44 protein-coding genes, 4 tRNA genes and 2 pseudogenes are annotated in these 44549 nt (G+C 60.9%); 18 read left to right on the forward strand and 32 right to left on the reverse strand.

Annotated elements, in window-relative coordinates:
* Both F6S08_RS10290 and F6S08_RS10295 read right to left on the reverse strand, forming a co-directional pair.
* Positions 1-714 (reverse strand): helix-turn-helix domain-containing protein (locus tag F6S08_RS10290; RefSeq protein ID WP_409999758.1); only part of this gene is annotated, 714 nt, incomplete at its 3' end.
* Between the two features lie 124 nt (positions 715-838).
* Positions 839-1378 (reverse strand): TetR/AcrR family transcriptional regulator, encoded by a 540-nt coding sequence (locus F6S08_RS10295; protein WP_065947283.1) that lies wholly within the window; start codon positions 1376-1378, stop codon positions 839-841.
* A gap of 91 nt (positions 1379-1469) precedes the next feature.
* Here F6S08_RS10295 and F6S08_RS10300 point away from each other — a divergent pair, with 91 nt between their 5' ends.
* The 3 genes from F6S08_RS10300 (at position 1470) to F6S08_RS10310 (ending at position 5838) form a co-directional block, all read left to right on the forward strand.
* Positions 1470-2669, forward strand: a complete 1200-nt coding sequence (locus tag F6S08_RS10300) for an MFS transporter (protein WP_315871552.1) — start codon at positions 1470-1472, stop codon at positions 2667-2669.
* 88 nt (positions 2670-2757) lie between these two features.
* Positions 2758-3906 carry a TDT family transporter gene (locus tag F6S08_RS10305; protein ID WP_315871553.1) on the forward strand — a complete coding sequence of 383 codons (1149 nt, stop codon included), beginning with the start codon at positions 2758-2760 and terminating at the stop codon, positions 3904-3906.
* Between the two features lie 57 nt (positions 3907-3963).
* Positions 3964-5838: an MFS transporter gene (locus F6S08_RS10310; RefSeq protein ID WP_315871554.1), complete on the forward strand. Its 1875-nt coding sequence runs from the start codon at positions 3964-3966 to the stop codon at positions 5836-5838.
* 56 nt (positions 5839-5894) lie between these two features.
* On the opposite strand, the gene sugE is transcribed toward F6S08_RS10310, so the two are convergent.
* The 3 genes from sugE to rdgC all read right to left on the reverse strand — a co-directional run bounded on the left by sugE (position 5895) and on the right by rdgC (position 8294).
* Positions 5895-6209: a quaternary ammonium compound efflux SMR transporter SugE gene (sugE, locus tag F6S08_RS10315; protein WP_027607103.1), complete on the reverse strand. Its 315-nt coding sequence runs from the start codon at positions 6207-6209 to the stop codon at positions 5895-5897.
* A 107-nt stretch (positions 6210-6316) separates the two neighbouring features.
* Complete coding sequence (locus tag F6S08_RS10320; RefSeq protein WP_065924524.1) at positions 6317-7282, reverse strand: bile acid:sodium symporter family protein; 966 nt, start codon at positions 7280-7282, stop codon at positions 6317-6319.
* A gap of 91 nt (positions 7283-7373) precedes the next feature.
* Positions 7374-8294 (reverse strand): recombination-associated protein RdgC, encoded by a 921-nt coding sequence (rdgC, locus tag F6S08_RS10325; RefSeq protein ID WP_065939896.1) that lies wholly within the window; start codon positions 8292-8294, stop codon positions 7374-7376.
* 159 nt (positions 8295-8453) lie between these two features.
* Between rdgC and F6S08_RS10330 the strand changes: the two genes are divergently transcribed.
* The 4 genes from F6S08_RS10330 (at position 8454) to F6S08_RS10345 (ending at position 8973) form a co-directional block, all read left to right on the forward strand.
* Positions 8454-8529: transfer RNA gene (locus F6S08_RS10330), tRNA-Val, on the forward strand.
* 19 nt (positions 8530-8548) lie between these two features.
* Positions 8549-8625: transfer RNA gene (locus F6S08_RS10335), tRNA-Asp, on the forward strand.
* 176 nt (positions 8626-8801) lie between these two features.
* Positions 8802-8877: transfer RNA gene (locus F6S08_RS10340), tRNA-Val, on the forward strand.
* A gap of 19 nt (positions 8878-8896) precedes the next feature.
* Positions 8897-8973, forward strand: a tRNA-Asp gene (locus F6S08_RS10345).
* A 337-nt stretch (positions 8974-9310) separates the two neighbouring features.
* Here F6S08_RS10345 and F6S08_RS10350 read toward each other — a convergent pair.
* A complete protein-coding gene (locus F6S08_RS10350) occupies positions 9311-10477 on the reverse strand; it encodes a catalase family protein (protein ID WP_065924526.1) in 1167 nt (388 codons plus the stop codon).
* Entirely contained in the window at positions 10474-12282 is a 1809-nt protein-coding gene (locus F6S08_RS10355) for a di-heme-cytochrome C peroxidase (protein ID WP_315871555.1), read from the reverse strand. The genes F6S08_RS10350 and F6S08_RS10355 overlap by 4 nt, the downstream gene beginning before the upstream one ends.
* 258 nt (positions 12283-12540) lie before the next feature.
* On the opposite strand from F6S08_RS10355, the gene F6S08_RS10360 reads away from it, so the two are divergent.
* The 4 genes from F6S08_RS10360 (at position 12541) to F6S08_RS10375 (ending at position 14843) form a co-directional block, all read left to right on the forward strand.
* Complete coding sequence (locus F6S08_RS10360) at positions 12541-13272, forward strand: FKBP-type peptidyl-prolyl cis-trans isomerase (protein ID WP_012723274.1); 732 nt, start codon at positions 12541-12543, stop codon at positions 13270-13272.
* 312 nt (positions 13273-13584) lie between these two features.
* Positions 13585-14043: a YkvA family protein gene (locus tag F6S08_RS10365; protein ID WP_027607108.1), complete on the forward strand. Its 459-nt coding sequence runs from the start codon at positions 13585-13587 to the stop codon at positions 14041-14043.
* Positions 14044-14136: 93 nt separating this feature from the next.
* Entirely contained in the window at positions 14137-14475 is a 339-nt protein-coding gene (locus F6S08_RS10370) for a multiprotein-bridging factor 1 family protein (RefSeq protein WP_065924556.1), read from the forward strand.
* Positions 14472-14843, forward strand: a complete 372-nt coding sequence (locus tag F6S08_RS10375) for a hypothetical protein (protein ID WP_005786715.1) — start codon at positions 14472-14474, stop codon at positions 14841-14843. The genes F6S08_RS10370 and F6S08_RS10375 overlap by 4 nt, the downstream gene beginning before the upstream one ends.
* Here the strand turns inward: F6S08_RS10375 and F6S08_RS10380 are convergent.
* Both F6S08_RS10380 and F6S08_RS10385 read right to left on the reverse strand, forming a co-directional pair.
* On the reverse strand, positions 14840-16609 hold the full coding sequence (locus F6S08_RS10380) for a bifunctional diguanylate cyclase/phosphodiesterase (RefSeq protein WP_043293707.1): 1770 nt from the start codon (positions 16607-16609) through the stop codon (positions 14840-14842). The two genes, F6S08_RS10375 and F6S08_RS10380, sit on opposite strands and share 4 nt — an antisense overlap.
* 118 nt (positions 16610-16727) lie before the next feature.
* Positions 16728-18809, reverse strand: a complete 2082-nt coding sequence (locus tag F6S08_RS10385; RefSeq protein ID WP_174562728.1) for a carboxy terminal-processing peptidase — start codon at positions 18807-18809, stop codon at positions 16728-16730.
* 138 nt (positions 18810-18947) lie between these two features.
* Here F6S08_RS10385 and F6S08_RS10390 point away from each other — a divergent pair, with 138 nt between their 5' ends.
* The gene (locus F6S08_RS10390; protein WP_065924529.1) at positions 18948-19910 is read left to right on the forward strand and encodes a zinc-binding dehydrogenase; all 963 of its coding nucleotides are present in this window, start codon (positions 18948-18950) and stop codon (positions 19908-19910) included.
* 97 nt (positions 19911-20007) lie between these two features.
* Here F6S08_RS10390 and F6S08_RS10395 read toward each other — a convergent pair whose 3' ends face one another.
* From F6S08_RS10395 to F6S08_RS10420, 6 genes are all read right to left on the reverse strand, one after another.
* Complete coding sequence (locus tag F6S08_RS10395) at positions 20008-20661, reverse strand: HAD family hydrolase (RefSeq protein ID WP_065947286.1); 654 nt, start codon at positions 20659-20661, stop codon at positions 20008-20010.
* Between the two features lie 30 nt (positions 20662-20691).
* Positions 20692-21681 carry an ABC transporter ATP-binding protein gene (locus F6S08_RS10400; protein ID WP_065924530.1) on the reverse strand — a complete coding sequence of 330 codons (990 nt, stop codon included), beginning with the start codon at positions 21679-21681 and terminating at the stop codon, positions 20692-20694.
* Positions 21678-22478 carry an ABC transporter permease gene (locus tag F6S08_RS10405; protein WP_315871556.1) on the reverse strand — a complete coding sequence of 267 codons (801 nt, stop codon included), beginning with the start codon at positions 22476-22478 and terminating at the stop codon, positions 21678-21680. Before F6S08_RS10405 ends, F6S08_RS10400 begins: the two co-directional genes overlap by 4 nt.
* Entirely contained in the window at positions 22465-23310 is an 846-nt protein-coding gene (locus F6S08_RS10410; RefSeq protein WP_027607116.1) for an ABC transporter permease, read from the reverse strand. Before F6S08_RS10410 ends, F6S08_RS10405 begins: the two co-directional genes overlap by 14 nt.
* Positions 23307-24113, reverse strand: coding sequence for an alkaline phosphatase family protein (locus F6S08_RS10415; RefSeq protein ID WP_074845084.1), 807 nt, complete (start codon positions 24111-24113; stop codon positions 23307-23309). The genes F6S08_RS10410 and F6S08_RS10415 overlap by 4 nt, the downstream gene beginning before the upstream one ends.
* Before the next feature lie 293 nt (positions 24114-24406).
* A complete protein-coding gene (locus F6S08_RS10420) occupies positions 24407-25483 on the reverse strand; it encodes an ABC transporter substrate-binding protein (RefSeq protein ID WP_027607118.1) in 1077 nt (358 codons plus the stop codon).
* 347 nt (positions 25484-25830) lie between these two features.
* Between F6S08_RS10420 and F6S08_RS10425 the strand changes: the two genes are divergently transcribed.
* Positions 25831-26544, forward strand: a complete 714-nt coding sequence (locus tag F6S08_RS10425) for a UTRA domain-containing protein (RefSeq protein WP_053128712.1) — start codon at positions 25831-25833, stop codon at positions 26542-26544.
* A pseudogene (locus F6S08_RS10430) lies at positions 26541-26660 on the forward strand (outer membrane lipoprotein carrier protein LolA); the annotation flags it as partial. The gene F6S08_RS10425 and the pseudogene F6S08_RS10430, both read left to right, overlap by 4 nt.
* On the opposite strand, the gene F6S08_RS10435 reads toward F6S08_RS10430, so the two are convergent.
* The 10 genes and pseudogenes from F6S08_RS10435 to soxR form a co-directional block, all read right to left on the reverse strand.
* The gene (locus tag F6S08_RS10435; RefSeq protein WP_065924534.1) at positions 26653-27576 is read right to left on the reverse strand and encodes a metal ABC transporter solute-binding protein, Zn/Mn family; all 924 of its coding nucleotides are present in this window, start codon (positions 27574-27576) and stop codon (positions 26653-26655) included. The pseudogene F6S08_RS10430 and the gene F6S08_RS10435 overlap by 8 nt on opposite strands.
* On the reverse strand, positions 27576-28475 hold the full coding sequence (locus F6S08_RS10440) for a metal ABC transporter permease (protein WP_065947290.1): 900 nt from the start codon (positions 28473-28475) through the stop codon (positions 27576-27578). Before F6S08_RS10440 ends, F6S08_RS10435 begins: the two co-directional genes overlap by 1 nt.
* On the reverse strand, positions 28472-29218 hold the full coding sequence (locus F6S08_RS10445) for a metal ABC transporter ATP-binding protein (protein WP_027607122.1): 747 nt from the start codon (positions 29216-29218) through the stop codon (positions 28472-28474). Before F6S08_RS10445 ends, F6S08_RS10440 begins: the two co-directional genes overlap by 4 nt.
* Positions 29215-30135 (reverse strand): metal ABC transporter substrate-binding protein, encoded by a 921-nt coding sequence (locus F6S08_RS10450; RefSeq protein ID WP_065924535.1) that lies wholly within the window; start codon positions 30133-30135, stop codon positions 29215-29217. Before F6S08_RS10450 ends, F6S08_RS10445 begins: the two co-directional genes overlap by 4 nt.
* A gap of 19 nt (positions 30136-30154) precedes the next feature.
* Positions 30155-30715, reverse strand: a complete 561-nt coding sequence (locus F6S08_RS10455) for a DUF6162 family protein (RefSeq protein ID WP_065924536.1) — start codon at positions 30713-30715, stop codon at positions 30155-30157.
* Positions 30712-31035 (reverse strand): hypothetical protein, encoded by a 324-nt coding sequence (locus F6S08_RS10460; protein ID WP_065924537.1) that lies wholly within the window; start codon positions 31033-31035, stop codon positions 30712-30714. The genes F6S08_RS10455 and F6S08_RS10460 overlap by 4 nt, the downstream gene beginning before the upstream one ends.
* Positions 31032-31571: a hypothetical protein gene (locus F6S08_RS10465; protein ID WP_027607126.1), complete on the reverse strand. Its 540-nt coding sequence runs from the start codon at positions 31569-31571 to the stop codon at positions 31032-31034. The genes F6S08_RS10460 and F6S08_RS10465 overlap by 4 nt, the downstream gene beginning before the upstream one ends.
* Positions 31568-32770 (reverse strand): PepSY-associated TM helix domain-containing protein, encoded by a 1203-nt coding sequence (locus tag F6S08_RS10470; RefSeq protein WP_065924538.1) that lies wholly within the window; start codon positions 32768-32770, stop codon positions 31568-31570. Before F6S08_RS10470 ends, F6S08_RS10465 begins: the two co-directional genes overlap by 4 nt.
* Before the next feature lie 220 nt (positions 32771-32990).
* Entirely contained in the window at positions 32991-33449 is a 459-nt protein-coding gene (locus tag F6S08_RS10475; RefSeq protein WP_065924539.1) for a VOC family protein, read from the reverse strand.
* Between the two features lie 95 nt (positions 33450-33544).
* Positions 33545-33979 (reverse strand): annotated as a pseudogene (soxR, locus tag F6S08_RS10480) (redox-sensitive transcriptional activator SoxR); the annotation flags it as partial.
* 99 nt (positions 33980-34078) lie between these two features.
* On the opposite strand from soxR, the gene F6S08_RS10485 reads away from it, so the two are divergent.
* Positions 34079-34444 carry an antibiotic biosynthesis monooxygenase gene (locus F6S08_RS10485; RefSeq protein WP_065924540.1) on the forward strand — a complete coding sequence of 122 codons (366 nt, stop codon included), beginning with the start codon at positions 34079-34081 and terminating at the stop codon, positions 34442-34444.
* On the opposite strand, the gene F6S08_RS10490 is transcribed toward F6S08_RS10485, so the two are convergent.
* The 4 genes from F6S08_RS10490 to msuE are packed head-to-tail and all read right to left on the reverse strand — an operon-like array spanning position 34433 to position 38504.
* Entirely contained in the window at positions 34433-35536 is a 1104-nt protein-coding gene (locus F6S08_RS10490) for a sigma-54 interaction domain-containing protein (protein WP_065947291.1), read from the reverse strand. The two genes, F6S08_RS10485 and F6S08_RS10490, sit on opposite strands and share 12 nt — an antisense overlap.
* Before the next feature lie 12 nt (positions 35537-35548).
* Complete coding sequence (locus F6S08_RS10495) at positions 35549-36736, reverse strand: acyl-CoA dehydrogenase family protein (protein ID WP_065924542.1); 1188 nt, start codon at positions 36734-36736, stop codon at positions 35549-35551.
* Positions 36737-36791: 55 nt separating this feature from the next.
* Positions 36792-37931: an FMNH2-dependent alkanesulfonate monooxygenase gene (gene ssuD, locus F6S08_RS10500; RefSeq protein ID WP_027607133.1), complete on the reverse strand. Its 1140-nt coding sequence runs from the start codon at positions 37929-37931 to the stop codon at positions 36792-36794.
* A gap of 9 nt (positions 37932-37940) precedes the next feature.
* Positions 37941-38504 (reverse strand): FMN reductase, encoded by a 564-nt coding sequence (gene msuE / locus F6S08_RS10505; RefSeq protein WP_027607134.1) that lies wholly within the window; start codon positions 38502-38504, stop codon positions 37941-37943.
* Positions 38505-38900: 396 nt separating this feature from the next.
* Here msuE and F6S08_RS10510 point away from each other — a divergent pair, with 396 nt between their 5' ends.
* From F6S08_RS10510 to F6S08_RS10520, 3 genes are all read left to right on the forward strand, one after another.
* Positions 38901-39170 carry a hypothetical protein gene (locus tag F6S08_RS10510; protein ID WP_065924558.1) on the forward strand — a complete coding sequence of 90 codons (270 nt, stop codon included), beginning with the start codon at positions 38901-38903 and terminating at the stop codon, positions 39168-39170.
* A gap of 234 nt (positions 39171-39404) precedes the next feature.
* Positions 39405-40565 (forward strand): cysteine desulfurase family protein, encoded by a 1161-nt coding sequence (locus tag F6S08_RS10515; protein WP_315871557.1) that lies wholly within the window; start codon positions 39405-39407, stop codon positions 40563-40565.
* 39 nt (positions 40566-40604) lie between these two features.
* Entirely contained in the window at positions 40605-42413 is a 1809-nt protein-coding gene (locus F6S08_RS10520; RefSeq protein ID WP_065947293.1) for an aminopeptidase P family protein, read from the forward strand.
* A 106-nt stretch (positions 42414-42519) separates the two neighbouring features.
* On the opposite strand, the gene F6S08_RS10525 is transcribed toward F6S08_RS10520, so the two are convergent.
* The 3 genes from F6S08_RS10525 to F6S08_RS10535 all read right to left on the reverse strand — a co-directional run.
* Entirely contained in the window at positions 42520-42801 is a 282-nt protein-coding gene (locus F6S08_RS10525) for a hypothetical protein (RefSeq protein ID WP_027607138.1), read from the reverse strand.
* A gap of 164 nt (positions 42802-42965) precedes the next feature.
* Positions 42966-43853, reverse strand: a complete 888-nt coding sequence (gene rhtA / locus F6S08_RS10530; RefSeq protein WP_027607139.1) for a threonine/homoserine exporter RhtA — start codon at positions 43851-43853, stop codon at positions 42966-42968.
* 267 nt (positions 43854-44120) lie between these two features.
* On the reverse strand, positions 44121-44549 hold a 429-nt coding region (locus F6S08_RS10535), incomplete at its 5' end, for a hypothetical protein (protein ID WP_315871558.1).

A 44549-nucleotide genomic window follows, 5' to 3' on the forward strand; every position in this document is an offset into this window, starting at 1 on the left:
TCGCTCGGGATAAATACCCAGCCGAATCCACCAAACTGCCAGTGTGGATATTCTTGCCAGGCCAGGAGAGGCGAACGGTACCCCGTTGTCCGAACGGATAACTTCCGGCATGCCGTACTCCTGAAAAAGCCTCTCAAAGGCCTGTTTTACAGGCTGAGTCATGATCTTGGGATGGGCCCTGCACGCTAAAATCAGCCGCGACGCATGGTCTGTGACGGTCAAAGGGAAGCACATCTGAGCATTAAGCATCTTGAACTGCCCTTTGTAGTCAGCACACCACGTCTTGTTAGGTTCGTCGGCCTTTCGCATTTGTGCGTGGGAAATGCTGTGTCGGCGTTTGAAGCGCCGCTTTTTGACGAGCCCAAGTCGGTCAAGCCATTGACCGGCCGTACTTGGAGAGGGCCAGGTGACGGAGGGATCTTCCAGCCGTAATAGCTCGAGAAGCTTTTTCGGCCCCCATTTATCGTGAGCCTCCTTCATCGCGACTACACGGGCCAAAATCTCGTCGTCGGTTTTATTTGGGCTGTTGTGAGGTCGCCGGGACAGTTCGGATAAAGACCTCAAATCGCCGTCGTGCCGGGCAATCCACTTATCGACGGTAGGTCGGCTAACGTCAAAGCGGCGTGCCAACTGGCTTTTGGTGAAGTTGCCAGAAAGCCAATCAGCTACCAGCTTGATTCTTTGATTCATGGGGGACTCTTGGTTCCAGGGCATGATCAGTTACCTCCTGATCATGCGTATTAGCCTGTAAACCATGTCCCCGGTTAGAAATGTAAACGATGTCCCCGGTTTGTACCGGGGCAAGCCCCCTCCCACATTTGGTTTTTGTGTCAGGTCTTCAGGCTTTCAGTGCCAGCTCGATCAGCGTGTGCAGTTCTTCAACGTTCAGCGGTGCGCTTGAGAACAGAATACGAAACACCGTCGGCGCTGCCAGCAGATTGATCAAGTGGTCCACGCTCGGTGGCGACTGGTGCGGATAACGGTCGACAATCGCCTGAAGCTGCCCACTCAAGATGCTCACGCAGTAGCCCGGCGTCCCCCTGCATTGCAGGTCGCGCATCATGTTGCGGCCCGGCTCCGAACTCATCTCATCCAGGTATTGCTCGGCCCACGCCCGCAAGTCGCCACGCAGGCTGCCGGTGTTGGCGGGCTCGCTGTCGGGGCGCATACGCGCCAGGGCCACATCCGCCAGCAGCACCGAGAGGTCGCCCCAGCGCCGATAGATGGTCGAGGGCGTTACGCCTGCGCGCGCGGCAATCATCGGCACCGTGACACTGGAGCGCTCATGGGTTTCGAGCAATTCACGCACGGCCGAATGGACCGATTCCTGTACCCGGGCACTGCGGCCCCCCGGGCGGAGGCCTTCTTTTATCGCCATGCGTGTGACCTTAACACAAAGAATTTGCTTTAAGCGCCGGCGAGTAGCACACTCCGCAAAAGCAAAAAATTAGCTTTAGCGGAGCGTGCCCATGTCCAGCCTCACTTCTCATCGTTCCAGCCTGGTGTTCCTCGCGGTCACGTTGCTGACGTTTCTCGCCGCTTCCAGTGCGCCGACTCCGTTGTATCACCTGTACCAGGAGGGGCTGCATTTTTCGGCGGGCACGCTCACGCTGATCTTTGGCGTGTACGCCCTGAGCCTGTTGGCGGCGCTGTTGACCGTGGGCGCGCTGTCGGACCACCTGGGACGCAGGCCAGTGATTTTTACGGCGTTGGTCCTGAATATGTTGGCGATGCTGCTGTTTATCAATGAAGGCAGCGTGGCCTGGCTGATCGCTGCGCGTACCGTACAGGGGTTTGCCACCGGCATGGCCACGGCGGTGCTGGGCGCGGCCTTGCTCGACACCGACCGCCAGCAGGGCCCGCTGGTCAACAGCGTGGCGCCGCTGCTGGGCATGGCGTGCGGTGCGATGGGCAGCAGCGTGCTGGCGGAGTTCGCGCCACTGCCGACGCAGTTGATCTACTGGACGCTGCTGGCGCTGATGCTGATGCAGGCGCTGTATGTGTGGCGCCTGCCGGAAACCGTTGATCGTATTCCCGGTGCACTGGCCTCGCTGCGCCCCACGCTGCATGTGCCGCCCCAGGCGCGTCGCGCGTTGTGGCTGTCATTGCCGGTGGACGTGGCGGTGTGGGCGATGGGGGGCTTTTACCTGTCCCTGGCGCCGTCGCTGGTACGGGCGGCGACAGGCTCTACATCGAACCTTATCGGTGGCGGCCTGGTGGCGGTGCTGACGTTGAGTGGCGCGCTGATGATCTTCACCCTGCGCAATCGCCCGGCCAGCAAGGTGCTGCGCCTGGGCGCGACGCTGCTGGCGGTGGGGGTGGCGCTGATCCTTACGGCGGTGCACAGCGCCAGCCTGCCGCTGTTTTTTATCGCCACATTGATCGCCGGCAGCGGCTTCGGCGCCGGCTTTCTCGGCGCATTGCGCAGTGTGGTGCCGCTGGCTTTGCCCCATGAACGGGCAGGCTTGATGTCGGCATTCTATGTGCTGAGTTATTTGGCGTTCTGCTTACCTTCGCTGCTGGCGGGCAACCTGATTCGCAGCTTTGGCCTGATCGTCACCACCGACGGTTACGGCGCTGTACTGATCCTGCTGGCCCTCGGGGCGTTGGTCGCCTTGCTGCTGCAGGATTCGGCAAAATCCAAGGCGGCCTGCATATCTGTAAAGTAGATAACAGTTAGAGATATTACCCGTTATATAGATATTCGATCAGGTTCTACCATGGCCTCAACCTCATGCGAGGAAGAGGATTGCCATCATGAACTGCTCGACGACCATCAGCTACAAACCCTTCAGTCACCTGACCCGGCCTCGGGAAGTGATTCGCCAATTCACCCCCAACTGGTTCGCCGCGACCATGGGCACCGGTGTGCTGGCGCTGGCCCTGGCGCAATGGCCGGTCAACCTGCCAGGTGTGCAGGCCATTGCCGAAGCACTGTGGTGGTTCACCATTGGTCTGTTCATTCTGTTCAGTGCCCTGTATACCGCGCGCTGGGTGATGTTTTTCCACGAGGCGCGGCGGATTTTCGGGCACTCCACGGTCTCGATGTTCTTCGGCACCATCCCCATGGGCCTGGCGACCATTCTCAATGGCTTGCTGCTGTTTGGCCTGCCGCGTTGGGGCGCCGATGTGATTGCGTTGGCCGAAGCCCTGTGGTGGCTGGATGTGGCGATGGCCCTGGCCTGCGGTGTGCTGATTCCCTTCATGATGTTCACCCGCCAGGAACACAGCATCGATCAGATGACTGCGGTCTGGTTGCTGCCGGTGGTGGCGGCCGAAGTCGCCGCAGCCAGCGGCGGCTTGCTCGCGCCGCACCTGGCGGACGCTCATTCGCAACTGGTGATGCTGGTGACCAGCTACGTGTTGTGGGCGTTTTCCCTGCCGGTGGCGTTCAGCATCCTGACCATCCTGATGTTGCGCATGGCCCTGCACAAACTGCCCCACGCCAACATGGCGGCGTCGAGCTGGCTGGCGCTGGGCCCGATCGGTACCGGTGCCCTGGGCATGTTGTTGCTGGGCGGCGATGCTCCGGCGATCTTTGCCGCCAATGGCTTGTCCGGCGTGGGTGAAATAGCCCATGGGCTCGGCCTGGTCGCAGGCATCACCCTGTGGGGCTTCGGCTTGTGGTGGATGCTGATCGCGGTATTGATCACCCTGCGTTACCTGCGCGGCGGTATCCCGTTCAACCTCGGTTGGTGGGGCTTTACCTTCCCATTGGGGGTGTACGCCCTGGCCACGCTGAAGTTGGCGAGCCTGCTGCACCTGGGCTTCTTCAGCGCCTTCGGTAGCCTGCTGGTGGTGGCGTTGGCGCTGATGTGGCTGATCGTGGCCAAGCGCACCGTGCAGGGCGCCTATAAGGGAGAGCTTTTTGTTTCGCCGTGCATTGCAGGACTAGGGAATAAGTAAGCGGAGTTAGGTAAAGTCGTGGCCTGATAACTATTAGGCCACGCAGGAACACGGACGATGAGCCACCCCTCACAATTCACCTTGCTGCGCACACGGCGCTTCCTGCCGTTTTTCATCACCCAGTTGCTGGGCGCTTTCAACGACAACATCTTCAAGCAATCGCTGATCCTGGCGATTCTCTACAAGCTCATCATCGACGGTGACCGCAGCATTTGGGTCAACCTGTGCGCCTTGCTGTTTATCCTGCCGTTCTTCCTGTTTTCGGCGCTGGCCGGGCAGTTTGGCGAAAAATTCAACAAGGATGCGTTGATCCGTGCGATCAAGATCGGCGAGATCGTGATCATGGCCGTCGGTGCCACAGGCTTCCTGTTCAACCATTTGGAATTGATGCTGCTGGCGTTGTTTGCCATGGGTACCCATTCGGCGCTGTTCGGTCCGGTGAAGTACTCGATCATGCCCCAGGCCCTGCACGAAGATGAGCTGGTAGGTGGCAACGGCCTGGTGGAGATGGGTACGTTCCTGGCCATCCTGGCCGGCACCATTGGCGCCGGTATCATGATGTCGTCCACCCATTACGCGTCGATCGTGGCGGTGGCGATTGTCGGCGTGGCGGTGCTGGGTTACCTGGCCAGCCGCAGCATTCCACGGGCTGCCGCATCCACGCCGCAACTGCGCCTGGATTGGAATATCTTCACCCAGTCCTGGGCCACGCTGCGCATGGGCCTGGGGCAGACGCCCGCGGTGTCGCGCTCGATTGTCGGTAACTCGTGGTTCTGGTTTGTCGGCGCGATCTACCTGACGCAGATCCCGGCCTACGCCAAGGAGTGGTTGTACGGCGATGAAACCGTGGTCACCCTGATCCTCACCGTGTTCTCGGTGGGCATCGCCCTGGGCTCGATGCTCTGCGAAAAACTCTCCGGGCGTAAGGTGGAAATCGGCCTGGTACCGTTTGGCTCGTTCGGCCTGACGGTGTTCGGCCTGCTGCTGTGGTGGCATTCCGGCGGTTTCCCGCAGAACGTCCAGGCCAACGATTGGCTCGCGGTGCTCAGCTACGGCCAAGCCTGGTGGGTGTTGTTCGATATCCTTGGCCTGGGTGTGTTCGGCGGCTTCTATATCGTGCCGCTGTACGCGCTGATCCAGTCGCGTACCGCCGAGAACGAGCGGGCGCGGGTGATCGCCGCCAACAACATTCTCAATGCGCTGTTCATGGTGGTATCGGCGATCGTGTCGATCCTGCTGCTGAGCGTGGCCAAGCTGTCGATCCCGGAGTTGTTCTTGGTGGTGTCGCTGCTCAACATCGCGGTCAACGCCTACATCTTCAAGATCGTCCCCGAGTTCACCATGCGCTTCATGATCTGGCTGCTCAGCCACTCCATGTACCGCGTGGAGCATCGCAACCTCGACCTGATCCCGGACGAAGGCGCAGCGTTGCTGGTGTGCAATCACGTGTCGTTTGTCGATGCGTTGTTGATCGGTGGCGCGGTGCGTCGGCCGATTCGCTTTGTCATGTACTACAAGATCTACCGTTTGCCGGTGCTGAACTTTATCTTCCGCACCGCCGGGGCGATTCCGATTGCCGGGCGCAATGAAGATATCCAGATCTACGAAAAGGCCTTCACGCGCATTGCCCAGTACCTGAAGGACGGGGAGTTGGTGTGTATCTTCCCGGAAGGCAAATTGACGGCGGATGGCGAGATGAATGAGTTCCGTGGTGGGGTGACGCGCATCCTGGAAGAGACACCGGTGCCGGTGATTCCGATGGCGTTGCAGGGGCTGTGGGGGAGTTTCTTCAGCCGCGATCCGCACAAGGGCTTCTTTCATCGGATCTGGTCGCGGGTGGTATTGGTGGCGGGTGAGCCTGTTGCCGTGGGGGCGGCTACGCCTGCGCAGTTGCAGGCGGTGGTGGGTGTTTTGCGGGGGAGTGTCAGGTAGTTCTGTGCTGGATGTTCCGGACTCATCGGGGGCTTGCCCCCGATGGCGGTAGCGGCCTAAGCGCTGATCTTAAGCCCAACAAGCCCGCAAATGATCAACGCCACACTGGCCAATCGAAACAACGCCATGGACTCCCCGAACAGGACAATCCCGGCAATCACGGTGCCCACCGCACCCACGCCGGTCCAGATGGCATAGGCGGTGCCCAGGGGCAGTTCTTTCATGGCCAGCCCCAGCAGGCCGAGGCTGATAGCCATGGCTGCAATCGTCAGGGCCGTGGGCAGTGGCTTGCTGAAACCGTCGGTGTACTTCAGGCCGACGGCCCAGCCGACTTCGAACAAGCCGGCAAAAAACAGAATGATCCAGGACATGATGACCTCGCTTCCATAGGCGGGGTCGTCCCCGGATTGTGCGCCTCGACAGCGTCGCGAGGTCGTCCCCGCGAAGCTCGGTAGAGTGCCGAAAATTGATCATGCGATCAAGTTTGCGGCGTGTTCTCCATTACGCGGCGGTCTTCCTTCTCGCTCATGCGGCGGAAATACGTCGACAGCAATGCCCCGGAAATATTGTGCCAGACACTGAACAACGCACTGGGCACTGCCGCCAACGGCGAAAAGTGCGCACTGGCCAAGGCGGCGCCCAGCCCTGAGTTCTGCATGCCCACTTCCAGCGCCAACGACTTGCGTTGGGCCAATGGCAACTTGAACACGCGGCCGGTGAAGTAGCCCAGCAGGTAGCCGAAGCTGTTGTGCAGCATCACCACAGCCATGATCAGCAGGCCCGATTCGGCAATTTTCGCCTGGCTGGCAGCCACTACCGCGGCGACGATGATCACAATGCTGACCACCGACACCAGGGGCAGCACGTCCACCGCATGGCGGACCCGCTCGCCGAGCACGCGTTGCGCGACCACGCCGAGCACGATCGGCAGCAGCACCACTTGCAGGATCGACCAGAACAACTCCATGAACGACACCGGCAACCAGGCCGAGGCCAACAGCCAGATCAGCGCCGGGGTGAGCAGCGGGGCGAGGAGGGTGGTGACGGCAGCGATGGCCACCGACAGCGCCAGGTCGCCACGGGCCAGCCAGGTCATCACGTTGGAGGAGGTGCCGCTTGGGCAGCAACCGACCAGGATCACGCCGACGGCAATTTCCGGCGGCAGGTGAAAGGCCTGGCACAGCAGCCAGGCCACCCCCGGCATGATCACGAAATGCGCGACCACGCCCAGAGCCACGCGCCACGGGTGGCGAGCGACTTCGGCGAAGTCTTCAAGTTTGAGGGTCAGCCCCATGCCGAACATCACCAGGCCCAGCAGCGGGACGATGGCGCTTTTCAGGCCGATGAACCAGCTGGGCTCGAGGAACGCGACAACGGCGAAGATCAACACCCAGTAGGCGAAGGTATTGCCGACGAAGCGGCTCAAGGCGGCGAGTGCGCGCATGGGGGTGTCCTTGTTATTAGATTCTTGAAGTGCAAATGCGATCAAATGTGTGAGGGGCAATTCCCCTCCCACAATTTGATCTTCAAATGGCTTAGATACCTTGCGGGGTTTCTTCGCCGCCAAGTGCTTCGATCAGCGCCGGCAGGAAGTCACCGAAGGTCAGCATCATCAGCGTGAAGCTGGCGTCCAGTTGACCCAGGGCCTCTTCACCACCGTCCTGTTCCGCCTGGTCTTGCAGCAGGTCTTCGAACTTCAGGCGCTTGACGGTCATCTTGTCGTCGAGCATGAAGGACAGCTTGTCCTGCCAGGCCAGGGACAATTGGGTCACGACTTTGCCGGTGGTCAGGTGCAACTGGATTTCTTCGCCGGTCAGGTCCTGGCGCTTGCAACGCACAATGCCGCCGTCTTCGTGGGTGTCGCGCAGTTCGCATTCGTCGAGGACGAAGAAGTCAGCGGCCGGTTTCTGGGTGGTGACCCAGTCGGTCATGATGGCCGTGGGCGCGGTCTTCACGGTGAGTGGGCGAACCGGCAGGGTGCCGATCACTTCCCGCAGGGTGGAGAGCAGGTCTTCGGCGCGTTTCGGGCTGGCGGAGTTCACCAGGATCAGGCCCTGTTTCGGCGCGATGGCGGCAAAGGTCGACGAACGACGAATAAAGGCGCGGGGCAGGAAGGCCTGGATGATTTCATCCTTGATCTGGTCGCGTTCCTTTTTATAGACCTTGCGCATTTGCTCGGCTTCGATCTCTTCGACTTTCTCTTTCAGTGCGTCACGCACCACGCTACCCGGCAGGATGCGTTCTTCCTTGCGGGCGGCGATCAGCAGGAAGTCACCGCTGACGTGAACCAGGGGAGCGTCCTCGCCTTTACCGAAAGGCGCGACGAAACCGTAGGTGGTCAACTCCTGGCTTGCACAAGGGCGCGCCAGTTTGGTGGCCATGGCCGCTTCCAACGCCTCGGCATCAACAGGCAGATCTTGGGTCAGGCGATAGATAAGCAGGTTCTTGAACCACATGGGGTGAGTCTCTCCTTTATACAAAGGGGGGCATTATTCTCTTGATAGCGCCCCAGGCCAACCCTGCCTAAGCCATTGGAAGGCCTCAAAAAAAAGATTTAAGAAAGTGCTTGCCAGACCCAAGGTCGCTCCGTAGAATGCGCGCCACACCGAGACGAAGGGTGATTAGCTCAGCTGGGAGAGCATCTGCCTTACAAGCAGAGGGTCGGCGGTTCGATCCCGTCATCACCCACCATTCGCTTCATGTGTTACGCGCAGCGGTAGTTCAGTCGGTTAGAATACCGGCCTGTCACGCCGGGGGTCGCGGGTTCGAGTCCCGTCCGCTGCGCCATATTCGGTAGCCTGGAACGCTGAACGCCAGGTCACCACAGAAAGCCCGCCTGATCGCGGGCTTTTTGCTGTCCGGAATATGGCAAAAAATCGTACGATGAACTTTTTTTGAATAAATTGCATTTAAATCAAGACATTACGATTTTTTGGTGTATGATGCGCCCACACCGAAACGAAGGGTGATTAGCTCAGCTGGGAGAGCATCTGCCTTACAAGCAGAGGGTCGGCGGTTCGATCCCGTCATCACCCACCATTCGCTTCACGTGTTACGCGCAGCGGTAGTTCAGTCGGTTAGAATACCGGCCTGTCACGCCGGGGGTCGCGGGTTCGAGTCCCGTCCGCTGCGCCATATTCGGTCACCTGGCCCACTGAACGCCAGGTCACCACAGAAATCCCGCTCATTGAGCGGGTTTTTTTTGCCTGCGATTTGACCTTTCTGCGCCTTGCCTTTGCGCTGACGCTACCTGACCTTTTTCTTGCGTGGCTGGCGCGTGGTCAAGTGCTCGAAGCAAAAAGACGCAGTGCCGAACACGGCTATTATGGTCAGGACGATCATGCCTAGGGTTGAGCTTTCCACGATGGGCTTCCTACGTGATGGAGTAGGCGTCCACGGTAGAGTTACGGCGAAAGCGCCTCAATAGACCCGACGCAATCCTTACGACGCCGGGCCCATTGTTACGCAGTCTTTACGGGGCGTTGCGGCTGTGGCGGTAATCGCTGACCGCTTCATACACCGCCTTGCGCAAGCGATTGATGCCACCGATGGGCCGATGCTCGGCTACGCCAAACCATGGGTTGAACGACTGGTTGTCGCACGCCAGGTTCTGCTCGGGCGTATCGAAATCCTGGGCCGGGATCCGCACCTTGGCTACGCTCTCGTAGGGCGCATCGCTCTCCTTCCACTCGATGCTGGTGTCTTCGATCGGCATGAATTTCTGCGGGTTCTGCCGCTGGATCTGCAACACGAAACATGCCGGCACGCGGTCGGTGGACAGCTGCTGGCTCAAGGCACTGCGCAGGAAGTTCGGCAGGTCCTGGTTCTGCTTGGGCAGGGCGTATTCCGGGCAGCTCTGTGGGTCGGGCGCCACACGGAACTTGGCATTGGCCGCGCCGAACTTGTAGGGCGATACCGAAAAATAGGTGGTCTGTGTCGGGCTGGCCGGTGCGGGTGCCAGGGTTGCCAGGGCGATAAACAGGTGACGCACCTGCCAACTGCGCGGGTCGGCCTTGGGGAAGAACGCCAGGACTTTCTTGCCATCCGCCTGGGCGCCGATGTTCTGCGCGTACTCCGCCACATCGCTGACAAAGAAATTCGGGTGGCTGAACATCACGAAGTCCTGTTCCGTGCGGGCCTGCTGGTCGGCGAGCAATTGTTTGCCCGGCACATCCAACAGCTTGAGCGCCATGCCCCGGGCATCGCGGATGCTGTCGAACTGCGGGTAGGCGTTGCCGTTGGACAAGCGCATCATGGCCTGCCAGGTCTTGCCTGGTTCGGCAAATACGCCCTGGCGCAACGCCGGGTCGAGATCGGCCAGCACACTGACTTCGGCTTTCACGCAACCATGGGCCTTGGCGTGGGCATCGCGCAGGTAGCGCGTGCCTTCGCGATGCTGGTCAACGATGCGCACGGCGGTCTGGATAATGCCCTGGGTCATTGCCGCTTCACCCGCAGGGATCTGCTCGTCCGGCGACACCGGTCCGCTGTGCTGCCAGGCAAACCAGGCCGTGCTCGCCAGCCAGCCGAGCAGGCCGAGGCCCACCAGCCACAACAGGGTCTTGCCGAGAAACCGGCCAAGGCCCAGCCACAGGCGGGCGAGCAGGGAAGGTTGGTCGTATCGAGATCGGATCATCATGGCAGTTGTTGCTCCAGCGGGCCGCCCAGCACTTTGAGGTATTCCAGCAGTGCCCAGCGTTCCTGCGGCAGCAAGCTGCGGCCGATAACGCCATTGCCACGCTTGCCGGCACGGAATTCGTGGCCGCTGTTGTGGTTGCCGGTGAGTTTGGTATCGAACAGGAAGGCATTCTTGAACGCTGCGGTCTCAAAGCCCAGGTGACGCGGGTCGTAGTTGAAGGTGCCTTTATAGAAGGTGGTGCTGCGTTCATCCTGAGGCGAGAGCAACTGGTAGATCGTCGGCACCGAGCCGTTGTGCAGGAACGGCGGGGTCGCCCACACACCGGCCAGCGGGCGGGCCTTGTAGGCACGCAACTCGCGCACGCCAATGGGCAGGCCGTAGCCATCCAGGCGCGGGCGCTCGGCCGCGGTGACGCCGGCGGCGCGGTAGGCGTGATCTTCGACGAAGGCGGTGACGTAGGCCAGGCCCTTGGCCACGGACATTTTCTTCAGGTCCAGCGGCTCGGTGGGGGTGGGGTGCAGTTCGACATTGAGCTTGGCCAGTTCCGCCGGGTCCCACTGCAGGGCACTGAGGTCATAGCGCTGGTCGGCAATGTTGCTGGCGGTGCCGGGGTCGGTGCCGATGTACTCCACCGGCAGCATTTTCAGCTGCTGCACCGGGCGGCCATTTTCCTCGGTGACGGCCGGTACATGGCAGCCGGCGCAGTTCTCGGCGAACAGCCCGCGGCCCTGGGCGGCGAGGGGCTTGTCGACGGGGCCGAACAAGTCCTCGGGCCAGGTCGGTGGTTTGAGGCGTTGCAGGGTTTCTTCGATCCGGTTGAGGTCACGCACCCTGACGCTCGACGGGTAGCGCGCATCGCCCTGAAGCGGTTGGCCGGCGGCGTCGAAAAAGCTCAATGTCGCGCCTACACCGAGGGCTTCACCGATATTGCGCGCCATGGGTTGCTGGGCCGAGCCGTTCCATTGCACCCAGTCGAAGGTCCAGATGTCCCACAGCTGCGGGTAGTCCACCGGCGCATTGGCGACGCGGTAGTTGTCTGGCGAAATGGCATCGCCAAAGCTGGCATTGGCGATTCGGCCAAAGGCGTCGGTGCGGCCTGGTCCCTCTTCGGTGGGGTAGAGGCCGCGGTGGGTGTCGTTCCAGGCGACCTTGAGGAACTGGTTCAGCGACTGTTTGAAGTCCTCGCGCAACTGGCTGTGCTCGGCGTCGTAGCGATCCCCCAGCACCTGGCGGGCAAACCGCTCGAATTTCCAGGGGTTGTAGTAGGTGGCGGCGAGGCTGGCGACCAGGGCCTGGCCGAAACTGCCACCGCGCAAGGTGGGTACGCTGGAAGGCAGTACGTGTTGGGCCGAGCCGCCGTCGATACGCAGGGCCTGGCCCTTGAAGTGTAATTCGCCGGTATGGCAGGCGGCGCAGGTAATATCCAGGTACTCGACGTTGCTGTCGGCGTTTTTGTGCCGGGCGAAGCCCACGGGCAGGTTGCCGGGGTTTTGCGTGGTGGGTACCTGCTTGGGGTCCACCAGGAAACCGAAGCGCGCCAGGTACTCCGGCGTGGCAAAACGCCGCTCGGAGAACGGCAGTTCCAGGGCGGTGAACCAGTTGTAGTGCAGGCCTTTTACTTGGGTGCCCTGGGGCGTGAAGTAATAGGTCTGGCGGTCGGCGGCACTCCATTGGTCCTGGTAGCGCACCTGTTCCACCGGCACGTAGTCGGGCAGCCTGGGGTTGACGGTGTAGTACAGCACCACGGCCAGGATCAGGCCCAGCGCGATGAGTATCAGCAGTAAAACACGGGAAAAAATGCGCAAGATGGCTATCCTTGTCTCGGCCTTGTCGAGTGGTCGCGTTGTTATGCCATTACGCCACGGGTGCGGCAAGTGGCCATGAGTCAGATGAGAGGCGGTCCCGCGATCCGTCGCGGGCTCCCATAATGAATGAAAATGCTTTTAAACACGTGAACTTATCGGAAGTTTCCTGCTCACATGCCGGTAGCCATTGGTCGTGGCCGCCTGATAAGCTCGCGACTTTATTCGAATGCCCTTTTGGCGCATGAACAAGGAAATAGCATGAAACAGCATCGGTTGGCGGCGGCGGTGGCCCTGGTTAGCCTGGTACTTGCGGGTTGTGATTCGCAGACCAGCGTAGAGCTGAAAACCCCGGCGCAGAAAGCTTCCTACGGCATCGGCCTGAACATGGGCAAAAGCCTTGCCCAGGAAGGCATGGATGACCTGGATTCCAAAGCGGTAGCCCAAGGCATCGAAGATGCCGTCGGCAAGAAAGAGCAGAAGCTCAAAGACGACGAACTGGTTGAAGCGTTTGCCGCACTGCAGAAGCGTGCTGAAGAACGCATGACCAAAATGAGCGAAGAGTCGGCAGCCGCCGGCAAGAAATTCCTCGAAGACAACGCCAAGAAAGACGGCGTAGTCACCACCGCTTCCGGCCTGCAGTACAAGATCACCAAGAAAGCCGACGGCCCACAGCCTAAGCCAACTGACGTGGTGACTGTTCACTACACCGGCAAGCTCACCAACGGCACCACCTTTGACAGCTCCGTGGATCGCGGCAGCCCGATTGACCTGCCGGTCAGCGGCGTGATTCCTGGCTGGGTCGAAGGCCTGCAACTGATGCACGTAGGCGAGAAGGTCGAGTTGTACATCCCGTCCGACCTGGCCTACGGCGCCCAGAGCCCGAGCCCGGCAATCCCGGCAAACTCGGTGCTGGTATTCGACCTGGAACTGCTGGCCATCAAGGACCCAGCCAAGGCTGAAGCCCCTGCTGCACCTGCCGCCAAGAAGTAATCGGCGCTTGAACACGCAACGCCCCGTCTTGACGGGGCGTTGTTGTTTTCGGGGTTTTCAAAATCAGTACCTGTAGACATCCGATCGAACGCCCGTACGCTGTAACAGTCTGATGTAAGACTCGAGTACGGGTATCGGCACATCTGCGCCAAGTCAATGAATTCTTGGGTTTTTTTGATGTGCGCAAAAAACGCCCGATCTGACTGGAAGCCTTGTAGACCGTGGCTTTCAGCTGGTAAAACAGGCTCTGTTCACAAGGTTATCCACAATTTGTGTGGATAACCTTTCTGTTTGATGGAACTGGAGTGACAGATGAAACCACCCTTCAATTTCACCCGTTTCCTGCCCATGGCGGCACGCTTGCTGGGCCGTGGACGTTTGCCGACCCTGCTGTTCGCTGTCGCCGCCAAAGGCTCCAGCCAGGGCAACCGCCTGGGTAAGCTCAAGGATGATCTCAAGCTGCTTCAATCCCTGTGCCTGGCCTACTGGCGTGGCGAGTACCGAGCCATCAGCCCCAAGGCGCTGATCTCTGTGGTGGCGGGGTTGATGTATTTCCTCAGCCCGATTGATGCGATCCCGGACTTTATCCCCATGTTCGGCATGCTCGACGACATCGCCGTACTGGCGTGGGTCATGAAGACCCTGGAAGGTGAACTGAGCGCGTTTCGCGCCTGGCGTGACGCACAGCGCCCGGAAAAACTCGCGGTGGTTGAGCGTTTGCCTGCCACCCCGGCCTTGCTGGCCAAGGAAAACCCGCAAAAAAACGGATGACGTGGCTATCCCCCTGCGACCTTTGTGGCTGTTAGGATTACACTCCTAAGGAAAGAGCTTACTCAGTAAGTGCAGTTATCCTACGGGGCGGTCATGGATATTCAGATAATTTCACGCAATGGCGAACCCGAGTACGCGGTGTTGCCATGGGATCAGTACCAGGCGCTGCTAAAAGCCGCCGGTCAGCAACAGCCTTCACCGACGCCTTCTCCTACTGCACACGCCGCACCTGACCAGGATCTGCGCCCGCTCGCAGACCTGCGCGGCTTGCGTGAAGCCAAGGGCCTGGCGATTGAAGCGTTGGCCCGCACCGTGGGCATCAGCCCCTCGTATCTAGGATTGATCGAAAGTGGTGAACGTCAGCCGGATGCCGCAATCCGCCGCAGCCTGGCCTGGGAATTAGGCGTTGCAGGTTGGAGGGATGAATCTTGAGCCTACGTATCAGTCGTCAACATTGGGATGGGTTACTTAACGAACTGGACCAGGCGCGCCGCCAGCGCCATCTGCTGACCTACCGAGCACTGTTGGAGCGCCTGCAATTTCCGACGCCAGCGATGCAAACCCTGGCCGCTGCCCTGGAGCACCTGGCGGCGCTGGACGCCAAGGCCGAGCAACCGTTGCGCAGCTCCCTGGTGATCAGCCAGGGCGCCAGCCGCCTGCCGCGTACCGGGTTCTTTGAGTGTGTGGAGCGCCTGGGGCGTTTCAGCGGGCCTTCCGATGGTGTGGCCGCCGCCTCCTGGCATGCCTCGGAAGTGGTGCGGGTGTTCGAATACGAGTATCCGGAGTCTGCCGAGGCTTAAAGTGCCTGGGGCAACATGTCCATGCTGTCGATCACATGGATGCTGTAGCCGGTCATATCCTTGGCATGGTGCTTGGCCTGCGAGGCCAGTTCCGCCAACTGGCTGGCATCGAGTTGTCCACAGGCCTGTGGATACAAATGCACCACCCCGATCGACAGTGACAGCAACGCAAACTCCTGGCGTACGCCCTGGCGGTTCAGCGCCACGAAGCAGCCGGCGTCGAGGTGCTCGGCGCGGTAGAAGCGCCTGCACTGGGTATGGAAATCGTCCAGCAGCTGGTTGAGCCGCTTGCGCCAATCCTGTGGCCCCAATACCAGCAGAAAGTCATCGCCACCGATGTGCCCGACAAAGTCGCGGCTGGGGTCGACCCGGTCGTTCAGGCACTGCGCCAGGCACAGCAACACCTCATCCCCACGTCCGTAGCCGTAGATGTCGTTGAACGGCTTGAAGCTGTCGATATCCACGTAGCAGATCACCGATTCTCGCTGTTGCTGCAACAGTCGCGTCAGGCACTGCTGGATCGGCACGTTGCCGGGCAGCAGGGTCAGCGGGTTGGCATAGCGCGCCTGCTGGATTTTCAGTTCGGTGATCAGCTTGAGTACATCGATTACCCGGCCCAGGCCGAGGTAATCGCCATTGAGGGTGATGATGAAATCTTCTTCGATACGTTGCCGTGCGCGGCTGGTCAGCAGGCGGCTGACCTGTTGCAGCGACTGGCTCAACTCTACCGCCAGAAAATCCGTACTCATCAGCCGGCTGATGGGCTTGCGCGCAAACAGGTCGGTGGCAAACGGCTTGAGCAGCGCATCGGAGAGTGAATGCCGGTGCACGATCCCCACCGGGTGGCCGCGTCCATCCAGAACCGCCAGGGAGTTAAGGTTGGCCTGGCGGCGGAACGCCTCCAACACCTGGGCGGTGGCGGTGTCCTGATCCACCGCCGGTTGTTCGCTGAGCAGGGCGCTGAGGTCGCCGGCTTCTTCGCTGAGGGCCACATTGGCCTGATCGGGCTTGGGCAGCATCTGGCGCGCTTCCTGTGGCGGCTGCTCCTGTGGACGGCAGAGCAGGTAACCCTGGACCAGGTCGACGCCCATCTCCGTCAATACCGCCAGCTCTTCCGGCAATTCGATGCCCTCGGCGATCACCTGGGCCCGTGAGGCCCTGGCGATCTGCAGGATAGAGCCGACAAACTCACGCTTGAGCGCATCCTGATGGATACCGTCGATAAAGTGGCGGTCGATCTTCACATAATCCGGGCGCAGCTCCGACCACAAGCGCAGGCTGGAATAGCCGGCACCCAAGTCATCCAAGGCAATCGAAAAGCCCATGTTGCGGTAATGGTGCAGGGCGGTTTGCAGCAGGTCGAAATCGTCGGTGGGGGTCTGCTCGGTGAGTTCGATCACCACCTGGCTCGGCGGAATGCCGAAGTCGCGCAGCAATTGCAGGGTGCGGCCCGGTTGATGAGCGGTCTCCATCAAGGATTCGGGCGAGACATTCAGGAACAGCTTGCCCGGCAGCTTTTGCTCGCTGAAGCGGCGGCATGCGCTTTCGCGGCAGGCCATTTCCAGTTCGCTGAGGCGACCGGCATGGCGCGCCACCGAGAACAGCGCGATGGGGGAGTGCAGCGGGCTGTTCGACGGGCCGCGGCTGAGGGCTTCGTAGCCAAGGATGCGCCGTTCTGACAGGCAGATGATCGGTTGGAACAGGCTGTGCAAACTGCCTTGAGCCAGGATAGAGCCCAATGCACTCAGCTGTTCGGTCATAGTCATGGCGATCTCGATCGAAAAAAAAGGACCGTGGGCGTTACGCCGACGGTCCTTCATTTCACGACAGAATGATGTCTATATGATGACACTCCAGGGAGCGATCACATTAAATCGCCATCATTTACTGCTTGGCCACCTGTTTGGTGATTTTCAGGTAGTCCAGCAGGATCCGGCCGCTCTCGGCCAGGTAAGCGTCGTCTTCCGGCTTGGTTTTATCCGCTTCGGTCGGCAGCGCATCCTCGTCTTCTTTCTTCAGCTCCTTGAGGGGTTCTTCGCCCTTGGCCTTGCGGCGGATGTTTTCCAAGGCGAGTTGCTTGTTTTCGATGTCGGAGTGCTGTGCACGACGGTCCACTTCATTGAGGCTGACGGTTTTTTCTTCCATCAACTTCTTGGCCAGGGCCAGCTTGTCGCGGATGAACACAAACTCGGCATCCTTGGCGGAGCGGGTATCGTGGTCAGCCTTCAACTGCGCGAGGAACGGCTTGAACGGGTCCGAGGCCGGCTTGATCGCAGGACGGATGGTGTCCCACGGCATGGCTTCCGGCAGGGCGCTTTCGCCGATTTCCTTGGTGTCGATGATCGACGGGAAATCGATGTCCGGCAGTACGCCCTGATGCTGGGTGCTCTGCCCGGAAACCCGGTAGAACTTGGCCAGCGTCAGCTTGAGCTCGCCATGGTTCAGCGGCTGGATGGTCTGCACGGTGCCTTTGCCGAAGGTCTGGCCGCCGATGATCAACGCGCGGTGGTAGTCCTGCATGGCGCCGGCGAAAATCTCCGAAGCCGAAGCCGACAGACGGTTGACCAGCAACGCCATCGGGCCTTTGTAGAAGGCACCCGGGTTCTCGTCTTCGAGCACGTCGACACGGCCATCAGCGTTGCGTACCAACACGGTCGGGCCCTTGTCGATAAACAGGCTGGTCAGCTCGGTGGCTTCCTGCAGGGAACCGCCGCCGTTGTTGCGCAGGTCGATGACCACGCCGTCGACTTTTTCCTTCTGCAGCTCGGTAAGGATTTTCTTCACGTCGCGGGTGGTGGACTTGTAGTCCGGGTCACCGGCACGGAAGGCCTTGAAGTCCAGGTAGAAGGCCGGGATTTCAATCACCCCCAGCTTGTAGTCCTTGCCATCCTGCTTGAGGTTGAGGACTTTCTTCTGCACGGCCTGGTCTTCGAGCTTCACCGCTTCACGGGTGATGGACACGATCTTGCTGGTCTGGTCGTTCGGTGCATTGGTGTGCGGAATCACTTCCAGGCGCACCACGCTGCCTTTCGGCCCACGGATCAGCTTGACCACTTCGTCCAGGCGCCAACCGACCACATCGACCATCTCTTTGTCGGCCTGGGCCACACCGATGATCTTGTCGGCAGGCGCAACCTGCTTGGTCTTGTCTGCCGGACCGGCCGGCACCAGGCGCACGATCTTCACCTGGTCATTGTCGCTTTGCAGGACGGCACCGATGCCTTCCAGGGACAGACTCATGTTGATATCGAAGTTTTCCGCGTTATCTGGCGACAGATAATTGGTGTGCGGATCGTAGGACATCGCGAAGGTGTTGATGTAGGCCTGGAAGATATCTTCGGCACGGGTCTGGTCCAGGCGTGCCAGTTGATTCTTGTAGCGCTTGGTCAACAGCTCCTGGATAGCCTTGGGCTCTTTGCCGGCGATCTTCAGGCGCAGCACTTCGTCCTTGACGCGTTTGCGCCAGAGGTCGTCGAGGGCGGCGGTGCTGGTCAGCCAAGGCGCGTCCTTGCGGTCCACCAGAAGGGTTTCCTTCTGGGTGAAGTCGAGCTTGTCGACACCCTTGTCCAACTCACCCAGGGCGAAGTCCAGACGCGCTTTCACGCGATCCAGGTAGCGCTTGTAGATGGTGAAGCCGGGCTGCAGGTCGCCGCTCTTGAGGAAGTCGTCGAACTGCGTCTTCCACTTGTCGAACTCAGCGATATCGCTGGCCAGGAAGTAGCTGCGCGACGGGTCCAGCAGCTTGAGGTAGCTGTCATAGATGATCACCGAGCGCGCGTCGTCCAGCGGCGGCTTGCTGTAGTGATGACGCTTGAGCAACTCGACGACGTTAAGGCTGGCAATCACCTCATCGCGGTCCGGCTGAAGGTTGTCCCAGCTGTTGGCTGCGAACGTATTGGTCGACATCGACGCGAAGCCGATACCAATGAAAAGAGCGAGGGCGGTGCTGGGGAACAGATGCTTCATGCTGATTCGACGCGGGGGCAATTGATAACGCATATTAGGCCGTCTTTGAAGTTGCCGGTTCCATAGGGGCCGGTCGCATAATGCAAAAAGCCCGGCGCTACTGCTACGGGCTCAGTCCAGACTCACTATGGAGGCACTGTGAAAGCATTGCAAGGCGTTGAAGGTCATGTGGAGTGGTTGGACGAACCAAGTCCTACATGTGATGTAGGCCAAGTTCGCATTCGTGTGGCGGCTGCGGGCCTTAATCGCGCCGATTTATTGCAGCGTGCAGGGCTCTATCCGCCACCGCCTGGCGCCAGTGCCGTACTGGGACTTGAGTGTTCCGGGGTGATCAGTGAAGTGGGCCCGGGTTCGTCCTGGCAGGTGGGCGATCGCGTCTGTGCGTTGCTGGCCGGTGGCGGCATGGCCGAAGAAGTGGTGGTGGATGCACGTCATGTGCTGCCGGTGCCGGAAGGTTTGTCGCTGATTGAAGCGGCGGCGCTGCCGGAGGTGTACAGCACTGCGTGGCTGAATCTGTTCCAACTGGCGGGCCTCAAGCCCGGTGAGAAAGTGTTGCTGCACGCCGGCGCCAGTGGCGTGGGCTCGGCGGCCATCCAGCTGTGCAAGGCATTTGGCAGCCCGTGCTGGGTCAGCGTCGGCTCGGCGCAGCGCCTGGCCTACTGTGAAGACCTGGGCGCCCAGGGCGGCGTAGTACGCACTGACGGTATCGAAGGGCTGCGGGATTTCGGGCCATTCGATGTGATCCTCGATCCGGTCGGCGGCAACTACGCCGCGCTGGACCTCAAGCTGCTGGCGCTGGACGGTCGCTGGGTGTTGATCGGCTTGATGGGCGGCCGCGAGGCGCAACTGGACCTGGCCCAGGTGCTGGCCAAGCGTGTGCAACTGCTGGGTTCGACCCTGCGCAGCCGTGACGATCAGTTCAAGGCCGACCTGTTCAGCGACCTGAGCCAGCATGTATGGCCGTTGTTTGCCGAAGGTCGCCTGAGCCCGCAATTGGCCAGGACGTTCCCGATCAAGGATGCCGAGGCGGCGTTTGCGGAGTTGGCGACTAACCAGATCGCCGGGAAGCTGGTGTTGGTAATTGACGAGAGCCTGACCTGATCCCGGATTGGAATAGGGTCGATGTAGGAGGGGGCAAGTCGAATCGTCGCACCGCCCCTCCCACCTTTGATTGGATTTCAAGTCGGGATAGGCGGTCTCAGACCCAGTGGTGGATTGGCCAGCCGGATTTTTCGGCGTGGGTGCGTAATACCGGGTCCGGGTTCACCACCTGCGGGTGATCCACCTTCAGCAACAGCGGCAAATCATTGCGTGAATCCGAATAGAAGTACGCGCCAGCCAATGTCTCACCTTCCTGCTCCAGCCATTCCAGCAAGCGCGTGATCTTGCCTTCGCGGTAGGTCAGTACCCCCACGGTACGGCCGCTGTACACGCCATGACTCACTTCCAGCTCAATCCCCAGCACCTCATCAATGCCGATACGCGCCGCAATCGGTTTCACCAGGTGGGTCCCCGAGGCGGAGATTACCAGGATCCGGTCGCCATTCGCCCGATGGCGGGCGATGGTCCTGGTGGCGTCGCTGTAGATCAGCGGTTCAATCACATCCTCGACCCAGGGCTCCACCAGGTGCTCGATTTCCTCCGGGGTGCGGCCGATCATCGGTTCCAGGCTGAAGTCCATGAAGTCTTCCATGGCCAGCTCGCCGCGGCTGTAGGCGTCCATCAGCTCGTTGTTCCTGCCCATGAACGACGCCGGGTCGACCCAGCCCAGGCGCCCCATCTGTTCGCTCCAGAGGGTGGCGCAGTCGCCATGGATCAGGGTGTCGTCCAAATCAAAAATTACCAATGCCATCCGTTACGCTCTCTCAAGATTCACTGCTGCTCAGGCTACTTCACACAGCGCACTGGGGTCGATGGAAAGTGCCAGGCGCTGGCCGTCCGGGTGCAGATCGTCCGCCGAGCGGTTGAGCACGTCCACCACCAATTCCACGCCACGGGCTTCGATGCGGTAGCGAATCACGTTGCCCAGCAGGCTATGGCTGCGCACCAGCGCGTCGAGTTCGCCGCTGCGGCTCAGTTCGATGGCCTCCGGGCGAATCGCGATGCGCCCGCTGATCGGGCGTTGCAGCAACTGGCTGGCCTTGTCGGCGTCCAGCAGGTTGTAGTTGCCGATGAAACCGGCGGCGAATACATCCACCGGTGCGGTGTAGAGGGTCTCGGCATCGCCGCTTTGCACGATCTTGCCCTGGTTCATCAGGAAGATCCGGTCCGACATGGTCAGGGCTTCTTCCTGGTCATGGGTCACGAAGATCGTGGTCAACCCCAGTTCGCGCTGGATCTGGCGGATCTGTTCGCGCAGGTGCTTGCGAATCCGTGCATCCAGCGCCGACAGCGGCTCATCCAGCAGCAACAGGCGCGGGCGGGTGACCAGGGAGCGGGCCAGGGCCACCCGCTGGCACTGGCCGCCGGACATCTGGTGCGGGTAGCGGCCGGCCAGGTCCTTGAGTTCCACCAGTTGCAGCACTTCCTGCACGCGCTTGTGGCTGTCATCGGCGTTGACCTTTTGCATGCGCAGGCCGAAGGCGACGTTCTGTTCCACGGTCATGTTGGGGAACAGCGCATAGCTCTGGAACACCATGCCGATGTTGCGTTTCTGTGGGCTCAGCGGAACGATGTCCTGGCCGTCCAGCAGGATTTTCCCACTGTCCACTGCGGTCAGGCCGGCGATGCAGCGCAGCAGGGTGGACTTGCCGCAACCGGATGGGCCGAGCAGGGTGACGAACTCACCCTTGGCGATTTCGCAGTTGATGTCACTGAACACCGGGGTGCCGGCGTAGCCTTTTTGCAGATGTTGGACGCTGACGAAGCTCATTGGCTTTTGTCCTTGTTCAAGGTATTGGCGGCCCAGGTCAGCACCAGCACAAAGAAGAAATAGGAAATCACGACGGCGCTGGTGAAGTGGCCGCTGCTGTTGCGCATGTTGTTCAGGTACACCTGCAGGGTTTCGTAGCGAGTGCCCACGAGGATATTGGCGAACACGAACTCACCGAACAGGAACGAGAACGACAGCAGCAGCGCCACCATCAGGCCTTTGCGCAGGTTGGGCAGCACCACGAAGAGCGCGGCCTGCCAGGTGCTGGCGCCGAGCAGTTGCGAGGCGTCCATCAGGTCGCGCAGGTTGATGGCTTGCAGGTTGTTGGTGATCGCCCGGTACATGAATGGCAGCGCCACGGTGAAGTAGCAGCCGATCAGGATCCACGGCGTGCCCACCATCGCAAACGGCCCGGAGCCGTACAGTTGCAGCAGGCCCACCGACGACACCACCGGCGGCACCGCGAAGGGCAGCAGGATCAGGATGTTCATCAAGGCGTCGAGCCTGGGAAAGTGGTAATGCACCACGAACAACAGCGGCAGAATCAACACCACCGACAGGATCAACGCACCCACGCACACCAGCAACGATTGCCCGAAGGCCATCAGGAAGCGTGGGTCGCTCCACAGCTGCACATACCACTTCACCGTGAAGCCCGCCGGCAGAATGGTTGCCGACCAACTGCTCGCAATGGAGTAGACGAACGTGCCGATCAGCGGCAGCACCAGGATCGCGAACAACAGGTACACCACCACGCGGTGGTAGAGGGAGGCCGGGCCGGCTTCAGCGCGAGACATGGTAGCTCCTCTTGAGCAGCAGTTGATGGACCACGGTGACCACGGTCATCAGCGCCACCAGCACCACGGCCAGTGCGCTGGCCATGTTTGGATCGAGGGATACATCCCCCGACACGAGGCCGGCGATACGAATCGGCAGCACGTTGAAGTTCCCGGTGGTCAGGGCGTAGACCGTCGCGTAGGCACCCAGGGCATTGGCCAGCAGGATCACGAACGTGCCCAGTAGCGCCGGGGTGAGCACCGGCAAGCCGATATGTCGCCAGAACTGCCAGCCATTGGCGCCGAGCAGGGCCGCCGACTCACGCCAGTCTTCACGCAGTGCGTCGAAGGCTGGGTAGAGCAGCAACACGCCGAGGGGGATCTGGAAGTAGGTATAGAGGATGATCAGGCCGGTCTTGGAGTACAGGTTGAAGTCCTGAATGATCCCGGCCTGCTTGAGCATGATGGTGATGCTGCCGTTGAACCCCAGCAGGATGATGAACGCGAAGGCCAGGGGCACGCCGGCGAAGTTGCTGGTCATGTTGGCGAAGGCGGTGACGAAGTTGCGCAGCGGCGAATCCACCCGGCGCAGGGAATAACTGCCCAGCGTGGCGATGATGATGCCGAAGATGCTCGAGTAGAAGCTGATCTCCAGGCTGAACTGGATGGCTTGCAGGTAGAACTTCGAACTGAAGATGCGCGTGAAGTTGTCCAGGCCCCAGCCAGTGTCTTCGGTCTGCAGGCTATTGATCAGCACCCATACCAGCGGGGCGATTTCGAACACGATAAAGAACAGCGCGAAAGGCACCAGGCACAGGAGTGCCAGCCATTTGCCACGGGATATTGAACTCACTTCAGTAACTCCCGGCACACAGGTTTGTCGTGGGGTACGCCCAGCAGTTCGCAGACCGTGCCGCACAGCTCGGTTTGTTTCGGTGCGGCGTGGGTGTCCAGGCTGAAGGCATCGCCGAGCACGAACAGTGGCACTTCCCGTTCTTCCGGCAGCAGGCCGTTGTGGGAGCGGTCGTTGTTCATGCCGTGGTCGGCGGTCACCAGCACCTGGTAGCCGGCATCGAGCCAGGCTTGCAGGTAGTCGGCCAGGATGATGTCGGCCGAGCGTGCGCTGTTGCGGTACTGCGGCGTGTCGAGGCCGTGTTTGTGGCCGGCGTCGTCGATGTTCATCGGGTGCACCACCATGAAGTCCGGCGCGTGCTTGAGCCGCAGGCTTTCGGCGTCGGCAAACAGGTGGGAATCCGGGTAGTGGTCATTCCAGTAGAAATGCCCGTGCTGGATCGCCAGCGTCTTGTCGTCGGTATGACGATCCCGTGCGGCGAGAAAGGGCGTGCGGTTATACAACTCGCTGACCCAATGGTAAGCCGCCGCTGCGGTGGTAAGGCCGGCGTCGGTGGCGTAATGGAAAATGCTGCGCTGGTTGGACAGGCGCGAGACTTGGTTGTGCACGATACCGCTGTGGATCGGTGGCACGCCGGTGAGGATGCATTCGTACAGCGGGCGGGACAGGGCGGGCAGTTCACATTCCAGCTTGTAGAGGGCCGCGCGTCCTGCGCCGACATAGGCCTGCAAGTGCCCCATGGCGTGCCGGGCAACCTCGAAGTTCAGGCCGTCGAGCACGACAAGGATGACAGTGTGCTTCATGGGGGAGAGCGCTCCGCAGCAATAGACTTGACTCAATTCCCCTGGAGGAACGAGGTCAAAAGTGTGGGAGGGGGCAAGCCCTAATGCCAGTCAGTTAAGCGTACATCGCCTCCTGTAGGAGCGAGCTTGCTCGCGAAAAACGTCAACGATAACGCGTGCTTCCTGAATGAACGCGGCGCCTGTGAGTTTTTCGCGAGCAAGCTCGCTCCTACAAAAAGCCTTAACTGACTGGCATTAGGGCTTGCCCCCTCCCACATTGGATCTCCAGTGGATTTCCAATGTGGGCGACAGGCTTACTTCATTTCTACGATGACCTGCTCGTTCCACAACTGTGGCAGCTTCTTGGAAGTCGCTTCCCAGGCATCGGCATCCTTGATCGGCTGCGGGTTGGCCTTGGTGTACTGCTCGCCCGGGATCAGGTTCTTGGCGATGTCGGCCGGCAGCTTCAGGTCGGTTTCGGCACGGATCGGACGTGCGTTGCCACGGGCCAGGTTGAGTTGGCCGGCGTCGCTGAAGATGTATTCGCGGGTCAGCTTGGCGGCGTTCGGGTGCTTGGCGTATTTGTTGATGATGGTGGTGTAGCCGGATTTCACCGAACCGTCCGATGGGATCAGCACCACGTAGTCATCCGGGTTGGCCATCTTGGCTTTGTAGCTCAGGCCGTTGAAGTCCCAGACGATACCCACTTCGACTTCGCCTTTTTCCATGGTGGCGATGGTCGGGTTGGACAGGCCGAGGCGACCTTGCTGGGCGATCTTGGTGAAGAATTGCAGGCCGGGGGCGATGTTCTTTTCATCGCCTTTATTGGCGATGGCGGCGGCGAGTACGGCGTTGGAGGCCTGGGCCGCAGTGCTCACGTCACCCACCGAGACTTTGTATTTGCCGGTTTGCAGGTCCGCCCAACTGGTAGGGACTTCGGAACCGTGCAGCAGCTTCTTGTTGACGATGAACGCGATGGTGCCGGTGTAGGCCAGGGCCCAATGACCGTCCTTGTCTTTCGCCCAATCCGGCACCGAAGCCCAGTTGGACGGTTTGTACGGCTGGGTGACTTCCTGCTTCACCGCGATCGGGCCGAAGGCCGCGCCTACGTCGCCGATGTCGGCGCTGGCGTTGTCTTTTTCGGCCTTGAACTTGGCGATTTCCTGGGCCGAACTCATGTCGGTGTCGATGTGCTTGAGGCCGTAGGTCTTGGCCAGGTCTTCCCAGGTGCCTTTCCAGTTGGCCCAGTCATCGGGCATGCCGACGCTGTTGACGGCACCTTCCGCCTTCGCGGCGGCTTCCAAGGTTTTTAGATCGGTATCAGCGGCCATGGCGGCGGTGCACATGGCAATGGTCGAGCCTAACAGTGATGCCAGGAAAAGCTGTTTCATCCGAAGCTCCTTTGGGCGTTTTCAACGCGGCGGTGTTTTCTACGGTGTTGTTGGTCTAGGTCAGAGCAATACCTGAGCCAATCTAGACGCGATGGATGACAGTTTCATGTCGATGTCGTTTTCATAGCCTTGATGTCGCTCGGCGCAGACTTAGCGTAGACCATGCTCAAATGCCCGCAGCGACTGGACTTGGCCGATGTATTGCAGGGTGTGGTGCAGGGACGGGGCAGGGACTGTCATCTGTCGGTCATCAGGAGTGCCTAGGCTGGCAAGCAGTCATGCAAGCCCACTTATGCAGCGGTTTGTGCACCTGAACAGTGCTGGTCTAGTCCAGATAGGTAACATTGATGCGTGATGAGGCAATCAAGGCGGTGACATCCATCGGGCTGGCGCTGCAAGAGCAGATCGACCACGGCCTGTTGCCGCCTGCAAGCAAGCTGCCCGCCGAGCGCAAGCTCAGCGAGTTGTTTGGTACCACTCGAATTACGGTGCGGGAAGCCTTGTTACAACTGGAGGCTCAAGGGCAGATTTATCGCGAGGAGCGTCGTGGCTGGTTTGTCTCGCCGCCTCGGCTGGCCTACAACCTGATGCAGCGCAGCCACTTTCACGCCATGGTCAACGACCAGGGGCGGGTGGCATCCACCGAAGTGATCAGTGCGCGGCTGCAGCCGGCCTCGGCCGCGGTGTGTGCGTGGTTGCAGCTGCCGGCGTTGTCCAGCGTGATCCAGATCTGCCGGGGACGGCGGATTGACGGGCGGCTGGTGTTGTATGTGGAGCACTACCTGAACCCGCAGTATTTCCCGGGGATTCTTGAGTGCGACCTGAATCAGTCGATGACCGAGTTGTATGCACGTAAGTACGACTTGCACTACGGGCGGGTGCGCTTCGAGATCGTGCCGACCTCATTGCCTGTGGAAGCGGCGGCGGCATTGCGCGTGTCGGTGGGCAGCCCGGGCTTGCGGATCGCCCGGGTCAATTATGACCAGCACCAGCGCTTGATCGACTGCGACCTGGAATTCTGGCGGCATGATGCGATTCATGTCGGCGTCGATGTGGTGTGATCGGGGGGCTTCCTGTAGGCGCGAGCTTGCTCGCGAAAGATGTCAACGATGACGCGGGAGACCTGGCTCCCCGCAACGCCCTCAAGTTTTTCGCGAGCAAGCTCGCTCCTACAGTGAGTGCACCGTGAGTGCCTTGATCACCTGGTCCACATTGATCTCCAGCTCCGATACCGGGTCCGCGCCGTCGACGTTCAACACCAGCAGCGTTGAACCGCCTGCCGTGATGGCGGCTTTCACTGCATCACTCGGCTGGCGATGATGCAGCACCACGGCCACGTCGTTGTCCTTCAGCTCGGCACTGAGCTTCTGTAACGCCTCAGGCGTCCAATCGGCGTCGGGCCGGGCATCGGTGCTGAGCAGTTCCAGATTCAAACTGCTGATCAGATAGGCAAAGTGATCGCTCAAACTGACCACGCTCAGGTTGTCCGCCTTGGCCAGTCGCGCCTCGCTGTCGGCGCTGAGCTTGAGCAGGCGTTGCTTGAGGGCGGCCAGGTTGGCGTCGATCTTCGCCTTGGCGCCCGGTGCCAGGCGGCTCAGGTCGGCGGCCAGGACATCGGCCATGCGCCCCAGGTTGTTGCTCGATTGCCACGGCTGGCTGTTCAAGCCATCGGCGACGCCAGGTTGCACGGCGATGCCCGGCAGGCCGCCATCCACCGGGCGTGCCGCATCGATTTCGACGATGCGGATATTGCTGCGCCGTGCCACGGGGTAGAGCGGGTCATCGGCCCACAGCGAGCGCACGCCGATGGCGGCGTCGGCGTCCTGGGCCAGGCTGTTCAGTGCCGGCGCGCCACGGCCGGTGAAGTACGACACCTGCCGCGAGCCCGGCAGGTTGGCCGGCGCGGCGCGCTCGAGCTGCACGTCGGTGCCCTTGAGCAGCACCTGCGCCAGGCCATAGGTGATCGGCAGCGAGGCCAGGACTTTGACCGGTTTGGCCGCGTGAGCAGCAGGTTTGCCCACGTCGGCCGCCATCAGCGGCGTGGTGATCAGGCAAGCGATGGCCAGGGCCAGAGGTTGAAGAACGGAGCGCATTATCCAAGGTTCCCTTTAAGGCTGGGCACGGTGCCCCGCGCGACGGCGGCAAGGGCGAAAGCGATACCGGCCATCAGGATGATCGCGGCACCGGAGGGGATGGGCAGGTCGAAGATGATCGGCAACAGGATCCCGCACAGGGTGCTGACGGTGGCGATCACCACCGAGATCCAGAAGAAGCCTTTGAGCGACTGGCTCAGCAGGCGTGCCGCTGCAGCCGGGATCACCAGCAGCGCGCCCACCAGGATGGCGCCGATGACCTTGACTGCCGCCACGGTGATCAGCGTCACCAGGATCACGAACAGGTAGTCCAGGGTCTTCACCGCCACACCACGCACCGCCGCCAATTGCGGGTTGAAGCTGGCGAGCATGATGCGGTTGTACAGCGGCAGCGCGAGGGCCATCACCAGGGCGCCGACAATCGCCAGTACCAGCAAATCGTTGCCGTTGACCGTCAGCACCGAGCCGAACAGCACGTTTTCGAGGATATGCACGTTGATCTTGCCCGCCAGGATCAGCAGCAGGCTGGCGCCCAATGCCAAGGACACCGACAGGAACACGCCGATCAAGGTATCCGGCGCCAGGCCGGTGCGGTTGCGCAAGTAGTTGAGCAGGATGCCGAACAACAGGCAGTAACCGAACAGGCTGCCATAGGGCCCGGTGTAGGGCTCACCCAGGAGGATGCCCACGGCCACGCCGGTCAGTGCGGCATGGCCGACCGCTTCGGAGAAAAACGCAAAGCGCTTGACCACCACCAGTGTGCCCAGGCCGCCCAGCACCGGGCCGATCAGCAGGCCGGCGAGCAGGGCGTTGACCACAAAACCATAGGCCAGTGCCTCCGGCAGGTAACCGGACGAGGCCCAGCCCTGGACTATCAGGCGAAACGCTTCATAACTCATGGCGCCGGGCTCCGAGGATGGGTAGAGAACAGGGTCAGCAGGCGCTCCGGGGTCAGCGCCTCTTTCGGCGTGGCGTCGAACAGCAGGCGGCGGTTCAGGCCGGTGACGCGGTCGGCCAGGCGGCCCACGGCTTCCAGGTCGTGCTCGATCCACAGCACGGTGATCCCGGCCAGGCGCCAGTCATTGAGCAGGCGTTCGAACACCTGGATGCCCGCTTCATCGAGGGCCGACATCGGTTCATCCAGTACCAGCAGTTGCGGCGCCGGGATCAATCCCTGGGCCAACAACACACGCTGGCGCTCACCGCCGGACAGCGCGCCCATGCGCCGCTTGCGCTTGTCCTGCATGCCGACCCGTTCCAGCGCCTCGCCAATCGCGGCGGCGTAATGTTTGGACAAACCCAGGAACGCCGGGCGCCGCTGGCACATGGCGGCCATGAAATCGTCGACCGTCATCGGCAGGCCCCGGTCGAACTCCAGCGCCTGGGGCACATAGCCGATGGTGCCGGGCGTGCCCGGCCACTGCAGGCTCAGTTGCCCCTGATGCGGTGTTTGCCCCAGCAGGGTCTTGATCAGCGAGCTTTTGCCGCCGCCATTCGGCCCCACCAGCGCATGGATGCTGCCCGGCTGCACCTGGAAGCTCACGCCGTCGAGGATCACGGTGCGGCCCAGGGTCAGGGACACCTGGTCGAAGTCGAGGGTCGGGCCGACGCTGGCGACCTTAAGTTGCTGCGCTGCGGTCATGCCCCCGACTCCTGAATCGCCCGCACCACGGTGTTGAGGTTGCCGGTCATTTCCACTTCGTATTTTTCAGCGCTGTATTCGCCGTAGGAAATATGCGACAGCGGGTACAGCTTGACCCCGGATTCACGCTGGATGGTGTCGACGTAAGTGGACGGGAAATCCATCTCCGAGAAGATCACCTTCACGTCCAGGGCGCGCAGTTCGTCGATGGTCTTCTTCAACTGGCTGGGGCTCGGCTCGATCCCGTGGGCCGGCTCGACCACGGCCGTGACTTCCAGGCCGAACTCGCGCAGCAGGTAATCGTAGGCCGCGTGCACGGTGGCGACGCGCAGGTCCGGGTTGGGTGCGCCGGTCAACTTGGCCAGGGCATCGGCGCGCATCTGTCGCAGGCGTTTGCCGTAGGCGCGGGCGTTCTGGGTGTAGGTCTTGGCGTTGTCCGGGTCGAGCTTGCCCAGCTCGCGGGCGATGTTGTTGACCTGGGCAATCGACGCACTGATCGACAGGAAGGTGTGCGGGTTGACCACCTTGCCGGCACCGCGCGCGGCGTTGCCGGTGGCCGCCAGCAGCGGCACGTTGGCGTTGGCTTCGATCACCGGAATGTCCGGGCGCTCGCTGGTGGCGATCATGCGGTCGGCGAAATCGTCATGGCCGACGCCGTTGAGCACGATCACATCCAGGGTGCCGATGCGCTTGATGTCTTCGGCACGTGGCTCGTAGGCGTGGGGGTTGAAGCCGGCCGGGATCAGTGGCACCACTTCGGCCTTGTCGCCGACGATATTGGCCACGTAGCTGTAATAAGGGTGCAGGGTGATGCCGATACGCAGGCGTTTGGCCGCCTCGGCATTCGCGAGGGGAGCGAGTATCAGGCTGAACAGGCCAACCAGAAACACGCGCAACAGGGGCGATGAAATAGACATGGGCAATCGGTCTTCTCGTTCAGTGACGGTGCTGGCGGGTGACGCCGGCGTCGAATTGCGCGACCACCTGCTGCCAGCCGGCTGCGATCAGCGCCTGGTCAGTGAGGTCGGAGGGGGCGGCCAGGTGTGTGCTGCGATTGAGCCAGATATCCGGCTCGCTGCCCTGTACGCGCATCAGCAGTGAACCGCTGGTGGTCGGCGTCTGGCTCAGTCCCAAGTAGGCCGAGTTCCCCAACAACTGCCAGCGATGGTCGCCGCGGCTGACCGAACTGGCGTCCTGGGCAAAGGGCGCGAAGCCTTCTTCGGCCAGTTGCTCGGGGGTGGGCAGGGCGCTTTGCTCCTGCTGCAGCAAGTGGATTTCATCCAGCGTGACCCGCAGGTCGGCGTAGATGCCTTGTTCGGCGGCGCTCAGGTCGCGGCGGGCATCCAGTTGATGGCGGGGCAGCGCCGCGACTGCCTGGGTTTCACCATGCAGCGCCACCACCGTACCGGCCACCGCGAGGATGATCAGGCACAGCAGCAGCACGTAGAGGGTTTCGTGGCCGGCACCGGCGGGGCGAACAACCTGTGTCGTACTCATTGAGGCTGGATATCCGCTTGGTCGATTTCCACTACGTGACCGGGGCCTGCATCAAACAGCACGTAGAACTCGGCGGACGGCTTCTTGAAGGTCAGGGTGGAGTCCTGGCCGAGCTTGCCGGGCACCAGGATGGTTTCGTCATAGCCGATCACATCCAGGGTCACGCCGGGGGCACCGCTGCCGTCGGAGAAACCGCCTTTGCACTGGATCTGCTCGCCGGGGATTTCCTTGCATTCGCACATTGGGTTGTGGGCAAGGACGGTGGTACTGAAACCGGCGCACAGCAACAGCGCGGCGCGGGACAGGCGCTTGAACGTCATGGTTTGACTCCTTGCTTGTTCAGCCAGGCAATGGTGGCAGGCGAGGCCTGGCTCAGCGGGATGGAACCCTGGTGCATGGTGCCGTCCCAGCCTTCCATGGTGACCCACAGTTCGGCATCGACGGGGGTACGTTCCGGCACGGGCAGGCCCGCACCCATGCGGTACGGGGTGCCGAAGAAGATCACCCCGGCGGCACGCAGGCTGCGCGGCTTGCCGATGCGCAGGTAGGTGGCCTTGACCTGGTCGGCGCAGGTGGCGCAGAGGGCGGCGTTGAAGAACTTCATCGGGCCGGCCGGGTCGGGGCGCGGGCCTTCATTGCGGAATTCGGCCAGCGTGAGGCTCCAGGGTCCGACCTGTACGTCCCCGGCCACCCGCTCGCCGATGCCGGTGTCGCCGCGAAACAGCGCGGCATCGGCGAAGTACTTGGGCATGAAGCCCAGCGGTACCAGCAACAGCAGGACGTTGATGTGGAAACGCCATTTCAGCCAGAAGGCCCGCAACGGCGAAGGCGGGGTAGCGTTGGCGGACTTGCTCATGGCTTGGCCTCCGAGGTTTCAGCCTGCATGGCCGGAATGGGTGCCGGCGCACGTTGTGTCTTGGCTTCGCGCTTGAGAGCGTTGAGGGTGGCCAGGGCCGTGCGCTTGGTCCAGATCAACAGGCCGCTCAAGACCATCATGCTCAGCACCAGGCCGAAGAACGCCCAGATCAGCTTGATCCAGATGCCACCGAAGTCGCCGGTGTGCAGGGGGCGCATGGATTCGGTGACGAACTCCAGCTTGGTGCGGTCGGACAGCAGATGCGACGAGGCGATTTCACCGTCATATGGGTTGATCTGAGCGGTCTGGAACATCAGCGGGTACCAGCCCCGCCCGCCGATTTGCAGGTGGCTGTAGGCATTGAGCGGCAGGCTCACGAAGCTCGCCTCCAGCCCCGGGATACGTTGGGTGGCGATCGCGATCGCCTCATCCACGGGAATCATCGGCGCAGGCACGCCGGGGGCTGAGGTTGGGACTTTTTCGCGGGCGATCACCGGGACGATGGGCTCGCTGGAGATGGAGATCTGGTTGTCACCCAGGATTGCCTGGATCAGGAACCAAGTGCCAGTGATGGAAATCACCGCAATAAACCAGATCGACCAGATACCGCTCAGGCGGTGGAAGTCGCCCCAGAAAATCCGCGCGCCGTGGCGGATACGCAGGGTCGGCTTGAAAAAACCTTTCCAGAAGCGCTTGTACACCACCAGGCCGGTGACCAGTGAGGCCAGCAACGGCAAGCCGAGCAGCGACACCAGGTACCAGCCCCAGCTGAAGCCATTGGTAAACGGCACCAGCCACCAGCCGTGCAGGGCGCGGGTGAACTGACGGAAGTTGAACGACGGGCTGATGCCTTGGATCGCCCCGGTGTACGGATTGACGTAGACCTCTACCGAGCGCCCGTCCGGGTAGCTGAGGTCGACACTCAGGGCAAAGTGCGATTCATCCGGACGACTGAGAGACTGCACGATGACCTGGGGTTCGGCCCGCTTGATGGCGCTGATCACCTGGTCGTAGCTCAGCGGCTCGGCATCATCCGACGGCTTGCTCGCACGGATGTCCGGATTGGCCAGCCACACGATTTCCTGGCTGACCACCGCCAGGGTGCCGGTGACGCAGACAATCAGTACAAAGAACCAGATGGGCAAGGCCAGCCAGCTATGGACGAGAAACCAGAGTTTTGAGCGTGACTTCTTCGACATGTGAAAGAGGGTCTTGATCAGGGGAGGGCGAGGGAGGCCCGGAAAAGGCCAGTCGTAGCTTTTGCTGACGCGACAGGCTGTATCTAAGTTAAGACGGATGAGAATGAGAAATCCCCAAGGTGGATATGAAAGAAAATGTTTCAGGTTCACATCCAGCGGGTTTTTACGGCGTGGGGGTATTCATGAAGTGGGGTAGGAGCCGGCGAACCGGCCCCGATGCTCAGCCTTGCTTGAACATTTCCATGGCGCGCTGACGGATCTGTTCTTCGCTGAGGTCTTCCTTGCGGGTGGCGAGGTACCAAAGGTGACCGTATGGATCCTTCACGCTGCCCGAACGGTCGCCATAGAACCGGTCCTCTGGTTCGGACACCACGCTGGCGCCCGCTGCGATGGCTTGTTTGAACTGTGCGTCTACGTCGTTCACGTACAGATGCAAGGCGACACTGGTGCTTTCAGTCGGATTGCTCAGGGACATCTGATCGCAGGGCGTGCCCAGCATGATCGCCGAATCACCAATGCGCAGCTCGGCATGGCCGACCCTGCCATCGGGCATGTCCAGGCGCATGATCTGGGTGGCGCCGAAGGCTTTTTTGTAAAACTCGATAGCCTCTGAGGCTTTGTCGATGCCCATATAGGGCGTGACACTGTGATAACCCTCGGGAATGGGTTTAACGCTCATTTCGTTCTCCTTGATTGTGGTTGTGGAGGCACGGCCTCTTCACTATAGGCCACGCCCATCAAGGGCTCCGAGGGCCCCGACGAGGGGGGGCAGCCGGGCTCCAGCAATTGCGCCCCCGGCCCGCGCCCACCGAGCTGGTCATCCGGGTTGCGCAACGGGCACGCGTCCAGCGACAAGCATCCACACCCAATACAACCGGTGAGTTTGTCCCGCAGCAGCATCAGCTTATGGATGCGCTCATCGAGGTCTTCCCGCCACAGCGCGGACAACCGCTCCCAATCCTGAGCGTTGGGCGTGCGTCCTTCCGGCAACGTCTGCAACGCCTCGCCAATCGTTGCCAGTGGAATTCCCAGGCGTTGGGCGATCTTGATCACCACCACCCGGCGCAGTACATCCCGTGGATAGCGTCGTTGATTGCCGGCATTGCGATGACTCTTGATCAGCCCCTTGGTTTCGTAGAAGTGCAGGGCCGTAACAGCTACACCGCTACGGGCTGCCAGTTGGCCGACGGTGAGCTCTTTGGTAACCATAAACACTCCAATTAAGCGCTTGACCTTGACTTAACTAGAGGTTTTACCCTGCGTGGTATCGAATCACAAGATTCTGCCTACAGAGAAAGGGGAGTGTTCATGCAGGTATCAGAGAAAAATCGCAGTTTCACTCAACTGATCGAGTTTCATATCGAACCCCAGCAACAAGTGGCGCTGGTGGCGGCCTTGTCCACCCAAAGTGAACGCCTGGCCCAGGGCCATGGCGGCTTTATCAACGCGAGTGTGCAGGTCAGCGAAGACGGGCGGCGGGTGCTCAATTACCTGCAATGGCGCTCCCGCGAGGACGGCGAAGCGGCGTTCCAATGCTTTGAGCACGGCGAGGAAGATTTCTGGACGCTGATTCGCGCCCACCAGGCCACGGCCGTGACCTTCGGTTCGTTCCAGGTACTGCGCAGTTTCGAGCGCAGCCATGACAACGCGTTGCACTGTCGCCTAAATGGATAGGTGCAGCATGCGCTCGCCCTGCATGTTTTCCCCCGGCCGGCGCTTGTTCACCGCCAACTCGCCGATCTTGATCAGGCGCGTGCGCGTGACGTTGCGGCTCAGGCCCAGCAAGTTGGCGGTGTGCACCTGGTTGTAATGGCTGAAGCGGTAGGCGGCGCGCAATAGCGCGTCTTCGACCTTTTCGTGCAGGGCGCCGGCCTGTTCTTCGAAGAGCTTTTGAAACGCGCGCTCCAGCAAGGCCTCGGCGCTGTTGTCGGTGCCGTGCTGACTGTCGTCCTGGCGCTCGATGCGCATGTTCGACAGGCGCAGGTCGTCGCGTTCGATCACGCCGTTACGGCAGATCAGCAGGGTGTGGTGAATCACGTTTTCCAGCTCGCGGATGTTGCCCGGCCAGCTGTAGCTCTTTAGCTTGTGTTCGGCCTCGCGGCTGATGGTGATCGGGCCGTAGCCCAGGCGTTGGCTGTAGGCTTCGATAAAATGCCGGGTCAGCGGCAGGATATCGCCGGGGCGCTCGCGCAGGGGGCTGAGCTCGAGGCTGACAACGTCGAGGCGATAGTAGAGGTCTTCGCGGAAATGCCCGGCGTTGATGGCCTTTTCCAGTTGCACGTTGGTGGCGGCCAGTACGCGCACATCGATCGGAATGCTCTTACGCGACCCCAGGCGCACCACTTCGCGTTCCTGTAGGACGCGCAGCAGCTTGACCTGGATGGGCATCGGCAAATCGCCGATTTCATCGAGGAACAAGGTGCCACCATCTGCCTCTTCGAACCAGCCGGCCTTGGCGCTGAGGGCGCCGGTAAACGCGCCTTTTTCATGGCCGAACAGCTCGGCTTCCACCAGGGACTCGGAGAACGCGCCGCAGTTAACCGCCACGAACGGCCGGTTGCGCCGCGCGCTGAGGTTGTGGATGTGGCGCGCCACCAGCTCTTTACCGGTACCGGTCTCGCCGATGATCAGCACGCTGGCTTCGCTGGGCGCCACTTGCTGGATATGGTCGAGCAGCGCCCTGGATTTCGGGTCTTCGAAGACCTGGGCCGTGGCGCGGATCGACGTCGCAAGGGCGGGCGAGGGCGGTAAGGTTAGAAGCTGCATGGGCACCTCTTTTTATGAGTAAAACGTCGGAATCGGCAGGGATTGGTTCAACGCCCAGTCCCCCAGTTCGTGGAGCTTGTAATCCACCGGGTCGTGCAGGGTTTGTGTGCGCAGGTTGCGCCAATGACGATCCAGGCGCAGGGATGCGTGGGTGGAGCGCGCGCCGGTGACTTCAAACAGGCGGCTGCACAGGTCCAGGCCTTGGCGGGTGGCGGCGACCTTGGCGGTCGCAATGGCAATCGCCAGTTGACCGCGTTCGTTTTCGCTGAGGTTGGGGCCTTTTGCCCATGCCTGGTCGAGCAGCTCGGCAGCGCGTTCCACCAACAGGCGCACACCCTCCAGGGCCACCCAGAATTCGCCGTAGTGATGCAGTACGTAAGGGTCCTGGCGCACGTCTTCGGTTGAGGACTTGTGCCAGGAACGGGTCTCGGTGAGCGTGTAGTTGCGCGCTTCTTCGAAGGCACCTTCGGCGATGCCGAGGAACATATGGGTGAAGGTCAACTGGGCGATCAGCGGGCGCAGGCAGGCAAAAGGCGTGCTCAGCGGGCCCGGGTCGAGCAGCAATTCCGACTCCTCGACACGTACTCGTTCGAAGCTGGCGCTGCCGCTGTCGGTCTGGCGCTGGCCGATATTGTTCCAGTCGTTGTGCAGGGTGATGCCACTGCGCCCGCTGGGGATGGCGGCGATCAGCAGCTTGCCGCCGGCGCTTTCATCCACTGCCGAGGCGATCAGCATTTCCGAGTCGCTGGCGCCGGAGCAGAAGCTCTTTTTGCCGGAGAACTCGCGCCAGCCGCCGAAGTCCTTGACCACGGTGCGTGTGTCCAATGGGTTGAGGGCGTTGCCCCAGAACCAGTTTTTGCGCGCGGTCTGTTCGAACCAGGGTTGCCATTGGTCCGGCCGCGAGAACAGGCGCACGGTGGCGAGCATCAGGTGGTGGAAGCCGAAGACGTGGGCAATGGAGCTGTCGACCTTGGCGAACTCGCGCACGATGGCCAGGGTGTCACTCCAGCGGGCGCCGAGGCCGCCGTATTGGGTGGGAATGCTCAGGGCCAGCAGGCCGCTTTGGCGCAGGGCGTCACGTTCGGTCTTGGGGGTGCCACCGCGCTCGTCGCGTTCGACGGCGGTGAGGGCGAATTCGGCGGCCAGCAGTCTGGCGGTCTGCAACGGTGATGGCAGGACGCTGTGGGGTTTGGCTGTCACGGGGTTTCCTCTTTATAAGCGGGAACGACCAATGCCGCTCCCGCCGCTGCGCCGATCAGGCCTTGGCTGGCAGAACATCGTTGGCAATCATTTCGCCGAACGGGCCAGTGAGGTTGGTGATGCCGCGTCCGGCCAGGCTGGCATAGGGTTCCGGCAGCAGCGGGAACACCAGCTCGGCAAAGCGATAGGCTTCTTCCAGGTGCGGGTAGCCGGAGAAGATGAAGCTTTCGATGCCCAGGTCGGCGTATTCCTTGATGCGCTCGGCTACTTGCCGGGGGTTGCCCACCAGCGCGGTACCGGCACCGCCGCGTACCAGGCCGACACCGGCCCACAGGTTGGGGGCGATTTCCAGGTTGTCGCGGCGCCCGTCATGCAAGGCCGCCATGCGGCGCTGGCCTTCGGAATCAAAGCGCGAGAAGGATTTTTGTGCGGCGGCGATAGTTTCGTCGCTGATGTGCTCGATCAGCTTGTCGGCGGCTTTCCACGCGTCCTCTTCGGTCTCGCGCACGATCACGTGCAGACGAATGCCGAACTTCACCGTACGCCCGTGGCGGGCAGCGCGTTCACGCACATCCGCGAGTTTTTCGGCGACGGCGGCGGGCGGTTCGCCCCAGGTCAGGTACACATCCACCTGTTCGGCGGCGAGGTCGTGGGCGGCATCCGAGGAACCGCCGAAATATAACGGTGGATAAGGCTTTTGCACCGGTGGGTAAAGCGCCTTGGCGTTCTGCACTCGCAGGTGTTTGCCTTCGAAGTCCACTGATTCGCCCTGCAATACGCGGCGCCAAATTTGCAGGAATTCGTCGGAGACTTCGTAGCGTTCGCTGTGGTCGAGGAAGCTGCCGTCGCCGCGGTTCTCGTCGGGATCACCGCCGGTGACCACATTGATCAGCAGGCGACCGTTGGACAGGCGATCCAGGGTCGCCGCCATACGCGCAGAAACGGTCGGCGAGATGATACCCGGGCGAATCGCCACCAGGTAACGCAGGCGCTCGGTCAGCGGCACCAGTGCCGAGGCGATGACCCAGGAGTCTTCGCACGAGCGGCCGGTAGGAATTAACACGCCGTGGTAACCCAGGCTGTCAGCCGCCTGCGCGACTTGCTTCAGATAATTGAGGGTGACCGGCCGTGCACCTTGGGTGGTGCCCAGGTAATGACCGTCGCCATGTGTTGGCAGAAACCAGAAAACATCCATGACCAATCCTTAAGCGATTTTCAGCAGAGAGGGGGAGTGCGCTGCAAACAACGGCGCTGCGCGTTCTGCCGCAAGGCGTATACGGCCCTTCAAGGGCTCACTGGTTATTTGGTAATCGGTGAAGTCGGCCTCGGTGGCGTACACCCCGATCGGCAGGGTCAGGGCCTGGAAGAAGCTGAACAGCGGACGCAGTTGGTGATCGAGAACCAGCGCGTGGCGCTCGCTGCCGCCGGTGGCTGCGAGTAATACCGGTGTGTCGATCAGGGCGTTGAGGCCAACCAGGTCAAACAGATGCTTGAGCAGGCCAGGGTAGGAACCGCGATAGACCGGTGCGGCGACGATCAGCAGGTCGGCCTGTTCGATGGCCACCAGTTGGGCTTCGACCTCGGCGGGCAACTCATCCCGTGACAGCGCACCACCGAGTGGCCGGGCAATGTCGCCCAGCTCGATCAGGGTGGTCTGGATCGGCAGCAAGGTCGCCAATTCAGCCAGTACGGCTTGGGTCAGCACGAGGGTGCGGGACGGGCGCCAGGTTCCGCCGGAGAGGGCAACGACATTCAGGGGACGGGTCATGAACAGTTCCTTTATCAACAGTGGTTCATAGCAGGTGGAGTGCAACCTGTTGAGCAAGAGCTGTACCAACGGGTGCAGGCCTTGATTGGCGTGGGTTGCAGGTTCACTGCTGAAAAATGCTGCTGTTGTCTGACTGGTGATTTGTTGAATGGCTGTTGCCTGGCAAACAGTTGCGTGGCGAACAGCGCAGGTTCTATGCAAGTCATTTATAGAGGGATACAGTTATTCCGTAAATGAACGTATTTCCATATTTATAGACCATAAAGAAATATAACGTTTCCTATCGAGGGTGCCTTGGTGGTCGATAGCGACTATCACGGACGGTGATTTTTCACTGCGCAACGGCGGGAGTAGCCTGTGTTCATTGACTTGAAACCTTCTTTGCAGGGCTACCCCATGAACCGATTTCTCGCTGTTTGCTTAGTGATTGTCAGCGCCGTACTCGCCGGCTGTGCGAGCCATCCATCGCCAGAATTGCGTCCCTACACGGCCGAAGAGAGCAAGCAACTGGCCCTGGAAGCGCTGAGCCGTCGTGGCTTGTCGTTTGATGAATATCAACAGCAGCGCGCCGCACTGACCGGCCAGCCACAGAAGCCCTTCGGATTTGATCGCCAGGGCGAAATGAACGCCGAGCGCAACGTGGTTTTGCATGGTCGTCCCAGTTGAGTCGGCACTGCACAGCAAAAAGCCCGAGGCTTCCCTTGAAGGAACCTCGGGCTTTTTGTTTGCCATGGCACGACTTCAGCCTGTTAAGCTGAATTTCAGGAGCGTTCCTACGCACATTTACTTAAAGTTGTCCTTCTTTAATGGCATTCGATCCGGTAAACCTGACGACCTCTGTTCCGGCCGATGCCCCTGAGACGCTGCTCTCGGGAACCTGCTCTGCGAGTCTTGACTGTCATGAATAAACGTCCGCTGTATTTCGACTACGCCGCTACCACCCCGGTGGACGAACGCGTCATCCAGGTGATGGTCGAATGTCTTGGCTTCAATGCCAATTTCGGTAACCCCGCGTCCAGTTCCCATGCGTTCGGCCAAGCGGCCCGGCAAACGGTTGAACAGGCGCGTCGCCAGGTGGCCGAGCTGGTCGGCGCACAACCTGAGCAGATCGTCTGGACCTCCGGTGCTACTGAGTCCAACAACCTCGCGATCAAGGGCGTTGCCCAGGCGCGTGGCGTGGCGGGCGGGCATATCATCACCAGCCAGATTGAACACAAGGCCACGCTGGACACCGCGCGGCAGCTTCAGGAAGCCGGTGTGGCCGTGACTTACCTGGTGCCGGACGCCGACGGATTGATCAGCGCCGAGGCCGTCAGCGAAGCATTGCGTGAGGACACCTTTCTGGTATCGCTGATGCTGGTGAATAACGAACTGGGCACCCTCAATGACATCCCCGCCATCGGCGCACGTGTGCGTGAGCATGGCGCGTTGTTGCATGTCGACGCGGCGCAGGGCGCGGGCAAGGTGGCGATCGACCTGGCGCAGTGGCCGGTGGATTTGATGTCGTTTTCCGCGCACAAGCTGTATGGCCCCAAGGGTATTGGCGCGCTGTATGTCGGACCCCGGGCGCAACAGAAAGTGTCGGCACAGATTCACGGCGGCGGTCACGAGGGTGGCTTGCGCTCCGGTACCCTGGCCACCCATCAGATTGCAGGCATGGGCGCGGCGTTCGCCCTGGCGGCGGCGTCTTTTGCGCAGGAGAAGGCTGTCATTATGACCTTGCGTCAGCGCCTGCTGGAGCAGTTGGATACGCTCGGTGGCGTGCGCCTCAATGGCAGCCCTGCGCAGCGCATTCCTCACACCCTCAGCCTTACGTTCAGCGAAGGTGAATTCGACGCTGCTGCGTTGAGCGCGGGCATCGCCTTTTCGGCGACCTCGGCGTGCAACTCCGCCAGCAATGCGCCTTCCCACGTGCTGCTTGCGTTGGGCCTTGACGCACGCTCTGCCGGCCGCACCATACGTTTGAGCCTGGGCCGGTTTACCACCGAGCAGGACATCGACCAGGCCGTGCAATTGATCAAGGCCGCACTGGCCAGCGCACCGGCGTTCTGGGCCGTCTGATTTTCACATAACAATTATTAGTGGTTAGCAGGAGACACAATGAGTACGCAGCCCTTGACCCATGGAACGGTTCCCCAGCGCCTGGCGCATACCCGCGAACTGATGCGCCGCGAGGGCATTCACGCCCTGCTGGTGCCGTCGGCTGATCCGCATTTGTCCGAATACCTGCCGGGTTACTGGCAGGGGCGCCAATGGTTGTCGGGGTTCCATGGTTCGGTAGGCACGCTGATTGTCACTGCGGATTTCGCCGGTGTCTGGGCCGATAGCCGTTACTGGGAACAGGCGACCAAGGAGCTCAAGGGCAGTGGCATTGAGTTGGTCAAGCTGCAACCGGGTCAGCCCGGGCCGCTGGAGTGGCTGGCCGAGCAGACGCCGGAAGGCGGTGTGGTGGCGGTGGACGGTGCGGTGATGGCTGTCGCGTCGGCGCGCACCTTGGGCGCCAGGCTGGCAGAGCGCGGCGCGCGCCTGCGGACCGATATCGACGTACTCGATGCAGTTTGGAAAGACCGTCCGAGCCTGCCGAGCCAGCCGATCTATCCGCATCTGCCACCGCAAGCGACCGTGAGCCGTGGCGATAAACTTGCCGCACTGCGCGCGAGTTTGAAAGAGAAGGGCGCCGACTGGCACTTCATCGCCACCCTGGATGACATCGCCTGGCTGTTCAACCTGCGCGGTGGCGATGTTTCGTTTAATCCGGTGTTTGTTTCGTTTGCGTTGATCAATCAACAACAGGCCACGTTGTTTGTGGCGCTGAGTAAAGTCGACGCTGACCTGCGTGCGGTGCTTGCGCAGGATGGTGTGACGTTGCGCGACTACAGCGACGTGGCGGATGCACTGCGTGCGGTGCCATCGGGCGCCAGCATGCAGGTTGACCCGGCCCGCGTTACTGCCGGTCTGCTGGAAAACCTGGATGCCGGCGTCAAGCTGATCGAAGGGCTGAACCCGACCACGCTGGCCAAATCCCGCAAGAGCCTGGCGGACGCGGAGCACATCCGCCGCGCCATGGAACAGGACGGCGCGGCGCTGTGTGAATTCTTCGCCTGGCTGGACAGTGCGCTCGGTCGTGAACGCATCACTGAATTGACCATCGATGAACACCTGACGGCTGCGCGCACCCGTCGCCCCGATTATGTGTCGCTGAGTTTCAATACCATCGCGGCATTCAATGCCAACGGGGCCATGCCGCATTACCACGCTACCGAAGAAGAACATGCGGTGATCGAAGGCGATGGCTTGCTGCTGATCGATTCGGGTGGCCAGTATTTGGGCGGCACTACGGATATCACGCGGATGGTGCCTATCGGTACGCCGAGTGACGAACAGAAACGTGACTGCACCCGTGTGCTGAAGGGCGTGATTGCCCTGTCCCGTGCGCATTTCCCCAAGGGGATTTTGTCGCCGCTGCTGGATTCCATTGCCCGCGCGCCGATCTGGGCTGAAGGCGTGGACTACGGCCACGGTACCGGGCACGGCGTAGGTTATTTCCTCAATGTGCATGAGGGCCCACAAGTGATTGCCTACCAGGCCGCCACTGCGCCGCAAACCGCGATGCAGCCAGGGATGATCACCTCCATCGAGCCGGGCACCTACCGCCCTGGCCGCTGGGGTGTGCGTATCGAGAACCTGGTATTGAACCGCGAGGCAGGCAAGACCGAGTTTGGTGAGTTCCTCTCGTTTGAAACCCTGACCTTGTGCCCGATCGACACCCGTTGCCTGGAGCCGTCGCTGCTCACCGCGGATGAGCGCGAGTGGTTCAATGCGTACCACGCCGAGGTGCGTGAACGCCTGAGCCCGCTGCTCAGCGGTGCTGCGTTGGCGTGGTTGCATGTGCGCACGACGGCTATTTGACCGGGTGCAAAATCAGGAGCTGCAATAATTCAGTTGCAGCGCCGCGAAGGGGCGGCGTTGTATCAGGCATGTGTATGAGCAGTCGCTGGTGACTGCTCGGAGCAGATCACTTGCAGATGACGATCATGCTGCGGCTGGTATAGCCGGCAGGGTTTAGGCCGAAGGGGTAATCCCCTGGCTCCTCGGAATTGTCACCGGACTTGGCGATAACCCGGTAGCCCTTGGCGCCACAAGAGTTGGTTGCACTGGTGTAGCACTGGTCCCAGGAAGAAGACAGGCCGGAACAGTTGATATGCAGCCCTTTTTTGCCGCGTTTTACTTCTGTCTTGGTAGTCGCGGCGCAGCCAGCAATAGCCACGACCATTAACAGTATCAAAATTCGCTTCATTCCTATCCTTAATAGCCACTTCATAATGCTTGAAGCCGGCTCTACTCGCTCTCGAGTGTAGCGTTCGTGCTGTCCTTGTCGAAAAACTCCATGAATGACATTCGTTTGCAGTTTAAACATGGCCTAAATACGCAGCAAATACCAGAGCAACTTTCACTGATGATTCAATCCGCCGGAACCAGCGGCTTGGAGTCATTGCGCATCGTCAGTGTCGCGCCTACCGAGGCCATGATAATGCAACTTATGGCCAGCCATTGCGGTAGGGATAGGTGCTCCTGCAGGAAGAAAAGTCCTGAGAGTGCGCCGAAAGCAGGCTCAATGCTCATCAGTGTTCCGAAGGTGCGGGCGGGGAGGCGCGTCAGCGCTACCATCTCCAGGGTGTAGGGAAGTGCCGTTGACAGGATCGCGACACCGATGGCGACCGGAATCAATGCCGGGGTCAGTAAGGCGGTGCCGGCATGGACGATACCGATGGGCGCCACAAACAGGGCAGCGATCATTACGCCGAGGGCGGCGGTCTGGACGCCGTTGTCGTTGCCTGCTTTCTGTCCGAACAGAATGTAGAGTGCCCAGCAAGCCCCCGCCCCCAAAGCATAGGTCGCGCCGACCAGGTCGATTCCGCTGCTGGCTTCCCCCATGGGAATCAACAGGAGCAGGCCGATGATCGCCAGTGCTATCCACAGGAAGTCTACCGCTCGGCGCGACGCGTAGATCGCGACGGCGAGCGGTCCGGTGAATTCCAGGGCTACGGCAATGCCCAAGGGAACGCTGCGCAAGGACATATAGAAGAGGAAATTCATGCCGCCCAAGGCCATGCCGTAAACGACCACGGTGCGCAGGGATTTTGCGGTCAGCCTGGCGCGCCATGGTCGGAGGATGAGCAACATGATTACGCTGGCGAAGATCAGGCGCAGGGTTGTGGTGCCCTGGGCGCCGACAATCGGGAACATGCTCTTGGCCAGTGAGGCTCCGGACTGGATGGAGGCCATGGCGATCAACAGTAGGCCGACAGGAAACAATGCCGAGGCCAAGCTGCGGGGGGAGGTGGTCATTGGGGCGTTCGTCCGAGGTCATAGTCGAGAATCAGGGGCCGCTATGATGCTTAATCGTTTGGCTTTGAGCAATATATTGCTCAATTCGACAGCGAGACCTTCTCTATATAGAGGGATTTGAAGGTTGGCAGGCACTTTGATAGAAAAACCAAATTAAGTGTTGACGGCAGATCCTGGAAGTCTATAATTCGCCCCACTTCCGGCGCAGTCGAAACGCAAAACTCCTTGGTAAACAAAGAGTTATGCAGAATAAGGCAGCGGATTGCTTCAGTTCATCGAAGCCCAGAAGGAGTTGATAGAGTCATGTTGTTTGACGCTATTAACGATTCGATCTTCTCGGTCGAAAGCGGAGAAAAAGAGGTGTTGACAGCAGCGTGTAACGCTGTAGAATTTGCCTCCCGCTAACGAGAGATCGGAAGCGCAAGTGGTTGAAGTTGTTGAAGAAATCTTCGAAAGCTTCTGAAAATAATCACTTGACAGCAAATGAGGCTGCTGTAGAATGCGCGCCTCGGTTGAGACGAAAGCTCTTAACCAACCGCTCTTTAACAACTGAATCAAGCAATTCGTGTGGGTGCTTGTGGAGTCAGACTGATAGTCAACAAGATTATCAGCATCACAAGTTACTCCGCGAGAAATCAAAGAATAACCAACGATTGCTGAGCCAAGTTTAGGGTTTCTTAAAAACCCAAAGATGTT

Origin of the sequence: Pseudomonas sp. JV449, assembly GCF_032424295.1 — a bacterium.
Lineage (GTDB): Bacteria > Pseudomonadota > Gammaproteobacteria > Pseudomonadales > Pseudomonadaceae > Aquipseudomonas > Aquipseudomonas marginalis.

Coding starts and splice junctions, on each gene's coding strand:
- F6S08_RS10295 (WP_065947283.1), bottom strand. CDS start 1,378: ATGGCGATAAAAGAAGGCCTCCGCCCGGGGGGCCGCAGTGCCCGGGTA.
- F6S08_RS10300 (WP_315871552.1), top strand. CDS start 1,470: ATGTCCAGCCTCACTTCTCATCGTTCCAGCCTGGTGTTCCTCGCGGTC.
- F6S08_RS10305 (WP_315871553.1), top strand. CDS start 2,758: ATGAACTGCTCGACGACCATCAGCTACAAACCCTTCAGTCACCTGACC.
- F6S08_RS10310 (WP_315871554.1), top strand. CDS start 3,964: ATGAGCCACCCCTCACAATTCACCTTGCTGCGCACACGGCGCTTCCTG.
- sugE (WP_027607103.1), bottom strand. CDS start 6,209: ATGTCCTGGATCATTCTGTTTTTTGCCGGCTTGTTCGAAGTCGGCTGG.
- F6S08_RS10320 (WP_065924524.1), bottom strand. CDS start 7,282: ATGCGCGCACTCGCCGCCTTGAGCCGCTTCGTCGGCAATACCTTCGCC.
- rdgC (WP_065939896.1), bottom strand. CDS start 8,294: ATGTGGTTCAAGAACCTGCTTATCTATCGCCTGACCCAAGATCTGCCT.
- F6S08_RS10350 (WP_065924526.1), bottom strand. CDS start 10,477: ATGATGATCCGATCTCGATACGACCAACCTTCCCTGCTCGCCCGCCTG.
- F6S08_RS10360 (WP_012723274.1), top strand. CDS start 12,541: ATGAAACAGCATCGGTTGGCGGCGGCGGTGGCCCTGGTTAGCCTGGTA.
- F6S08_RS10365 (WP_027607108.1), top strand. CDS start 13,585: ATGAAACCACCCTTCAATTTCACCCGTTTCCTGCCCATGGCGGCACGC.
- F6S08_RS10370 (WP_065924556.1), top strand. CDS start 14,137: ATGGATATTCAGATAATTTCACGCAATGGCGAACCCGAGTACGCGGTG.
- F6S08_RS10380 (WP_043293707.1), bottom strand. CDS start 16,609: ATGACTATGACCGAACAGCTGAGTGCATTGGGCTCTATCCTGGCTCAA.
- F6S08_RS10385 (WP_174562728.1), bottom strand. CDS start 18,809: ATGAAGCATCTGTTCCCCAGCACCGCCCTCGCTCTTTTCATTGGTATC.
- F6S08_RS10395 (WP_065947286.1), bottom strand. CDS start 20,661: ATGGCATTGGTAATTTTTGATTTGGACGACACCCTGATCCATGGCGAC.
- F6S08_RS10400 (WP_065924530.1), bottom strand. CDS start 21,681: ATGAGCTTCGTCAGCGTCCAACATCTGCAAAAAGGCTACGCCGGCACC.
- F6S08_RS10405 (WP_315871556.1), bottom strand. CDS start 22,478: ATGTCTCGCGCTGAAGCCGGCCCGGCCTCCCTCTACCACCGCGTGGTG.
- F6S08_RS10415 (WP_074845084.1), bottom strand. CDS start 24,113: ATGAAGCACACTGTCATCCTTGTCGTGCTCGACGGCCTGAACTTCGAG.
- F6S08_RS10420 (WP_027607118.1), bottom strand. CDS start 25,483: ATGAAACAGCTTTTCCTGGCATCACTGTTAGGCTCGACCATTGCCATG.
- F6S08_RS10425 (WP_053128712.1), top strand. CDS start 25,831: ATGCGTGATGAGGCAATCAAGGCGGTGACATCCATCGGGCTGGCGCTG.
- F6S08_RS10435 (WP_065924534.1), bottom strand. CDS start 27,576: ATGCGCTCCGTTCTTCAACCTCTGGCCCTGGCCATCGCTTGCCTGATC.
- F6S08_RS10440 (WP_065947290.1), bottom strand. CDS start 28,475: ATGAGTTATGAAGCGTTTCGCCTGATAGTCCAGGGCTGGGCCTCGTCC.
- F6S08_RS10445 (WP_027607122.1), bottom strand. CDS start 29,218: ATGACCGCAGCGCAGCAACTTAAGGTCGCCAGCGTCGGCCCGACCCTC.
- F6S08_RS10450 (WP_065924535.1), bottom strand. CDS start 30,135: ATGTCTATTTCATCGCCCCTGTTGCGCGTGTTTCTGGTTGGCCTGTTC.
- F6S08_RS10455 (WP_065924536.1), bottom strand. CDS start 30,715: ATGAGTACGACACAGGTTGTTCGCCCCGCCGGTGCCGGCCACGAAACC.
- F6S08_RS10460 (WP_065924537.1), bottom strand. CDS start 31,035: ATGACGTTCAAGCGCCTGTCCCGCGCCGCGCTGTTGCTGTGCGCCGGT.
- F6S08_RS10465 (WP_027607126.1), bottom strand. CDS start 31,571: ATGAGCAAGTCCGCCAACGCTACCCCGCCTTCGCCGTTGCGGGCCTTC.
- F6S08_RS10470 (WP_065924538.1), bottom strand. CDS start 32,770: ATGTCGAAGAAGTCACGCTCAAAACTCTGGTTTCTCGTCCATAGCTGG.
- F6S08_RS10475 (WP_065924539.1), bottom strand. CDS start 33,449: ATGAGCGTTAAACCCATTCCCGAGGGTTATCACAGTGTCACGCCCTAT.
- F6S08_RS10485 (WP_065924540.1), top strand. CDS start 34,079: ATGCAGGTATCAGAGAAAAATCGCAGTTTCACTCAACTGATCGAGTTT.
- F6S08_RS10490 (WP_065947291.1), bottom strand. CDS start 35,536: ATGCAGCTTCTAACCTTACCGCCCTCGCCCGCCCTTGCGACGTCGATC.
- ssuD (WP_027607133.1), bottom strand. CDS start 37,931: ATGGATGTTTTCTGGTTTCTGCCAACACATGGCGACGGTCATTACCTG.
- msuE (WP_027607134.1), bottom strand. CDS start 38,504: ATGACCCGTCCCCTGAATGTCGTTGCCCTCTCCGGCGGAACCTGGCGC.
- F6S08_RS10510 (WP_065924558.1), top strand. CDS start 38,901: ATGAACCGATTTCTCGCTGTTTGCTTAGTGATTGTCAGCGCCGTACTC.
- F6S08_RS10515 (WP_315871557.1), top strand. CDS start 39,405: ATGAATAAACGTCCGCTGTATTTCGACTACGCCGCTACCACCCCGGTG.
- F6S08_RS10520 (WP_065947293.1), top strand. CDS start 40,605: ATGAGTACGCAGCCCTTGACCCATGGAACGGTTCCCCAGCGCCTGGCG.
- F6S08_RS10525 (WP_027607138.1), bottom strand. CDS start 42,801: ATGAAGCGAATTTTGATACTGTTAATGGTCGTGGCTATTGCTGGCTGC.
- rhtA (WP_027607139.1), bottom strand. CDS start 43,853: ATGACCACCTCCCCCCGCAGCTTGGCCTCGGCATTGTTTCCTGTCGGC.